This window comes from Flavobacterium sp. (assembly GCF_031537875.1).
Taxonomy (GTDB): domain Bacteria; phylum Bacteroidota; class Bacteroidia; order Flavobacteriales; family Flavobacteriaceae; genus Flavobacterium.
This window is the reverse complement of sequence record NZ_JAVKNB010000003.1, coordinates 57,672-115,342: the sequence shown is the minus strand read 5'-3', so window position 1 is coordinate 115,342 and position 57,671 is coordinate 57,672. Positions and strand designations below refer to the sequence as shown.

The following is a 57,671-nucleotide window of genomic DNA, read 5'->3' as shown; positions in this document are numbered from 1 at the left end:
ATTCTTGAGTAAATACTATATAATGCAAGACTTAATACAATTACAAACAAAAAAAACAAGAGCTTCAAAAGATTATTCTGGGTAAAGTACTTTCTCTCTTGATTTTTAATAATATTTTGTTGCTGCTCGATATTCGATTGCTGAATCGTTATTTTATCAAATTGACTACTCATCATATCTGCATTTAATGAGTCAATCATGGTGGTATTAAGCTTATTGTTTTTAGGGACAATTTCTTTATTTATAATTTTTAATGCCAACTTAATCGCCTCACTTCCTCCTGTAGGATATAATACAGTCCCAGACAAAACTCCATCTTTGACTAATTGAAGCCCACCGTTTGGTCCATTTAAGCCATCAACTCCAATAAATTTAATTCTATTATTTGGAAAGTTTCTTTTAGTTATTTCCCATGCTTTATAGGCTATAATGTCATTAAAAGCAAAAACATAATCAATGTTAAAATTACTAGTTAATTTTTTTTGAAAATTGCTTTTTGGGGAATTCGTTTCATCATATTCAAGAATTGACAATTTAATATTTGGGTACTTTTCGATGATTTGTTTGAATCCTAAACTTCTTTCAGAACCAGGAGATGTAATAGCTTCTCCTCTAATTTCTAAAACATTTGCACGACCTTTTGATAAAGAAACTATTTGCTTGCCTGCAATTTTTCCTATCTCATTATTATCAGCTCCTAAAAATGCCGTGTAATTAGATGTATTTACTTTTCTATCTACAATTATTACTGGAATACCACGGGTACTTGCCTTTTCAATTACAGGTACGATTGAGTCAGATTCATAAGGAGCAATAATAATAACATCCATATTTTGCTCAATCATATTTTCTACATCCTGAATTTGTTTTTTTACATTTCTATTAGCATTTGAAATGGTTAATTTGATTTCTGGATGAAGAGATGCTTCAACTTCCATTGAATGATCCATCGATTCCCTCCATAAATCTTTATCAATACTTTGTGAAAATCCAATTGAATATTTTTGTGCGTTTTCTATTGAACTATTACATGAAATTAATAATAAGAAATGACCAAATAAAATAGTGTATGAAAGTTTTCTTAACATTTGGTTTTATATTAAAACGGTTAATTTACAAACAAAATTTAAAGCTAGGAGAGATAATTTAAGTATAGTCTTAAATTAATAATTATATATTGAGGGAGAGTATTGTAATTTCACAGATTGTAAAAGTACATAAAAGCAATCTATAGTAAAAATATTTACAAATAAATCTTTGACAAAAAAAACTGATGCTGTTACTATTCAGAATTATTTAAATAAATGTAATTAGGAAACAAAATTCAACTAAAATGTATCCATTTTACTATGATTGGTTTTTTTCTGCTGTATTCAAAAATACAATTAAAATTTAATTGATATGCACTAAGATTTTATGTTTTATAACGATTTTACGATAATCTTCGAAAGGAGAAAACGATTCTGTTTTATACACCGAGGTATAAAATTTGGAAATATTTTCAATAATTTTAGGTTTTTATAACTATTAAAGTAAAGTATGTTGGATAAATGGTTGGATAAAAAAATATTTGGAAATAGAAAAAGTACCAACCAGTAATAGCTGAGGCATTTCAAATGCTCCTCCTTACTTCAATCTTTGTAAGCTGTCGTAAAACGATATAAAGGTGTCAATTGACACCTTTATCGGTTAATAACTATTTCTAACCAAATCCTTCAATCTAATATTCCTCTTCGCTATTTTTGTAGGTATGAAGTTGAAAAAACTATACAATACTCCAACCTTAGAATTCTTTACTCCTGATTATTCAACATCAGCAGAACTCACTTTTGTTGATGGTGGGTTGCGTGCGGGTTTCCCCTCGCCTGCCGATGATTTTTTAGAAGTAAAAATTGACTTCAATACCGAATACATCAAAAATAAAGATGCTACATTCTACGCAAGAGTTAAAGGTAATTCGATGAAAGATGCAGGAATATTTGATGGAGATGTTTTAGTAATTGACAGAAGTTTAGAACCACAAAATAATAAGATTGCCGTTTGTGTAATTGATGGAGAATTTACCGTTAAACGAATAAAAAAAGAACGAGGTGTTGTTTGGTTAATTCCTGAGAATGAAGAATTTCAACCCATCAAAGTAACCGAAGACAATGAGTTTATTGTTTGGGGAATAGTTACCGCATCTATAAAAAGATTCTAATGTTTGCACTCGTTGATTGTAATAACTTTTATGCAAGTTGTGAGAGGGTATTTAGACCCAGTCTCATGGGTCAACCTGTTGTAATATTATCCAACAACGATGGTTGTGTTATTGCTCGTTCAAATGAAGCTAAAGCACTCGGCATCCCGATGGGTGCTCCCGCATTTCAAAACCAAGAATTGTTCAAGAAGAATTTTGTCAATGTATTTAGTTCCAATTATGAATTGTATGGAGATATGAGTCGTAGGGTGATGAATACACTCGCTAACTTTTCTCCTGAAATAGAGATTTACAGTATTGACGAATGTTTTATGAAGTTCAAAGGGTTTGATGAATTTTTTGATTTACAATCGTATGGGGTTCAAATGGGACGAACAGTAAGACGAAATACAGGTATTCCTGTATCAATAGGTTTTGCTCCAACCAAAGCTCTTGCCAAAGTAGCTAATAAAATTGCAAAGAAGTTTCCTGAACGAACAAAATCATCTTATGTGATAGATACCGAAGAAAAGAGAATTAAAGCTCTTGAATGGACTAAAATTGAAGATGTTTGGGGTATTGGAAGAAAACACGCAAAAAGACTTAAAGCACTTCAAATAGAAAATGCGTATCAATTCACTCAATTAGATGATAATTGGGTAAGAAGAGAAATGAGTGTTGTGGGGTTACGATTAAAACACGACTTGATGGGGATTCCTACCATAGACTTTGAAGAGGTGAAGTCAAAGCAGAATATGACGGTCAGCCGTTCGTTTGAAAAGATGTATTTCAAGTACGATGATGTTGCAGAGAGAATATCAACATACTCTGCACGATTAGGAGAGAAATTAAGAAAACAGAATAGTCACTGTAATATGATTATGGTTTTTATTAACTCCAACCCTTTTGAAGAGGAAATGGAACAGTACCGAGGATTCATTGCGGTTAAAACAGACTTCCCTACTAACTCCACTTTTGAAATTAACAGAATTGCACAAAAGGCGCTAAAATCGATTTTTAAAGGAGGTATTGGGTACAAAAAAGCGGGTATAATAGTTTCAGAGATTACCCCTGCAGACAATTACCAAACTACCTTATTCATCAAAGAGAATCCAAAACACCAAGATGTCCTTAAAGCCATTGACCAAATCAACCTAAAAACAGGTAATAAAATTCAGTTTGGTGGTAACGACTTGAAGAAAAGATGGAAGATGAGACAAGATAAATTGTCTTATCGTTATACTACAAGAATAAATGAAACTATAACGGTGAATTGTGTTGAAAGAAGTAAAGAGCAAAGAGATTTTTTAAACTCTCTTAAAGTTAAATAGAAACACAACTAAAACTAATAAAATCTTGCTTGAATCTTGCTTATAAAAAAAGGTTCCAAGAAATGAATCTTGAAACCCTTGATTTTATTAGTGGTCCCACCTGGGCTCGAACCAGGGACCACCTGATTATGAGTCAGGTGCTCTAACCAGCTGAGCTATAGGACCGGTTATGAGAGTGCAATATTACTACTATTTTTAATTTGCCGCAACTATTTTTAAAGCAGAATTAAAAAAACTAGTCGTTTCTAAAATTCCAAAAAAGAAACCACTTGATTCTGAGGATACTATTCGCGAATCTCTTGACACAATTCAATCAAAACACCATTGGTGCTTTTGGGGTGCAAGAACGCTACTAGTTTATTGTCGGCACCTTTTTTTGGCGTTTCGTTCAATACCACAAAACCTTCTTGTTGTAGTCGGGCAATTTCTGAAACAATATCTTCCACATCAAACGCAATGTGATGGATTCCTTCGCCTTTTTTCTCGATAAACTTGGCAATCGGACTGTCGGGATTCGTCGCTGCCAATAATTCGATTTTGTTAGGGCCGTTCAAAAAAAACGAGGTGGTTACCCCTTCACTTTCTACTACTTCGGCTTTATAGGCTGGAGCGCCAAATAATTTTTCGAAAAGCGCATTAGAAACGTCCAAATCCTTTACTGCAATTCCGATGTGTTCTATTTTTCTCATGGGATTCAATTCAATTAAAGTTTAAAAATACTGAATTTTAGGCAATTCCCCTAATTCCTATCTCAGAATATTTCGATAAAAAGTTTCCATTCCATTAAATATAGTTGTTATTTTGTGACATCAAATTTTTCGATTCATTATGGGCAAGTCCATTTTAAAATATAGTGTTGCTTTATGCATTTTAGTTTTGGCAAGTTGTGCCAAAAGAGGCAACATTACTGGCGGAGCAAAAGACACCATTGCTCCTGTTTTAACCGCTAGTTTTCCTAAAAATTTCAGCACTGAATTTAAAGGCAATACCGTCAAACTGACTTTTAATGAATTTATCAAATTAAAAGACCTTAGAAAGCAACTCATTATTTCGCCACCCATGAAAAATGAGCCGTTGATTTTGCCAATCACTCCAAGCAAAATAATTACAATCAAAATTAACGACACGCTTCAGGACAATACTACTTATAGTTTTAACTTCGGGCAAAGTATGGCCGACAATAACGAAGGAAATCCTCTAAATCAATTCAAATACGTTTTCTCTACTGGAAAAACGATTGATTCTTTGGCTATCGGCGGGAAAGTGAAAGACTCCTACTTGAAAGATGTAGAATCATTTGTTTCGGTAATGCTGTATGATGTCGACAAAAACTACAACGACTCGATTGTATACAAACAAATGCCTCGTTATGTTACTAACACTTTAGACAGTTTAAAAAGCTTTCGATTAGAAAACTTAAAGGCAGGAAAATACATGCTAGTAGCCATGAAGGACTACAATACCAACAATAAATTTGATCCTAAAAAAGACAAAATTGGATTCTATAAACAGTTCATTTCTGTTCCAAATGATACTCTTTACGAACTCGAATTATTCAAAGAAAATTTGCCTTTCAAAGCATTTAAACCTACCCAAACCTCTGGAAACCGATTGTATTTGGGTTATGAAGGCACTATCAAATTAAAAGAAAGCAGACCTACAATTACCTTAAAAAACAAAGGCGCGATTGTACCTTCTATCATCACCCAACTTCCTAAAAAAGACTCGCTACAAGTTTGGTACCGACCAATAAAAACAGATTCCCTATCGATCGCAATTACACAAGGTAAGTACCAAAAAGATTTTACTTTCAAAATAAAAGACCAAAAAAAGGACACGCTTAGTATTAAAGCGGTACAATCTAGCGTTTTGAATTTCAGAGAACGATACGCTTTAGTAAGTGCTACACCGCTAACCAAAATTGACAAAACCAAGGTAAACTTATTCAACAAAGCCAAACAAAGTATTCCGTTCACTACAGAATATGATGAATTTTATCAGACATTGTACTTGGACTTCAAGAAAGAAGAAGACGAAAACTACAAATTAAGTTTCTCCAAAGGAGCTCTAACTGATTTTTACGAAAAATCAAATGATAGTTTGTCGGTTAAATTCAGCACCCGAACTTTTGCCGATTATGGAAATTTAGTTGTAAACCTACAAAACGTTAAGCGTTTTCCTGTTATCGTAGAATTAACTAATAGCAAGGGTGATGCAATAGCTACAACCTATACCGACAAAAATACGAGCTTAAATTTTAACCTTTTAGATCCTGCTAAATATACGCTACGTGCGATCTATGACGACAATAAGAACTCGATATACGACCCAGGTAATTTTTTGGCAAAACAATATTCTGAAGAGGTAATTTATTTTTCTAAAGAAGTAGATGTTCGTGCCAATTGGGATGTGGTACAAGCCTTTGACTTAAGCATCCCTTACACACCCGAACCTAAAAAGAAAAAGGTGAAGAAGAAACCTGAGAATAAAAGAAAATAAACCGAGTTATTTACTTCCATTCAAAGACGTCTTGATCGTTCAAGAAACCTAACTTTGTACGAGTTTTTTCTAGCGTTTCTTTATCCAATTGAGCATAAAAAATACCTGCTGCTTCTTGTGGTGCAATAGTATAATTCCCTAAGAAATCCACTACTTGCGAATGCCCTGAGTAATCGTATTCTTTTTCATCTGTTCCTACTCTATTCACTCCAATAGTATAACTCATATTTTCAACAGCACGTGCTTTGAGCAAGGTATCCCAAGCTTGTATTCGAATAGTCGGCCAATTGGCTACATACAGTAATATGTCATACTCTTCTGCATTTCGAGCAAAGACTGGAAATCGCAAATCGTAACAAATTAATGGACAAATTTTCCAACCTCGGTATTCGATTATTAATTTTCGAGTCCCTTTAGTGTAGCTTTTGTCTTCTCCCGCAAGAGTAAATAAATGACGTTTGTTATAATACTGTATCTCTCCCGAAGGAAAAACAAAAAGCAATCTATTGTAGTATTTCTTGTCTTCAATAATTACCAAGCTCCCCGTAATAGCGCAATTTTTAGCTTTCGCCAAAGATTGCATCCATCCAATCGTTTCTCCCTGCATGGTCTCGGCAACACGTTCTGGCTGCATAGTAAACCCTGTTGTAAACATTTCAGGAAGCACAATCAAATCTGTTCCTTCTTCAATCGAATTAATTTTTTCTTCGATGCAAGAACGATTTGATTTTGGGTCTTCCCAAACTAAAGGTATTTGGATTAAAGCTGTTTTCATTGGATAAAAATACAATTAAAAAGTACTATTTACTTCAACAGTTGCAAGTTATTGTTTTTTCCAGAGATTCTGATTTGTTCGTAATCCCCCACTAATTTGGGATGTACAACACTATTATTTACCATCCACTTTTTATATTTCCCCTTTGGTTGCGAAAAAACAGTAATCCAATCCGCTAATTTTTGTTTAATTACAAATTGATCTTCTTTTATAGTTTGTACAAAACCTAATGTAATTTCATTCGTCCCAACACTTACATTTTCAATTTTACCATCGGTCAACACTTTAGGTAATGAAGGCGAAATTGTTATTTCCTTTTTGTAAGCCAATGGTTGGATTCCAAAAAATTGTTTTACTATGGACTCCCCAAAAGCATAAATATTCCAAGCTTGTGTCATCATTCCATAATCTGGAGAAACTTCATACATTGAACCTGGCAATGCATAACTAAAAGTTCTAGTTATTTTTTTTAATAATTGGTACGCTTCGTCTGGGCGACCATAATTATTTTCAGCAACAACCTGAACTCCTGTTGGTAATGTCATTACGGTTCCGGTATAGGTAAATTCTTTTTTATTTGCAGTTGACGCAAACGAATTTTCTTCTTTTACAGATTCTTCGTTACGATCAATTCCTGTTACAAACATTCCATAGGAATTAGTAAATTTTTGTGCCGTATTTAAAGCACTTAATGCTTGGTCTTTGTTGGCAATTCCTGTTTCCATAGGTGTGTTTACTACCCAATTATGATATAGAACAAATCCTTTTTTGATTCTTGATGTATCTGATACTATCTTTTGCTTAGCAGTTTTTAATTCCTCAACAGCCCATTTATTTTTCAACGTATCTGCTCTTACAATGGCAGCATCGGCTAATTGTAACGCTTGTTCTTTTGTGCCAATAAAATCAGCATAGGAATTAAATTCTTTTACCCAAAAATCAGTATTAATTTTTTCTTTTAATAGATCTGCTCGTTTTTGGTATGCTAATGACAAAGATTCTTTCCCAACTAATTTTGCCATTTTACTTGCATCAGCAAATGCTTTTTGAGAATATACTGCAACATCTATCATTTCTGAATTCAAGCCATGGATTTCCATCATCCCACTGCCATCTGGTATAGAATTGCCATCAGCATCATTTTTTTCAACTAGCCAGGATAATCCTTTTTCAATCGTTGGAAAATAGTGGTTTAGGAATGCCTTATCTCCTGTCCAACAATATACATCCCAAATCAGAGAGGCAAATTGAGGAGTTTCACATACATTCCCTAAATTATACACCGCCCCATTAGTAGAGACTTCGTGTATAATTCTTCCGTTTCCATTATTTTTTTCTGAAACTCTCTGGAGTAAATCGATAGAACTATATGTCAAATCCTTTCGTCCTGATGCAATTAAACCTTTTAGAGAATACGCCATATCTCCACCAAACCACCATGGGTAATCCGGCAGCCCAGCTACCATCCCTTTCCCCATTCCAGATACGTTAACTGTTAACCAATCGGAATTGTACTTTAACCATCTAAAAACAGTCTCCACTTCTTTATCATTTAGCGTGAGCTTTGATTTAGTATCTAATTGTAAGAGTCGTTTCTTCTTTTTTTGAATCAATTCATATGCAGTAGAACGCACTTTAAAATAGGCTTGTGTTGCTTCTTCTTTACTTTTTGCAGAACCTGAAATAATAAATGGAACATAAAAAACTCCATTAGGCTGTATCACCATTGAATATTGGGTTCTGGTAATTGACGTGTTGGGTTTGTTTGATTTAGAACCTAAATCTGTCATGTTTTTCCCTTCAAGCGGACTTCCATATACCACATACCAAGGATTTTTAGTGTCTTTTACTACCCAATAACGTTTTTTACTATCATACTGTGATAGGTCTTTACTATCAATCATTCCAGTCCGCTCCCCTAACCAAACAGGCATTAAATTAGCAATTGTTGTAATATCAAAATTTAATTGAATAGGCTTATTAGTCTTATTTTTTAATACATACTCAATATAAACTACTCCCATTTCATCCGGAACAAACTGGACTCTTTCTATAATAATTTTATCAGAAATAGTAGTGTATAGTTGTTTGTTTCCAAAAGGATAATTGATAAATGCATCCGCTTTATCTAAATGTAAATGTTGGTTATCAAAAGAAATACTAGCCTCAAATCCATCCAACAGTTTTATTGGATGATGCCAAATACCACCCATTTCTCCTTTAACGTGCCAACCTAAATCTGGAAAAGTGCCATCTTGATTCCCTACCATATACAATTGATCTCCTGTCGTGTTATATGGAGTGGCTAAATGTTGTGACTTCCCTTTAATACTTTCTGTATTATCGAAAACTGAAAGTATAGATTTTGTGGTTTGGGCAGTCATTTGCGATCCAAAACCAATTAGAATTCCCCAATAAAAAAGCTGCTTTAAAGAAACCATAGTATTAGTATTTTTTTTAAAAGTACGAATTTTAGCCTTGCTATATAAAAAAACGCATCCCAATTACGGAATGCGTTTATGATATTGAGGCGAAACTAAATTACTTAACGCTCGCTACTAAATATTCTCTGTTCATACGTGCGATATTCTCTAAAGAAATACCTTTTGGACATTCGATTTCGCAAGCACCAGTATTGGTACAGTTACCAAATCCTTCTTCATCCATTTGACGCACCATATTCAATACACGTGTAGTCGCTTCTACTTTACCTTGTGGCAACAACGCATATTGTGATACTTTAGCTCCAACGAAAAGCATTGCTGAACCATTTTTACAAGTAGCTACACAAGCTCCACAACCAATACAAGCTGCTGCTTCGAATGCTTTATCAGCATCATCTTTTGCAATTGGAGTAGCATTAGCATCAATAGTATTTCCTGAAGTATTTACTGATACGAAACCTCCTGCTTGTTGGATTCTGTCGAATGAACTTCTGTCCACCACTAAATCTTTGATTACAGGGAAAGCTCTACTTCTCCATGGCTCTACAAAGATAGTATCACCATCTTTGAACATACGCATGTGCAATTGACAAGTAGTCACGCCTGAGTCTGGCCCGTGTGCGCGTCCATTGATGAATAACGAACACATTCCACAAATTCCTTCACGACAGTCGTGATCAAATGCGATTGGCTCTGTTCCTTCGTTGATTAATTGTTCGTTCAATTGGTCTAACATTTCCAAAAATGAACTTGCTGTAGAAACCTCATTCAAACTGTAGGTTTCTAATTGTCCTTTTGCTTTAGAGTCTTTTTGACGCCAAATTTTAAGGGTTATATTGATATTTTTTGCTGAAGACATAATTCTATTATTTATAATTTCTAGCTGCAATTTTGATAAACTCGTATTTCAATTCTTCTTTATGAAGCTCAGATTGAGTGATGTCATCACCTTTATATTCCCAAGCACCCACAAATGAGAAGTTTTCATCATCACGCAGTGTTTCTCCTTCTGCATCTTGATATTCTTCACGGAAGTGACCTCCACAAGATTCGTTACGTTGTAACGCATCCATTGCCATCAATTGACCCAAATCAATAAAGTCAGCCACACGAAGTGCTTTCTCTAATTGCGGATTCAATTCATCAGCACTTCCTGGTACGTTTACCTCCTTATAGAATTCTGCTTTCAAAGCAGCAATTTCTTCAATTGCTTGTTTTAATCCAGCCTCGTTTCTACCCATACCTACTTTATTCCACATAATCAATCCCAAACGTTTGTGAAAATGATCCACTGATTTAGAACCTTTATTATTCAAGAATTGGTTGATGATATCTTTTACTCTGTTTTCTGCTTCTGCAAATTCTGGCAAATCAGTTGAGATTTTTCCTGTACGAATATCATCAGCTAAATAGTTTGAAATAGTATAAGGCAATACAAAATATCCGTCAGCCAAACCTTGCATCAAAGCCGAAGCTCCTAAACGGTTCGCTCCGTGATCAGAGAAGTTAGCCTCTCCTGCTACGAAACAACCTGGAATAGTAGACTGTAAGTTGTAATCCACCCAAACACCTCCCATAGTATAGTGTACCGCTGGATAGATTTTCATTGGTGTTTCATACGGATTTTCATCGGTAATTTTTTGGTACATCGTAAACAAGTTACCGTACTTTTCTTTCAACCATTCTTTTCCTAAAGTTGTAATTTCTTCTGGAGTTGGATGGTGATTTCCTTTGGCGAAAGCCGCTTGTTTTCCTTTGCTTTGAATTTCAGAAGAGAAGTCCAAATAAACCCCTTCGTTAGTATCGTTAGCCTCAATACCTCTACCTTCGTCACACACTTCTTTTGCAGCTCTTGAAGCTACATCACGAGGTACTAAGTTACCAAATGCAGGATATTTACGCTCTAAGAAATAATCTCTTTCTTCTTCAGATAATTGAGTAGGTTTTAATTTTCCTGCACGAATTGCTTCTGCATCTTCTTTTTTCTTAGGAACCCAAATACGTCCAGAGTTACGCAACGACTCTGACATCAAAGTCAATTTAGCTTGGTTCGTTCCATGAACAGGAATACAAGTTGGGTGAATTTGAACAAAACAAGGGTTAGCAAACAATGCTCCTTGTTTGTGTATTTTCCAACCCGCCGTAACGTTACTTCCCATAGCATTTGTAGAAAGGAAATAAACGTTTCCGTAACCTCCTGATGCAATAACAACAGCATGAGCTGAATGTCTTTCAATTTCTCCTGTAACCAAGTTACGAGCGATAATTCCACGAGCTTTTCCATCTACTTTTACCAAGTCTAACATTTCGTGACGATTGAACATTTCAACACGTCCAATACCAATTTGTCTTGACAAAGAAGAATAAGCTCCTAATAATAATTGTTGTCCTGTTTGTCCTGCAGCATAAAAAGTACGTTGCACTTGTGTACCTCCAAAAGAACGGTTATCCAACATTCCGCCGTAGTCTCTTGCAAAAGGAACTCCTTGCGCCACACATTGGTCAATAATATTTCCAGACACTTCCGCTAAACGATGTACGTTAGCCTCACGTGCTCTATAATCTCCACCTTTAATTGTGTCGTAAAATAATCTATACGTACTATCACCATCATTTTGATAGTTTTTTGCTGCGTTAATTCCTCCCTGTGCTGCAATAGAGTGCGCGCGACGTGGTGAATCTTGGAAACAAAATGCTTTTACATTATAACCCATTTCAGCAAGCGATGCTGCAGCTGACGAACCTGCTAAACCAGTACCAACAACAATAATATCAATTTTTGGTCTATTGTTTGGCGCAACTAATTTTAAATGGTCTTTGTAATCAGTCCATTTCTGTGAAATGTGACCTTCTGGTATTTTAGAATCTAACTTCATAATATCTTCTGATGTTGATTATTTTAAGAAAAAGTGAATGTAAACTGGAATAATAGCAAACAATAACGGAACAATAATCGCAAATGCCGCTCCGAATTTTTTAATCGCTGGAGTGTATTTTGGATTATTCAATCCCAATGATTGGAATGCACTTTGAAATCCGTGAAGTAAGTGGAATGCCAAAGTAATCATTGCAATTACATATAAAATAGTGGCAATCAATCCTGTTTTTGGATCTTTAAAGAACGCTACAGTAATCTTGTGCAAATCTTTGTACCCTTCTTTGATTTTAACATTGGCAGCAGCATCGAAGAACTCGGTTCTGTTTTCAATTTTAATCATTTGTTGGTCTACTTGTGCTTTTGGAAGATACCCTCCATCAGTAGTCAAATAATACTCTTGTTGTTGACCTGCTTGACCAATACTAATAGTTTGCAATGGCATATTTTTGTCAAAATGCATTACAGCCCAAAAGTTCACCATGTGTGTTACAATAAAAACTAAAATGATAGTTCCTAAAACCGCCATGTTTCTTGAAGAAAATGAGCTTGAAGAACCATCAGTCTTTGCGTAACCAATTGGTCTAGCTTTTCTGTTTTGAACAGTTAATACAATTCCATCAATTGCGTGGAATAAAATAGAAATGTAAGTAATGTAAGATAGAATTTTTACGGCTGGGTTAGTCGTCATAAATAATGCATACTGATTGAAATGTAACGCATCACTAAAAATTAATTGAAGATTCCCTGCTAAATGCCCCGATAGGAACAAGCATAAAAATAAACCTGTAAAAGCCATCCAATATTTCTTTGCAAGAGACGACTTTAGAATTGCAGATTTTGCCATAATAATTTGAATAAATTTTTATTAAATAGTGAGACAAAAATAGGAGAAATAGAATTCAACTACAACCTTTTCGTTGTTATTTATAATGATTTTAAAGTGTTTTAGTGAAAACACTAATAAATTGCTAATTATCAAGCCTTGAAACCAAATATACTTAAACAATTCCCAAATTTATCGGAATCAAAAATCCATATTTATCAGCAGTGAAAATCGGATAAAATTATTAAATTGTTATTTTTTATTTGGATTCATTCTAAAATCCATAAAAATACTGTCGAGGCTTATTTTATCGTGTTAAAATAATTGCTATTCGAGAGGCTAATTTTAATTTTACTGATTCAAAATAAAAATGATGAAAACAGGAATTGACGCTATTGCTTTTGACGTTGCTCAACTACATTTACCTATAAAATCGTTGGCAAATGCCCGAAATATCGAACCCGAAAAACTAGAAAAAGGACTCGGATTGATTAAAATGACTTTGCCCGACGCGCATCAAGATACAGTTGTTTTTGGTGCCAATGCCTTAACCAAATTGGTTGTTGATTATCAAATCAACCTTAGCGAAATTTCAAGAATTTATGTCGGTACCGAAAGTGCTATTGACAGTTCAAAACCGATTAGTTCCTTTTTGATTGCTTTGATGGAACAAAAATTTGGAGAAGGCGTTTTATCCGAATGTGATGTAGTCGATTTTACTTTTGCGTGTATTGGCGGAGTCGATGCCTTGCAAAACTGCTTGGATTTTGTACGACTTAATCCAACTAAAAAAGCCATTGTTGTCACTACTGATTTTGCCAAATACGATTTGAATTCGACAGGCGAATATACCCAAGGAGCGGGAGCTTTAGCGATGTTAGTCACTGCCAATCCTAAAATAATTGCGTTTGAAAACGAATGGGCAACTAGTACTAAAGGTGTTTTTGACTTCTTCAAGCCATACCGAACGATTGCAAAAGAAGCCATCACAGGTAACAGTTCAAACGATTCTTGGTTTGACAATTTAGAGTCCGAAATTGAAATTCACAAAGACCAACCCGTTTTTGACGGTCAATATTCCAATCAATGTTATATGGATCGTACGCGCAATGCGTATTTTTCATTCAAAAAACTAAAAAATACTACTGAAACGCTATATTCAACTTGGGAAAGCATCATCATGCACTTGCCGTATTCGTTTCAAGGACGCCGCATGCTGTCTGAAATCTATGCGCTGGATGCAACTACTCCAATTCTTTCGGGTGACGAAGCTCCTGCCGACTACCAAAATCAATTAAAAGAAGTAAGCAAATCGGAAGAATACCGCCAGTTTGTAGCACAAAAATTACAGCCTGCAGAAATTGCTTCTTCATTGATTGGAAATTTATACACCGGTTCTATTTTTATGGGATTCCTTTCAACTTTATCGCATTTTGCCAACACGAATGCAAAAATTTCAGGCAAAAAATTTGGTTTCTTAGCCTATGGAAGTGGTTCGAAGTCGAAAGTTTTTGAAGGTACCATTCAAGCCGATTGGCAATTGGCTGTAGCCAAAGCCCAACTGTTTGAAACTTTGGAACAAAGCCATGAAATTGATTTTGCTACCTATGAAAAACTCCATAAAAAAGAACAAAAACAAAGTGTTCAAACACCTAAAAACGAATGGATTTTAGACCGCGTAGAAAATGAAAATCCAAATCTAATTGGTGCTAGATATTACAAATGGATTGATTAGATTTGTAGTCTAATAAATTTCAAAATAGTATGAAATACCATCCAATAGACCGTAATTTATTTATAAAAAACCGCGCTAAATTCACGGCTCAAATGAAGCCAAAAAGTGTAGCGGTTTTCAATTCGAACGACATTTATCCTATTAGTGCCGATAGCACCATGCCTTTTGCGCAACACCGTGATATCTTTTACCTAAGTGGCGTAGATCAGGAAGAAAGTATCTTGTTGCTTTTTCCAGATGCACCTTATGAACATCAAAGAGAAATCCTTTTCTTGAGAGAGACCAATGATCATATTGCCGTTTGGGAAGGTGAAAAACTAAACAAAGAACGCGCTTTTGAAGTTTCGGGAATCAAAACCGTGTATTGGTTAACCGAGTTTGAAAAAGTATTATTTGAATTAATGACACATTCGGAAACAATCTACATCAACACCAACGAGCATTATCGTGCTACGGTAGAAACCGAAACTCGTGAGGCTCGTTTTGTAAAATGGTGGAAAGAAAAGTATCCTGCACATGCTGTAGCCAAAAGCAATCCGATATTGCAACGCCTGCGCTCTGTAAAAGAAAATGTAGAATTAGAGTTAATCCAAAAAGCTTGCGATATTACCGAAAAAGGTTTTAGAAGAGTTTTGTCTTTTGTACAGCCTGATGTAACCGAATATGAAATTGAAGCGGAATTTGCGCACGAATTCCTTCGCAATCGTTCGAAAGGCTTTGCTTATACACCAATCATTGCTTCAGGAAATAATGCTAATGTGTTGCACTATATTGAAAACAACCAAGTGTGTAAAGCCGGCGATTTAATCTTACTAGACGTTGCCGCAGAATACGCTAATTATTCAAGTGATATGACACGTACCATTCCGGTTTCGGGTCGTTTTACAGAAAGACAAAAAGCAGTGTACAATGCTGTTTTACGTGTCAAAAATGAAGCTACTCAAATGCTAACTCCCGGCACTTTATGGAAACAATACCATATTGAAGTAGGAAAAGTAATGACATCTGAATTATTAGGTTTGGGATTGATTGACAAAGCCGATGTTCAAAACGAAAATCCTGATTGGCCTGCTTATAAAAAATATTTTATGCACGGTACTTCGCATCACATGGGGTTAGATACACACGACTACGGAATCTTAACCGAACCAATGCAAGCCAATATGGTGTTTACGGTTGAGCCAGGGATTTACATTCCAGCAGAAGGTTTTGGGATTCGTTTAGAAGACAATGTGGTAGTACAAGAAAAAGGGGCGCCTTTCAACTTGATGCGCAACATTCCAATTGAAGTGGAGGAAATAGAAAATTTAATGAATAGTTAAAAGTTGTCTGTTGACAGTTTTCGGTTAAGACGGTTTACGAAAGTGAGCCGTTTTTTTTATCTTTATTTGTCAAGCTGAACTTGTTTCAGCTTCTCTACTTAAACGGAGATTCTGAAACAAGTTCAGAATGACAAGATTAATTCACAATTCTTTGTGAACACTATGGAAAAATTTTGCGCCTTTTGTGTTTATAATTTACCTTTGCTCGCATGACTAAAACACTTCATTTCAAAAACACCACCATTAGCTACACCGAACAAGGCAAAGGAACGGCAATAGTTTTATTGCATGGTTTTTTGGAAAACAAAAAGATGTGGAATGCTTTTATTCCGGAATGGAGCAAAAAATTCAGAATCATTACCATTGATTTATTAGGACATGGTGAAACAGAATGCATGGGCTACGTACATTCTATGGAAAATAATGCCGATGCAGTTCATGGAGTGTTATCTGAATTGCGCATCCGAAAAGCCATTTTTGTGGGTCACTCAATGGGCGGTTATGTGGCTTTGGCTTTTGCCGAATTGTATCCAGATGTGGTAAAAGGTCTAGTGTTATTAAATTCGACTTCAAGAGCTGATAGTGCCGAACGCAAAACCAATCGGGATCGCGCCATCAAAGCCGTAAAACAATCGTTTCAAAATTTCATTTCGTTATCCATTTCTAATTTATTTAGCGAAGAAAACAGAGAACGTCTTGCTGAAGCGATTAATGAGGTAAAAAAAGAAGCCCTAAAAACGCCGCTTCAAGGAATTGTAGCTTCGTTAGAAGGAATGAAAATTCGCATGGACAGAGAAGTGCTATTGCATTTGACCCCTTATCCTAAAGTATTGATTTTAGGAAAAAAAGATCCTGTTTTAAACTACGAAGAAACTAAAGAACAAATAGAAGGCACCCAAGTTCAATTGTTGAGTTTCCCAGACGGACACATGTCGCACATTGAAAATCAACAAGCACTTCAAACAGAATTATTGCATTTTTTTAAGTCGGTTTAAAGCATCTCGGAATTCAAATACCCTTTCTCAACTAACTCTATTTTATCTTTTAAATAATGTAATTTTCCTTCTTTCATCAAGGTCAATTGTGTCGCTACTGAAATTACATTTTGATAATTATGGTCGGTAATAATAATTCCTTTTCGAGCCGAATTGTCAAGAATTAATTGGTTGATTTTTTCTCCCATAAGTGGAGACAATCCATTATAAGGCTCATCTAATAAGACAAATTTTGAGGGATTTCTAAGCACTAATTTGATTTCCAAATAACGTAATTCGCCTCCCGAAAGATGTCTAGTTTTTTTATCCCGAATGTTATGAATCATTTCATCTGCATAGAAATCCAGCAACTCTTCTTTTGGAATGGAGAGCTGAATGGCTTTTTTTACCGAAAGTGATTTTGGGATACAACTATCTTGATGCAAATAACTAATGTCTCGAAATAAAGCTTCTGCTTTTAATTGCACCTTCCCATCGATGCGAACAAATTTAAAATCAGCAGAGACTACCCCGAAAATAATTTTTAAAAGCGTCGATTTTCCACAACCATTTCTTCCTAAAATCCCTATAATATCTCCCGTTTCACATTTCAAATACACATCTGAAACAATGGATTGGTGACCAAAATTTTTCTGAATACTGTCTATTTCTAAAAGATGTTTTTTCAAAATAAACGCAGTATAAAGTTCAAAATAAAAATGCCGATTATTAAAGTAAGGAAACTAAAAACCCAAGAATACATCCAAAGTTGCTTTTTGGAAACCCCATTGTTGAAGTAAAATAAATATTCGTTTTCATTTCGAACCCCTTTCAATACCAGACATAAGATAAGCCCAAAACTCAAAAATGAATAATTGAAGGCAATTAGCCCTCCAAAAAAGCCAATAAAAAGACTCGCACCCAAATTAATTGGAACTGTACTTTTAAAAAACTCAAAAGCATTTGCGATTTTTCTTAACCTTTCATTCATTTATATTTTCTCTTTAAACGGAATCGTTGCATCTAAAATTTCTGTAAGCAAAACTACAATTTGTTCCAAATAATCATTCATAATTGCATCATCGACACGAGTTTGATCCTCTTTTCCTGATTTAAAATTAAAAGGTAAAAAACCCGCTTTTAAGTTCTTGAAGGAGATAATTCCGGCCTCAATGGGTAAGCCTTTCGCCTCTTTTTCAAACATAAAAGCATACGCTAAAACTTGAATGATTTTCTCGTTTTTAATATCAAGAGTTAAATCATCCCAGGTGCGCAATGTCACTGTCCCTTTTTCTACTTTCCCTGTTTTATAGTCAATAATTCGGATGACTCCATCGCGATTTTCGATTCGGTCCACATTTCCTTTAATTAAAACTGGAAAAGGTAATTTAGGGTGTTCTAAAAGTCTTTCATAGGTTTGTTCCAAAGCAATAATTTGGATTTGTTCCCCCTTTTTAACGCTTTCTAATTCGACTTTTAAGAAATTGGATACGTTGCGTTTTGCTACCTCAAAAGCCAACAAATTGCGCCCTTTTTTTATTTCGCCTTCTTTGTACACCAATTTGAATTGTTTCAATACTTCGGCATCAATTTGCTTGAAACAATTTTGCAAATCAAATTCAGAAATTAACCGCCCGATAAATGGTTCGTATAGCGTTTTTAAAGTTTCATGTATAATCGTCCCTAAAGTATTTACCGCAATCGTTTCTTCAACTTCCTCCACTTCTCGAATGCGAAGGATTCGTTGAAAATAAAAATCAATCGGATTTCTGATGTATTTGGTCAATGCCGAAGGAGAAAAACCTTGTGCTGCAATTTCTTTCAATCGCAGCATCACCGCTTCTGATTTTGGTACTTCCATTGGAACGTAGGCTGTTTCAGGCAAAAGGGCATTGTACATTTCTTTCGTCAAATGATGATTGGTTTGCTTTTCAACTTCCAATTGGGTGATGAATCGGCTTCTTTCACCAGCATCAAGCCCTTCACTTTCGGTATTGTATAGCAAATAAATGTTAGTGGCACGTTGCAATAAATGGTAAAAATGATAGGTATAAATCGCGTCTTTTTCTTTGAACGTTGGCAAACCTAATTCACGTTTTACATCATACGGAATAAACGAATTGGAAGATTTACCTGCAGGGAAATTCCCCTCGTTCATAGAGGTAACGATGACAGTGTCAAAATCCAAAACCCGACTTTCTAAAACTCCCATAATTTGTAAACCATTCAACGGTTCACCTTCAAAAGAGACCTCAGCCACATCGATAACTTGTTTGTAAATAGCATACAAAGTTTCAATCTTGTCAATATGGTGGTGTTTGGAATAATACGTTATCAGTTTATTAATCACTTTGAAAATAGCAAAAACAAAGGCTTTGGTGATTTTTTCCTCTTCATTGTCGTTGCTCAAATTACTTTTTATGGTTTGCAACAAACTGATAATAGTTTCTAAAACAGGGACAGCACCCGTTTCCCATTTTTGAAACAACAATAAGAATAGCTCACTCGGATTTGGATTCAGATCCAATAGTTTTTGGTGCGTGATAAAGGTATAATTGTTATCATTGATAAGAGCGACTAATTCCCGTGTTTGGGCATAAGATTCTACAAGTGGATGAGTCAATACATCAAGCACCTCTTTATAATACAATACATACCCTTTGTTGTTTCTGGATAACGAATTGGTATGCATTTTGAATAATTTGGCTACCAAAATCTGAGCGGGATTATTCTTTGCCGAATACCCCATGGTTATATTCAAAGCGCCAACCGAAGCCGGTAACGAATACAACAACGGAACTAATAGACTTTCTTCGCCTAAAACGACAGCCACTTTATCTAAGGATTTTTCAGGATGATTTTCAATGGTTTGTTCCAAAATACTTCCTGCAATTTTGGCTTGACCAATAGACTTTGGTGTACCAATAACTTGAATATTTTTGGTAGCTGAAAAATCATTTACAATCCATTCAAATGGATGTGACTTGTAGTGTTTCCAATTCTCCTTGAATCGACGTAAAAACAGCCCTGCATCATGATACGGATCGTTTAGAAAGGTTTGGTCAGCGTCCCAATAAATTTTGGCTTGACCCACAGCTAAAAGCTCTTGAACAATTTTCTCTTCGGCAGCATTTAAAGCATTAAATCCGGCAAAAATGAATTGTTTGTTCTGAACAGAGTTTAAAAAATGAATTAGGTTTTTAACCGCTTCTCTATAAATCAATCCTTGGTAACCGATTCCTTTAGCTAGTAAATGATCGTATAATGATTGGTAATAATTGGGCAATAACTTCCAAAAATCAATATAATTTTCGAGCAACTGAGTTTTGTCTTCGACTTCTATTCCCCATTTTTTAATATCTTCAATATCTTTCAAGTAGGATAATACATGAGAGGGGTCTAATAAATAGCGATCAATTTCGTTAAAATCTTGCAAAAGGGTTTTAGCCCAATTAGCAAAAAGCTCAAAAGATTGTTGTTGGGCAGAAGGAGTAATCGACAAATACACCTCGTAAAACTCAAATAATAATTCAATAGAATCGATGGAACGAATCCCTGCAATAGTTTGTACAAAATCTTCAATACTAGTTATCTCTGGCGAAAGAACAGTTTGGCTTACCTGATTTTTGATAGCTTCAATCAAAAAAACCTTGGCTCTTTTATTGGGCAAAATCACAACTGTATCTGATAATTTATCAGAATAATTCTCAATTAGTACTGCTGCAATTTTATCTAAAAATGAAGTATTTGTCATTCTATAAAAATAAAAAAACGCCCTGATAAATCAGGGCGTTTTCTAAAAAATATTTAAAGTATATTATTTTTGTAATACTACTTCAGTTCTTCTATTTTTAGCTTTTCCAGCAGCAGTTTTGTTTGAAGCAACTGGTTTGCTTTCTCCATAACCAACAGCAGTTAAGTTAGCTGCTTTCATTCCTCTTTCGATTAATGCATTTCTAACTACGTCAGCTCTTTCTTGAGATAATTTTTGGTTAAATGCATCTGAACCATCACTATCTGTATGTCCTTCAATACTAAATTTAGCATTTGGATATTGTTTAAGTAAACTTGAGATTGATTCGATTTTTACTGGAACATCTTCTGATTTAAAAGTAGCTTTACCTGAATTAAAGTAGATTGATTTAGCCTCAACTTTAACACTTTCTAAAACTGCCGCAGTAACTTCAGGACATCCTTTATTGCTAGCAAGACCAGCAACTTCTGGACATTCGTCATCTTTATCAGCAACTCCATCTTTATCAGTATCTGCCCATGGACAACCTGCATTTTCTTTAGGACCTGCAACTGAAGGACATTTGTCATCTTTATCAGCAACTCCGTCTTTGTCAGCATCTGGACAACCTTTTAAAGCAGCTAAACCAGCAACTTCTGGACAAGCATCTTTTGCATCAGTAACTCCATCCCCATCAGCATCTGGACATCCGTTTAAAGCAGCTAAACCAGCAACTTCTGGACAAGCATCACTTCCATCGATAATTCCGTCTCCATCAGTGTCAGGACATCCGTTGAATTGTTTTAAACCTGCAACTTGTGGACAAGCATCTTCTCTATCGTAGATTCCGTCATTATCTGTGTCTTTACCTCCAAATTTGAAAACAAGACCGGCAGTATGTTGAAATAAAGAAGGTTGATTTACAGCAGTACCAATTGTTCTGTCTCCAAAAGATTTTTTGTATTTAGTAGCCAATTCTAAACCTATATTCTCAGAGAACCATAAAGTTAAACCAGCTCCCGGATTAATAGTTCCAAAACTAGTATCTCCAAGAAAAGTATAACCTCCACCTAAAGAAAGAGAAGGATCAACTACTTTAGATTTGATTAATGATTGAAAACTGTATTTTACAGTAGCATCAATTCCGTAATACATTAAATCTCCAGGGTTAGAAACTACATATCCTTTTGACGGACTATTAGTTACAAACTTGCTCATTTTATTAATTGACCCAGAAACTCCAAAAGAGAAGTTATCACCTACATATTTAGACACACCAATATAAGATATAGAAGGAAGAATATTCCAATTATCTTTTACCGATAATGGTTGAGAAAAATGGTTGTTAAACCAATCTTTTCCTCCACCAGCACTAGTTCTAGTGTCAAGAGCATTAACTCCGAAAGAAAGTGCCCAAGGATTGTTACTGTCTTGTGCGTGTGAGCTTAAACCCATTACCACCATCGCAGCAACAAAAATTTTGTTAAGATGTTTCATACTTGATTTTTTTAAATTACTTTTTAGTTATTTACACAAAAGTAGTACCTAAATGTCTAATAACAAAATAATTAATTAGAAAAAAAAATTAAAGATTTGAAAATCAGACACTTATTTGTGAGTAAAATTAATACTACACTTTGTAAAAATAAAAAACACCCTAAAAGGGTGTTTTTTATTAAACTATTTTAATAATCTAACTTTATTCGCCAAATTTAATTACTAACCCTACTGAATGTTGCAACATAGAAGGCGCATTAAAATGACTATTAAACTCTCTGCTTTCAAAAGATTTTTTATATTTTGAAGAAAGTTCTAAACCTATATTTTCAGAAACCCATACCACAACTCCAGCACCTGGACTAACTGTTTGGTATGTATTATCTCCCAATACTGAATACCCAAGGCCTAATGAGATAGATGGGTCTATTACTTTAGATTTAATTAAAGTTTGAAAGCTATACTTTACGTTTGCATCAATTCCATAAAAAGTAACATCCCCTGGATTTGAAACTACGTAATTTGAATTTACAAGGCTAACATATTTACTCACTTTGTTAAAAGAAGCAGACAATCCAATAGAAAAATTATCGCCAACATATTTAGACACTCCAATATAAGAAATTGTTGGTACAATGTTCCAATTCTTTTTTACAGATAAAGCATCCGAAAAATGAGAATCTAAAAAGCTACTTCCTCCTCCTGCACTTGTTCTTGTATCCAAAGCATTCATTCCAAAAGAAACTGCCCATGGATTTTTACTATCTTGTGCTTGAGCATTTAATCCGATAATTAATACAACAGCGATAAGAATTTTGTTAAGTTGTTTCATAGTTATTTTTTAATTAATGATTTTAACAAATAATTTTATATTTCTTAACAAAAATAGAATCAAATTTCAGAAATACAAAACAAATGACAACAAATCTTCTATTTAAACCTCTTAAAATACATTTTTCACATCTAAAATCAATAGTCCTAGCACTAGTAACAAGGCATTAGAGAAAATTTGAATTCTTTAGTTTTTTATAAGAAAAACATTAAAATTGAACCACGACTACTTCTTTTCCAATATAAATCAATGCTTTTTCAACCACTTTATATCCCATATCTTCAATTGCATATTGATAATTAGTCAATTGCAACTCATATTTTGGATTCGGAGCGCCTGTTTTATAATCCAATAAAAACAATGTATTATCTGGAGTAATTACCATACGATCCGGTTTAATAGTTCTTGCTTCTTTTTGAATAATCGTTTGCTCATTCATCACTCGATTCCCTTCAGCAAAATGATTTTTCAAGGCGGTATGTTCCACAATTTCGACTATTGTTTGATGCACCAGCTGTTTTTGAGCTAAGGTTATCAATCCATTTTCAAGGGCTTTAGTAATAGCCAAATCCACATCGTTTTTGGTTTTTACAAATGATAAAATTTCGTGTATCAAATTGCCATACTCAATAGCCTCTTGTTGATGTGTCCCCCACATTAGAGATTCTCGCTGAGCGATTTTAATATTCTTTGCATCTAAAATTGCATTGACAACAGGAATAGTTTTAGACTCGTCTTTATGTTTTTCAGTTGAAGATAATTTAGCTGCATTACCCAATTCATATTCGAGTTTATCGTTATCATATAAATCTTGCGCTATCAAATAATTAATAAAAAAAGCACACATATTGTTCTTAGGCAGCTCGCCTTTATTGGATAGGTTTTTGCTTGAAATAATATACAATTGCTCTTCTGCTCGGGTTAAGGCAACATACAATACATTAATATTATCTAATAATTCTTCCTGTTTTTTAATGGTGTATAATTCCAAAGCATCTTCTCCAAATCCCTCAACTGCACTACTGTTGTCAATTAGTACTTTAGGCAATCCAACGGTTTCTTCTTCGGCATTCAACCATAATTTATCTTTGGGTTTTCGGCTGTAATCTTCTTCAGCAAAAGGCATTATTACCACTGGAAATTCCAATCCTTTCGACTTGTGGATGGTCATTATTCGAACGGCATTAGTACCTTCAGGTGACGGAATACTAAACTTTTCACCGCTTTTGTCCCAAAAATCCAAGAAATCAGCGACTCCTGCTTGATTGCGAATATCCCTCTCTAATACAATGTCTAGAAAATATTGTACGTAACTAGAGGCACGAAGTTCCGGATTCAAGAACTTACTCACCATAATCTCCACCGCTTCATACAAGGATTTTTTTCGGAGATTTTGAAACGATAAGTCTAAATTAAATTGCAACAACCAGTTTTCAAATTCGGTTTCTTGAACCAATTCTTTGCCTTTGGCAATAAAATCATGCACGGGTAATTCATCTTGAGCATGCAGTGCTAAATACTGCAAAAAATGGGCTTTAGCATCAATGTCTGAGCTATTTTTCAAATATCTTAGCAAATGAATAATAAAACGGACTTCGGTCGCATTTTGAATCATCAAAGTTTCGGATGACAATAACGGAACGCCTTGCTCTGTTAAATAATTTGCTACAGCAATTCCTTGACCGCGCTTGCGAGTCAGAATAACGATGTCTTTGTATTCAAAGCCTTTTTCAACTACCTTATTAATGGTTTCCAAAGTGGCTTCGACGTACATTTGGGTTTTGTCCAATGCTTCTTCTTCCGTTTCCGCTGTATCTGGCAGAAACGAAATATTGACATAGCCTCCTGTTTTGGAATTTACTTTTTGGTGGCTGTGATTTTCATATAAATCTTTGTAATCAGGATGCTGAAATTCATTAGCTATTAATTTAAAAAAGCTATTGTTGAATTCAATTATTTGCGAATACGAACGGTAATTGTATTCTAATTGTGTTAGTTTTTTATCGGGATTATTGAATGGATTTTGGTCTTTACTCAACTCGATGAACTGCTCTGCTTTTCCGCCACGCCAACGGTAAATGGATTGCTTCGGGTCGCCCACAATCATCAAAGTCCCTTTATCTCCGTATTCGTCCTGACCGGAAAGTGCATTATCAATAAGCGGAATCAAATTTTGCCACTGCATTTCAGAAGTGTCCTGAAACTCGTCTATAAAAAAATGGCGGTAGCGTTCCCCCAAACGCTCATAAATAAAAGGAGCCGGTTGGTTTTGAATTTCTCGATGAATTAACGCATTGAATTCGGTTATAGAAAGAATATTTTGTTCTTGTTGGATCTTAGCCAATTCATTACTAACGGTATTCAACAATGACAAAGGCGTTATGTTTTTTAAGAAGGCTTTGTAAAAATGAATCTTTTCAAATAAGGCATACACTTTGGATAGAATAGCTAATAAATCAGGAATAATAGCTTCAATCAAATCACGGTCTTGCGCTGTTTTGTTGATAGCAATATCATCCGCTTCGTGAAACATTTTGTTTTTAGGATTGAATTTTCCTTCTTGAATACTCGCAATATGATTCGGAAAAGTACCTCTTGGAAACGATTTTACGTCAATGCCATTTTGTTCAATTAACGACGCCGCTTCGTTTCCTAAAACGGTGGTTTCTTTTTCTAAATCCTCACAAACAACAGCGAGTTTTTTCTTAATTTCGAGAAATTCGGTAATGGATTTATCTTGAAAATGAGTGATTTCATTTCGGTTGTTTTCATTCAAAACTAATTTTCCCGTTTCTAGAATTTCACGAGAAATGTCCCAAGATTTATCATCGTCGGTTTTTTCCATGGTGAAATCGACTAATAAATTCGTCAAAATTTCGTCTTCGCCAGCCTGAGCAATAATAGCATCTACGGCTTCAATCAATAAATTTTCGGTATCTAAAGTGACCTCAAACGTCATGGGTAAATTCAAATCGTGTGCAAAGGCACGAATTACTTTATGAGTGAATTTATCAATAGTCGAAATATCAAAAGCCGCATAATTATGAATCAGGTGCTTGATGATTTGTTGTGCTTTGGTTTTGATTTGGATAATAGACAGCGAAGTATCCACAGACAAATCCTGCATCAAATCCTGAGATTTTGGCGAAGGAGTATCAGAAGCAAAATCGGACAAACTTCCTACAATACGGCTTTTCATTTCGTGTACCGCTTTGTTGGTAAACGTAATGGCTAGGATATTGCGATACGCATCATTTTTGTGCGAAGTCAAGATAATTTTTAAATATTCTTTGACCAAGGCGTAGGTTTTTCCAGAACCGGCTGAGGCGTCATAAATCGAAAAGGAGTGTCTTTGCATCATTTGGGTTTATAATTGTATTCGGGAACTGAAAACGAAACTCCTAGCCCTGATTTAAGCGACATCCTTTGCTGCCGGGGTTCGGCAGGAAAGATATAGCGTAAAGCAGGAATAGCTTCTCAAAATTTTGGTTCGATTTAAAATTTGTTCGAATAAAGTTTAAAAGTAGTATTTTTGCATCATGGAAACAAATAGACAGAAAAAAATAGGTGGCGTTATCCAAAAAGATTTGGTAGATATCCTGCAAGGTGAAGTGAGAAAAAATGGAATAACCAATTTGATTATTTCCGTATCCAAGGTGGCGGTGACTTCGGATTTATCTGTTGCCACGGTATATTTAAGCATTTTCCCGCAGGAGAAAGCCCAAGAAACTTTAGTGGCTATCAAAACCAATACTACATTAATTAAGCACGATTTGTCGCAACGCGTACGTTTGCAATTGCGTAAAGTACCTAATTTGGTTTTCTTTATTGACGATTCTTTGGACTATATCGAAAAGATTGACAAGGCATTAGCTAACAGAGATAACCCAATTGAAAACAGAGATCTTTTAGAAAAACGCAGACAGTTTTAAATTGAACTTCCCTCTTTATATAGCCAAACGATACAGCATCAGTACTAGCAAAAACAATGCTATTAACATCATTAATCGTATTGCTAGTATGGGGATTATCATTGGCGCGTTAGCCCTGTTTGTAGTGCTGTCGGTATTTAGCGGACTGAAAGAATTTAGTCTTTCGTTTACCAATGCGATTGATCCCGACTTTAAACTCAACTCTACTTTAGGAAAATCCATTTTGATTACGCCCGAACAAGAACGTCAAATCAAACAAATTGACGGACTCGTTTCGTATTCCAAAATTATTGAGGAAAGAGTACTTTTTACCTTTGACGGCAAACAAGAAGTAACTTATTTAAAAGGTATTGACAGTTTATTTACCAAAGTCAACCCGATTGAAAAAAATCTTTTTAACGGTCAGTGGCTCGCGCAAAATACGAATCAAGTAGTAGTGGGTTACGGAATTGCGCAGAAATTCTCCATGGGATTATTGGACTTCAATAGACCATTACAGGTTTTTGTGCCAAAACCTGGGAAAGGTGCCATCGAAAATCCGGAACAAGCTTTCAATCAATCCGATTTATTACCGATTGGGATTTATACCATCAACGAAGATTTGGATTCCAAATATGTTTTTGCTGATTTGGGTCTTGCCCAAGAATTGTTGGAATACCAACCCAATCAAGTATCGGGATTAGAAATCAAAATACAGAAGGGAGCCAACGAAAAAGCAATCATCGAGCAATTACAAACCATTTTCAATAATTCCATTACGGTAAAAAACAGAGCGCAACTGAACGAATCGCTTTATAAAATGTTGAATACCGAAAATATTGCAGTGTATTTGATTTTTACTTTGGTAATTGTGGTGGCGCTTTTCAACTTGATTGGCGCACTAATCATGATGATTTTAGACAAAAAAGGAAACCTAAAAACCTTATTCAACTTGGGAGTAGAAATTAAGGATTTACGCAAAATATTCTTGCTTCAAGGCACTTTGTTGAGTGTTTTTGGCGGCTGCATCGGACTCGTTTTAGGTATTGGAATTGTAATCCTTCAGCAACAATTTCAGTTAATTATGATTACGCCTACTTTAGCCTATCCGGTAGTTTTTACAGTAGAAAATGTTTTGATTGTTTTAGGAACAATTGTATCGCTAGGATTTATCGCTTCGTTAATTGCAAGTAGCCGCGTGAGTAAAAAGTTGTTGGGTTAAAATTACACAAACTCATAACCTGCATACACCTCTTCGATTTCTTTCATCACGCTAAACAAACCTTCCACCTCATCTGTAGTTACTAATTTTTGTTTGTAATCTTTGAACGAATGAATGCCTTTGAAATAATTGGTATAATGACGACGCATTTCTACAATTCCCAAACGTTCGCCTTTCCATTCCATAGACCAAATTAAGTGATTTCGAGCCGCTTCTACTCGGTCAATAACGGTAGGTGTTGGCAAATGTTCGCCTGTTTTAAAGTAATGTTTGATTTCGTTAAAAATCCAAGGATAACCAATAGCGGCACGACCAATCATGATACCGTCAATACCGTATTCGTTTTTATAATGCAAGGCCTTTTCTGGCGAATCAATGTCTCCATTTCCGAAAATAGGCATGGTGATTCTAGGATTGTTTTTGACACGGGCAATGTGGGTCCAGTCAGAATGGCCTTTATACATTTGAGCTCGTGTTCGTGCATGAATCGACAACGCTTGTACGCCAATATCTTGCAAACGCTCCGCCACCTCATCAATATTGATTGAACTGTCGTCCCAACCCAAACGGGTTTTTACGGTTACAGGTAAATCGGTACTATCAATTACGGCTTTGGTCAAACGCACCATCAAATCCACGTCTTTTAACACACCAGCTCCGGCTCCTTTGCTCACTACTTTTTTGACGGGACAACCAAAGTTGATGTCAATCAAATCGGGATGTACTGTCGAAACAATTTTAGACGACAACGCCATGGCTTCTTCATCGCCTCCAAAAATTTGAATTCCAACAGGACGCTCGTAATCAAAAATATCGAGTTTTTGACGACTCTTAATTGCATCACGAATCAACCCTTCCGAAGAAATAAATTCCGAATACATCATATCGGCTCCGTGTGTTTTACACAACCTACGAAACGGCGGATCGCTCACGTCTTCCATGGGCGCAAGTAGTAAAGGAAAATCAGGTAATTCTATGTTGCCAATCTTAATCAAAGTGCTATTTTTTGGCAAAGATAGTTAAGAATTTTCAGTTATGAAATTTAAACTCAAGCCTATCAATCATTTGAAATTAATAATTATTTTTACAGAAAATTCTACATGCTTTTCCATTTTGGTTTTTATAGTTCCCTACTACTCATTTCTTTTTCTCAAGGAATACTTTACAGCTTTTTACTTTTAATAAAAGCTATTCGAACTGAGAACAAATCCAATTATTGGTTGAGTTTATTTATTTTCTTATGCAGCTTGTATATTGCACCTTGGATGCTAGGTTTTGCAGGTTGGTACGACAATCAACCTTATCGAGATATTTTATTCTATTTACCACTGCAACACCTCTTATTTATAGGTCCAATTATATTTTTCTATACGCAAAGTTTATTGAATCCGTCTTTTAAATTCACTAAAAAAGAAGCTTTACATCTAATTCCTGGACTACTCTATTTACTATATATCACTACAATGGGAGTTTATGATAAACTCATTTTACACGATTACTATTTTTATACCAATGGCATGGATAAAGACTTTGACAATTGGTACCAAAAAACAGGATTAGTATCTATGATTATTTATTTTATTTTATCGATAAAATATTATAACTCCTATAAGAAGTTAATGTACCAAGTGGTCAGTTATGCCGACAGCATTTTATTCAAGTGGATTAAAACCTACTTGTTTGCTTTTCTAATCATGTTGTCATTACCGATTCTTTTTGATAGCATTAGTTATTTTTTTCCCGAACTGAACAGTTATAAAGGAAGTTGGTGGTTTTTTCTGTTTTTTTCGGGAGTGATGTATTATATCGCAATTGTTGGTTATTCCAACCCAGCAAATGCAAGTATTCCATTTAAAATGGAATTCAACAAAAACCCGATTTTATTATTAAATGACGTCGAAAACAATAACACTGAAGAAGCTGTAATTGATATTGATCATGAAATTTTTGAAGAAAATATTTCACCTGAAATTCAAAAATTGAAAATTAAAATTGAAACTTTAATTCAATCAGAAGAATTATATAAAAATCCTGAATTAAATATTGCCGAAGTAGCCAAAAAACTCGATACTAATGTTGCTCTAATTTCTAAAACCATCAATAGAGGGTTTCAAATAAATTTTAACGATTGCATCAACAACTACCGCATTGAGGCTGTTAAAACTATGTTTGCCAATAACGAACATGAAAAATCAACCCTTCTGGGTATAGCTTTTGATTGTGGCTTCAATTCGAAGGCAACTTTCAACCGAGCTTTCAAAAAAAATACTGGAAAAACCCCTAAAGAATTTATTGACACGCTGTAATCTCAATATTAACAATGCTTTGCAAATTTATTTAATTAGTCTCAAATCATAATTTGAAGCGTTTGATTAAGATTGATTACGCAATTTTGCTTAGTTATTAATCATTAAAATTTAAATTATGAAAACAGTTATTGCATTATTTGGCACTTTATTACTCACTACTTCTTGTGGTGTTTTCAGTTCTCTAAATTCCAACACGTCGATTAAACCCAAAGAAAGTTTTGTTTTGGGAAACAATAAACATGGTAGTTTTAAAACCTATTTAAAAAATGAAGGTGTTACGATATTAAAAGTATACCAAGCACCAATTGATGGAGGAACATATTCTCCTTTTTTACTTAAACCACAAGAAACAGCAACCGTTAAAACTGAAAAAAATACTGCTTTGATTATTGAAAATACGGGAGATGAATATGCTTCGGTAACTCTAAAAGTAAAAGGCGATTTAAATTTAGGTATGGGTTATAATAATTAAAATATTTCATGCATCAATCAATATCAATCATTAAAAATAAATTAGTATGACAAAATTAATCATAACCTTAATAATGGCTTTAATGTCAACTTTTGCCAACGCACAACTCAAAGGTTCTGGAAAAACCAGTACCAAAACCTATGATTACAAAAATTTTGACAAAGTCTATTTTGAAGATGTAGTCGGAAACATTGAAGTGGAAATTGGAAAAACGTGGAGTGTTACAATTACGATTGATGACAATTTAGAAAGTCTATTACAATTCACAGAAAACCCATCCGAACATGAATTAAAGATTCAATTTAAAGACAATCGTAAGAATCGAATGTATATTGAAAACACTAACACTACTATTAAAATTACCATGCCCGAAGCAAGCGTAATTAAAAATACTGGAAATAGCGATGTTATCATAAACAATATTATTGGACGATATTTCAGATTGGAAAATACCGGAAATGGCAACGTTATATTAAGTGGAAGTACAGATCAACTTGATATTAAAAAAACTGGAAATGGCGATGTCATTTCAGAAAAACTCTTAGTAAAAAAAGCTAAGGTAAAAAGTACGGGGAATGGAAATGTTGTTGTAAATGTATCCAAAGAGTTAACTGGTAAACTATCTGGAAATGGAGATATAATCAATAAAGGTTCGGCAAAATTTGATTCCAATTCTAGAAAATCAGGTAATGGGAAATTGATAGAACAGTAATTTATTACCCCATTTTGTCTAATTCTATATTTTGATTAACCACATTAATAACAAGAAAACTATCAAAGTTTTACTCTATATTTGCAGACTAGTAGCGATCCCTAATTGCTATTGAAATTCTGAACTTGATATTGAAATTGAATAATGAAACATATACGTAATTTTTGCATTATTGCACACATTGACCACGGAAAAAGTACACTGGCTGACCGATTGCTTGGGGCAACTCAAACCGTAACCGCGCGCGAAGAAAAAGCCCAACTGCTTGACAATATGGACTTGGAGCGTGAACGTGGAATTACGATTAAAAGTCACGCTATTCAGATGGAATACACCTACAAGGGTGAAGAGTACATCTTGAACTTGATTGACACTCCGGGACACGTGGATTTTAGTTACGAGGTTTCTCGTTCTATTGCAGCTTGCGAAGGCGCTTTGCTGATTGTGGATGCCGCACAAAGCATTCAAGCTCAGACGATTTCTAATTTATATTTGGCTTTGGAAAACGACTTGGAAATTATTCCTGTTTTAAACAAAGTAGATTTACCAAGTGCTAACCCTGAAGAGGTGAGCGACGATATTATTGATTTATTAGGCTGCAAACTGGAGGATATTATTCATGCTTCGGGAAAAACAGGTTTTGGGGTCGAAAATATTTTGGCTGCTATTATCGAAAAAATTCCTGCGCCAAAAGGGAACAAAGACGAGCCGTTACAGGCCTTGATTTTTGACTCGGTTTACAATCCTTTTAGAGGGATTGAAGTTATTTTTCGTGTGATTAATGGCGAAATCAAAAAAGGGCAAAAAATCAAATTCATGGCTACAGGCAGTGAATATTTTGCTGATGAGATTGGAACTTTGAAATTAAATCAGGTGCCAAAACAAGTGATTTCAGCAGGAGATGTGGGGTATTTGATCTCAGGAATTAAAGAAGCCAAAGAAGTAAAAGTGGGTGATACTTTGACTGATGCCAAAGAGCCTACTCAAAATATGATTACAGGATTTGAGGATGTAAAACCAATGGTTTTTGCTGGAATTTATCCTGTTGACACGGAAGATTACGAAGATTTGCGTTCTTCAATGGAAAAACTACAATTGAACGATGCTTCCTTGGTTTTTCAAGCCGAGAGTTCAGCGGCTTTAGGATTTGGTTTCCGTTGTGGATTCTTAGGAATGTTACACATGGAGATTATCCAAGAGCGTTTAGAACGTGAGTTTGACATGACGGTTATTACCACAGTCCCTAACGTTTCGTATTTGGCTTACACCAAAAAAGAGCCTGAAACACCGCTAATTGTGAACAATCCTTCTGACTTGCCTGAGCCGTCTAAATTAGACCGAGTAGAAGAACCCTATATCAAAGCAACCATCATTACTAAAGCCGATTTCGTTGGAAACGTAATGAGTTTATGTATTGAAAAACGCGGATTGATTACCAATCAAACGTATTTGACTACCGAACGAGTGGAGTTGAATTTTGACATGCCATTAGCCGAAATCGTATTTGATTTTTATGACCGTTTAAAAACCGTTTCTAAAGGATATGCGTCGTTTGACTATTCGCCTATTGGAATGCGAACTTCTAAATTAGTAAAATTAGACGTGCTTTTGAATGCGCAAACCGTAGATGCCCTGTCGGCATTAATTCACGAAGATAATGCGTACAATATTGGTAAAAAAATGACCGAAAAATTACGCGAATTGATTCCGAGACAGCAGTTTGACATTCCGATTCAAGCAGCAATCGGAGCAAAAATTATTGCTCGTGAAACCATAAAAGCCTTACGTAAAGATGTTACGGCCAAATGTTACGGAGGGGATATTTCTCGTAAACGTAAATTATTGGAAAAACAGAAAAAAGGAAAGAAGCGTATGCGTCAAGTAGGAAACGTAGAAATTCCGCAAGAAGCCTTTATGGCGGTATTGAAATTGAATGACTAGAAATTATTAGGTACGATATACGAAGTACGAAGTTAAAACCCAACAACAAAAGTTGTTGGGTTTTTTATTTATCCCGCAACCATTCAAACAAGCGTTTTGCATCCTGTATTTGAAATAATTTTGTCCCTTCATTCATCGTTGCCGCCGAGCCACAAGCTACTCCCCAACGGATGACTTCCTTCAGGGTTTTATTTTGCGAAAGCGCCCAAAGCATTCCGCCCACCATACTATCACCAGCACCCACTGTACTTCGTTTTACTACGTTCGGAGCAGGAACAAAATCATAGCTGTCTTTGGTGACTAAAACCGCTCCTTGTGGTCCTAAAGAAACCGCAACCAATTCAGCACCGCCTTTAGTAATAATTTGTTGGGCAGCTTGATGGACTTCTTCCATTTCGAGACGTTCTACCCCAATTAATTTGGCTAACTCGCCCACATTAGGTTTAATAAGGTACACGCCTTCATCTAGTACATTTTTCAGTGCATCACCATAAGCATCTACTATTAATTTGATATTGGATTGCTTAGCAATTTGAGCAATTTGTTGGTAAAAATCAGCGGGTAACCCTTCGTTCAAACTCCCGCTTACTACTAAATAGTCGCAATTCAATTGACGAACCACCTCAAGAATACTTTCTTTTTCGGCCGAACTAATGGCAGCTCCTTTGAACCCAAATCGGTATTGCAAATTGGTATTATCATCAACGGCAACGAAGCTTTCACGGGTCCAGTTCTGAATTGGAATGGTTTGACAAACTATATTTTCATTCGCCATCAACGTGTTAATCATTTCGCCTGTGGCTCCTCCCGAAGTAAAAATAGCTTTCGATTTTCCTTCCAAACGCGCAATAGCTTTAGAGACATTAATTCCGCCACCACCAGCATCAAATTGTGGGTTTTCACAACGTATTTTTTGTTCAGGGACTAAACCTCTGAAATGCGCACTTTTGTCTAAAGCAGGATTCACTGTAAGCGTAACAATATTGAATTTTTCCATTTTGAGCGAATTTTATACCTATAAAGATGCGAAAAAATCGGCAAATATCCGCACAAAAACTTTGTATCTTTGCCCTCTAAACTTTGTTACTCAACTATGATTGAAGATAAAAACCCACAACGAACTAGTATTTCGCAATTAGGCGAATTCGGATTGATTGATCACTTGACCAAAAACTTTGCTATCACACAACCTTCTACCTTAAAAGGAATAGGAGACGATGCGGCAGTATTGGATTTTAAAGACAAAAAAGTAGTGGTTTCAACCGATATGCTAGTGGAAGGTGTTCATTTTGATTTGGCCTATATGCCTTTGAAACATTTGGGCTACAAAGCAGTGGTTACTAATGTATCTGACATCTGTGCCATGAATGCCAAAGCCACACAAATTACGGTTTCAATCGCTGTTTCCAATCGTTTTCCACTCGAAGCCTTAGAAGAATTATTCGAAGGAATTACCTTGGCTGCCAATGAATACAAAGTAGATGTTATTGGCGGAGACACCACTTCATCTCAAAAAGGATTAATCATTTCGATTACTGCCATTGGCGAAGCTGACGAAGCCGAATTGACGTATAGAAACGGAGCTAAATCTACTGATTTGTTAGTGGTAACAGGCGATATTGGCGCTGCTTATATGGGATTACAAGTCTTAGAAAGAGAAAAACAAGTGTTTTTGGTCAACCCCAATTCGCAACCTGATTTGGATGCTTACACTTATTTAATTGAACGCCAATTAAAGCCAGAAGCCCGAAAAGACGTTCGTACTTTATTGCACGCTTTAGAAATCAAACCTACCTCTATGATTGATATTTCGGATGGATTGTCATCTGAAATTATTCATTTGTGCAAACAATCCAAAGTAGGATGTAATTTATACGAAGACAAATTGCCTTTAGATCCTCAATTCATCAATGTTTGCGAAGAATTTGACATCGATAGCACTACAGTTGCTATTAATGGTGGCGAAGATTATGAATTGCTTTTCACGATTGCAATGGAAGATTTTGACAAAATAAAAGTCAATCCCAACTTCTCTATCATTGGTCACATGACCCAAGAAAGCGAAGGCATTCATTTGGTTACCCGAGCCAACACCAAAATTCCATTGAAAGCCAGAGGCTGGAATGCAATTGCAGAATAATCACATTTACGATATACAATATTTGATATACGATTTATTCAATAAATCAAAAAGTCCCAAACTCAATTGTATTTGGGACTTTTTTTATTGTGTATTTCGTCTATTCGAAACTTAGTCGTTCATTTTCATCAACCAATTTTTCATAGACACCTCGTTTTCAATAATTGATTTCAAATCAGTAATTTTAACTCGGTCTTGTTTCATACTATCTCTGTGACGAATAGTAACCGTTTGGTCTTCTATAGTTTGATGATCTACCGTAATACAGAAAGGAGTTCCTAGCGCATCTTGTCTTCTATAACGTCTTCCCACTGCATCTTTTTCATCATAAGTCACATTGAAATCCCATTTCAAATCGGCTATAATTTGGTGCGCAATTTCTGGCAAACCGTCTTTTTTAACCAATGGTAAAATAGCTGCTTTCGTTGGCGCTAATACCGCTGGCAAACTCAACACTGTTCGTGTAGAACCATCTTCTAATGTTTCTTCTTTTAATGAAGTAGCAAAAACGGCCAAAAACATTCTGTCCAATCCTACTGAAGTTTCTACTACGTATGGTACATAATTTTGGTTCAGTTCGGCATCAAAATACTGTAATTTTCTACCCGAATATTGTTCGTGTGCTTTCAAATCAAAATCAGTACGAGAGTGAATTCCTTCCAATTCTTTGAATCCAAAAGGGAAGTCAAATTCGATATCGGCAGCTGCATTAGCGTAATGTGCTAATTTTTCGTGATCGTGAAAACGGTATCTTTCTTTTCCTAACCCTAAAGACAAATGCCATTTCAAACGAGTCGCTTTCCAATGTTCGTACCATTGCATTTCTTCGCCTGGACGTACAAAAAATTGCATTTCCATTTGTTCGAATTCACGCATACGGAAGATAAATTGTCTTGCTACAATCTCGTTTCTAAAAGCTTTTCCTGTTTGGGCAATTCCAAAAGGCACTTTCATTCGTCCTGATTTTTGAACGTTTAAGAAATTAACAAAAATTCCTTGAGCTGTTTCTGGACGCAAATACAAGTCCATAGCCGAATCAGCAGAAGCACCTAATTTAGTTCCAAACATCAAATTGAATTGACGAACCTCAGTCCAATTTCTTGAACCTGATTCTGGACACGCAATTTCTAACTCTTCGATTAAGGCTTTAACATCCTCTAAATCTTCATTGCCTAAAGAACGGGCCATTCTTTCTAGAATTTCTCTTTCCTTAGCTTTGTATTCCATCACACGAGCGTTGGTGGTTACAAACTCTTGTTCGTTAAACGCCTCTCCATAACGCGCGCGCGCTTTCTCGATTTCTTTGATTGCTTTTTGATTTAGCTTTTCGGCATAATCTTCAATCAAAACATCGGCTCTATATCTTCTTTTCGAATCTTTGTTATCAATCAATGGATCATTAAATGCATCGACGTGACCTGATGCTTTCCAAGTAGTTGGGTGCATCAAAATTGCCGCGTCCAAACCAACGATATTCTCGTTCATTTGCACCATTGATTTCCACCAATATTCGCGAATATTTTTCTTTAATTCAACTCCGTTTTGTGCATAATCGTAAACCGCACTCAATCCATCGTATATTTCGCTTGACGGGAAAATAAATCCGTACTCTTTTGCATGCGAAACGACATTCTTAAATAAATCTTCTTGTTTTGCCATAGTAGTGCAAAAATATAAAAAGTGTCCTTAAAAAAAAGGTTCTCAAGAGAATTTTATATGCACTAAAAGCTACTACTGTTTTTGCGACAGAATAAAAGATTAATTTTATTCTATTATGACAATATAAAACAGAAATATTATTTCGCTTAAACCATTAAGAAATTAAGATACATTAAGAATTTTTCTTTATTTTCTTAATTCCTTAATGGTTAAATGTTTGGCAATCTGTATTTATAAAGTTTTGCTGAAAGTTCTATTTTTTTTATTTTTATGTTTCCTAACCCAAATCGTATGTTCCAAAGTCTCCTCCATTTATTTTTCCCGCCTGTTTGCGCGGGTTGCAAAACCGTTTTAATGGGTAATGAAAATGTGATTTGCACCGCATGCCGACACGAGATTCCGCTTACACAACACCATTTGAATCCAGAAAACGAAGCTTTTAAGAAATTTTATGGTCGAATCCCTGTCGAACAGGTTTCGGCTTTACTCTATTTTCATAAAAAAGGAATTGTACAAGAATTGATTCATAGTTTAAAATACCGAGGACAAGAAAGAATTGGCACTGTTCTAGGCAAATGGTATGCCGAAGAATTGAAAAACAACCCCATCCTTAAAACCGTTGACACCATTATTCCTGTGCCTTTGCATCCAAAAAAATTACGCGAAAGAGGCTACAATCAAGTAACTGAATTTGGAAATGCATTAGCTGAAACTTTACAAATTCCGTTCATTACTACCATTTTGTTTCGCCAAGTGTATTCCAAAACGCAATCTCAAAAAAATCGTTTAGGTAGAAGCGAAGGAATTGATTCCGTTTTTGATGTTTCTTTCTCTGAAAGTGACCATAATCAACATTTTCTTTTGATTGATGACGTTATAACTACTGGGGCTACATTAGAAGTTTGCGCCAAAGCTTTATTAAAAATTCCTGGTGCCAAAATCAGTATTGTTTGTATGGCAATGGCAGAATCTTAAAAAATAAATTTATATTTGATTTATTAAACCCAAATTAAGACCCAAATCACAATGAAAATTAAAACCCTTTTAATTACCCTATTTATAGCTGGAACCTCAGTTATTTTTGCCCAACAAACACAACCAAAAGCAGGAGCCGACAGAGATTCGCATGGTTGCATAGGTTCAGCAGGTTACACCTACTCTCAACTGAAAAAAGAGTGCATACGCACGTTTGAACAAAAAATCCAATTGAAAGAAATGGCGACCAAAGGTAATTATACCGCCGCAATCCTTTTTAACAAAGACCAGTCCAAAGCTGAAATTTTCTTGAAAGAAGAAAAAAATAGCGTTATTCTTAATCGTACTTCAAAAGGTATTTGGAAAAATCGCACTTACAGTTTGAAACAAGACAAGGGTTTTATGTTGTTTCAGAACATGAAAGCAATTTATAATTAAATTGATTTAAATCAAAAAAAAAAATCTCAACTCGATAATTTATAATCTTTTTATTAAAAAACATGAAAAAAATAATTGTTGTCTTAATGATAATTGTTGTGAATATTACTTATTCTCAAAAAATTGAATTTTTAGAACGTTATGATACTCTAGAAAATACCAAGGAAAAATTGTTTGTATTCCTTTGTCCGGAAACGGACTTAACCAACTCGAAATTAGTTGCAAAAGTTAAAGCAACTGGAAATATAAATGATGTTTTTTTATTATTTCAAACAATTAAAAATGAAGTTCAAAAAATAGGAAGTAATTCGTTTAAATTAGAAAAGTTTACCAAGGTAGGGGATGAAAACGCAGAATTAATTGTGTCGACTTATTTCTGTGAAGACAGTGTTTTTGAAAACAATTATAAAAACATCCCAAAAAACAAAATTTATATTTTTGGCGATCAGAATATTCGTGCAAAAAACACTCAAAATTTTAAAATAAACAGAGAAGAACATGAAATTGAAAGTGGAAAATTTAAAGAATTTAATTTAAAAATAGGCGAACAATTAAAAATAAATAAAGGAGGAGGTAGGACGGGCAAAACGTATTGGATCAATGGAGAAGAAGATAAAATTGCTACATTTTTTAGTTTTACTGGGATTGGCCTTATAGAAAGTACCCATAAGCTTGAAACGGAAATGGGTATTATAAATATAAAATCAGATCAATTCAATATTATTGATCCAAATTTTGGCTTAATGTTATTAAAAATCTTTGATCCTCAAAAATAATAAATGATCAATACACTTTAAAACTACTAAAATAAAATCGTTATGGTCTACTTAATATGGGGCATTTTCAATTTTGTACTATTTGTTTTTTTTTATTACAATTTGTTTTAAAGCCACGAAACTAATTCAAGAAGAACTTGGATTATTTCCTGCCGTCGTTTTTGTTTTTGGTATTTTATCATTTTCAGGGAATTCAAGCAGCAACGACTACAATAAAGAACCTAATTCAAACCAAATAAAAACATGGAAATTTTCTCCAGAGAACAGTTTAAATAAAATTGGAACCGATCTGGTAGATGTTGTTTTGGAAAAAACTTTAATCGCCGAATATAACTTAGGGATATCTTACAGTAAAGACAAAAAAGGAGAGAGCAAGTATTTCCCAGTTAGCGCCTATTCTTCAACATCAGGGATTACATGTGGTACTTTATGGATCCCAAAATCAATTATTGTGACCCAAACGAATACTAAAAATAAGTTTGAATACTCAGTCAATGGTGAGGTAGAATGGAAATTACTTGGTTTAACACTCTTTACTGAAATAAAAGAATACAAAGGCATTGCAAAAATTAAATAAAACTTGATTTTCAAACGAAATCAAGTTGAGCAAATACTACTAAAGAGTAGAAATAAACATTCAGATTTAAGACTAAAGCAAAATACTAAGTAACCTTTTAATAAAATTATAACACAATTGCGTTTTCTATTTGAAGTTAAATGCCTAATTTTGAAGTCACTTTTTAATATTCACTTAAATAAATATACCATGGCTTTTGAATTAGCACCATTACCTTACGCTTACGATGCGTTAGAACCGCACATTGATGCACGCACTATGGAAATTCACCATACAAAACACCATAATGCTTATACTACTAACTTAAATGCTGCTATTGCAGGAACTGATTTAGAAGGAAAGACTATTGAGAATATCTTAATCAATTTAGACAAAACCAATGCTGCTGTTCGTAACAACGGAGGTGGTTTTTACAACCATAATTTATTTTGGTCCGTAATGTCTCCAAATGGAGGAGGCTTGCCAACAGGTGAATTATTGGAAGCAATTGAAGCTTCTTTTGGAACTTTTGAAGAGTTTAGAGCAAAATTTGCTAAAGCTGGGGCTACTCAATTTGGTTCAGGTTGGGCTTGGTTGTGTGTACACAAAGGAGGTAAATTAGATATTTGTGGAACACCAAATCAAGACAATCCATTAATGCCAGAAGTTGGTTGTGGAGGAACTCCAATCCTTGGAATGGATGTTTGGGAACACGCTTACTACTTGCATTATCAAAACAGAAGACCTGATTATATCGAAGCGTTCTTCAATGTAATTAATTGGACAGAAGTAACAAGACGTTTTGTTTTAGACAAATAGTCTTTGAATACAATTTAAAAGCCGCTGATAATCTCAGCGGCTTTTTTATGTCTTCATTTTTCCAATCTTTTTAAAATAAAAGAGGAGGAATTGCTTCCTCCTCTTTTGCCCCAAATCTACCATAAACTCAACCTACTAATGTAAATGGTAGTGTAAATGTATACCTGCAATACCCGTAAATCAATTTAATTAGATAAACAACCTAAATATTCGATAAAAGGGCTTTTTTTATTTTTAATACGCTCTAGCGTCTTTCCCTTCGTAGAAATTCATAAAAGCACGATTGACTACTCGGTTACCTCCTGGTGTTGGATAATCACCTGTAAAATACCAATCTCCTAAATTTTTCGGACACGCTATGTGTAAATCTTCTACCGTTTGGAAAATAATTTTCACCTCGGCATTAATTTCAGGAGAGCTCAACATTTCAGCAATTTTAGCAGAAATTTCCTCTGGAGTAAATGGCGCATAAATAGCCGTAACATAATTCACTACTTCAGCATCTTTAAAGTTTTCTTGCGCTTTACATTTGGCATACACCTCATCAACAATAGGATATAAATTGCGCTCTTTTAATAATTCTAAAGCAGCTCTAAAAGCCACTAAGCCTTCTAGTTTTGCCATGTCTATTCCATAACAATCTGGATAACGAATTTGTGGTGCGGAAGAGACAATGACGATACGTTTAGGTTTCAAACGATCCATCATCTTAATGATACTCATTTTCAAAGTAGTCCCTCTCACAATACTATCGTCAATAATGACCAAATTATCCGTTGGTTTTATCACTCCGTAAGTCACATCATAGACGTGAGCTACCAAGTCGTCACGACTACTATCCTCAGTGATAAACGTTCTTAATTTAGCGTCTTTGATTGCTACCTTCTCAGTACGAATTTTAACTTTCAAGAGTTCTTGTAAAGTTTGCTCCGTTAAGGTATTTCTATTCTTTAAGATGTAATCATTTTTTCTTTGGTTCAAGAAATCTTGAGCCGCTTCTACTAATCCGTAGAATGATGTTTCCGCCGTATTTGGAATATACGAAAACACCGTATTGTCTGTATCTTGATCAATCGCTTTTAATACCGAAGGCAAGATTAATTTTCCTAAATTTTTTCTTTCTTGATAAATTTCAGCATCACTCCCTCTTGAAAAATAGATACGTTCAAACGAACACGCTTTTTTTACTGTTGGCGCTAAGATTTGATTTAACGAAATCGTTCCGTTTTTCTTGATAATCAAAGCATTTCCTGGTTCAATTTCTTGAACACTTTCAAAAGGAACATTGAATACTGTTTGAATTACTGGACGTTCTGAAGCGACTACCACCACTTCATCATCTTGGTAATAATACGCTGGACGAATTCCTGCTGGATCTCTAAATACAAAAGCATCTCCATGTCCTAAAAGACCTGCCATAGCATAACCTCCATCTAAATTTTTAGAAGCACGCGTTAATATTCTAGCCACATCTAATTTTTCGGCAATCACTGGTGAAGCCTCTCTTTTGTTTAAACCGGCATTTTTACATTCTTGGTACAAATCGGTTACAGCATCGTCTAAGAAATGTCCGATTTTTTCCATCACGGTAACCGTATCTGCCATTTCTTTTGGGTGTTGCCCCAACTCCACCAAACTTTGGAACAATTCTTTAACATTGGTCATGTTAAAGTTACCTGCCAAAATTAAGTTTCTGTGCATCCAGTTGTTTTGACGTAAAAATGGGTGAACACTTTCGATACTATTTTTTCCAAAAGTTCCGTAACGAACGTGTCCTAAAAACACCTCTCCTAAATACGGAATATTGGCTTTTTGAAGCGCCACATTATTGGCATATTCAGGATGTGAAGCCATCTCTGAATTGATTCTTTCATTAATTTGAGCAAACACATCTTGAATAGGTTGTGCAGCGTTAGAACGCACACGACTGATGTATCTTTCGCCTGGTTCAACATCTAATTTGATACTTGCAAACCCTGCTCCATCTTGACCACGGTTGTGTTGCTTTTCCATCAACAGGTACATTTTTTGTATCCCGTAAAAAGCGGTTCCGTATTTTTCTTTATAGAATTCAAGCGGTTTTAAAAGCCTCACTAAGGCTATTCCACATTCGTGTTGTAAAGCATCGCTCATTGTATTGTAGTAATTGGTTGTGTTGTTATTTTTTTATAAAAAATGCCTCGAAATTTCGAGGCATACCTTATTTTAATTCTATATCAAATTGTGTCAAAGCTTTGAATTGTTGCAATCTAGACACTACTTCTTTTTTATCCAAGGCTAACATTCTTTCGGTTCCAAATTTCTCTACGCAGAACGACGCCAAATTAGACCCATAGATAACCGCATTTTTCATATTGTCGAAGGATACATTTTCACTTTGCGCAATAAATCCTGTAAATCCTCCTGCAAAAGTATCTCCCGCTCCAGTTGGATCAAAAACTTCTTCTAAAGGTAAGGCTGGCGCAAAAAACACTTCTCCGTTATGGAATAAAAGTGCTCCATGTTCTCCTTTTTTAATCACCACATATTTTGGACCCATCGTATGAATTTTAGCTGCTGCTTTTACCAATGAATATTCTCCTGACAATTGTCTTGCCTCTTCATCATTAATGGTGATCACATCGATGCGTTTCATTACGTCTAACAATTCCGGTAATGCACAGTCCATCCAAAAATTCATGGTGTCTAAAACTACTAACTTAGGTTTTACTTCCATTTGATCCAAAACACTGCTTTGCACCAATGGGTGTAAGTTTCCTAACATCACCACCTCTGCATCTTTAAAATTTTGAGGGACTTTAGGTTGGAAATCAGCCAAAACATTTAATTCCGTAGCCAAGGTATCTCTCGAATTCAAATCGTTGTGGTACAAACCACTCCAAAAAAACGTCTTCCCTCCTTTAACTACTTCAAGACCTGAAATGTCAATATTTCTAGCCGTCAATAAATCCAAATATTCCTGTGGAAAATCGTCTCCAACTACTGAAACAATAGCCGATTGCAAATTAAAAAAAGAAGCCGAAAGACCTATATAAGTACCTGCTCCACCTAAAATTTTATCTGTTTTCCCAAAAGGAGTTTCAATAGCGTCGAAAGCAACTGTTCCAACAATCAATAATTTGTTCATTATTTTAGTTTCGAAATTAAGGGGCAAAGATAGTTTATAAGTTTTAGAGTTGCAAAGGTTGTGAGAGGCAAAGTGAAGAGAATTTTACCCCCTTTAAATTAGGCAATTACAACAACTTATCGTCTTCTTTTTCATAGAATTCATCCACTGAAAGTTGTTTTTGCATAGAAGCCATCACGGCTAATTCGTCACAACGCTCGTTTTGAGGATGATTGTTGTGGCCTTTAATCCATTTAAAATCGACTTGATGTTTTTTATAGATGATTAAAAAACGTTTCCATAAATCAGGATTTTTTTTACCCACAAACCCTTTTTTCTCCCAACCAAAAACCCATTTTTTCTCTACAGAATCGACTACATATTTGGAATCAGAAACTACAAGAACTTTAGTATTAGGATTTTTAAGTTTCTCTAAACCTACAATTACCGCTAACAATTCCATTCTATTGTTTGTAGTATGACGAAATCCTTCGTAAAATTCTTTTTTGTAAGGATTGCCTACCCATTCCATCACCACACCGTAACCTCCAGGACCTGGATTGCCTTTGGCAGCGCCATCAGTGTAAATATGTACTTGGTGGGACATTAGTAAGGGTATATAGGTTATGTGTTTATAAGGTTATTAATTGACTAGGATTCAGATTGCTATGAACTATCCTTTAATTATCAATTTTTCAATTACAGCTGGAAAATGGTCTTGTTCCAATTCGTGAATTTTAGCCGCTACCACTTCAGGAGTATCGCTAACCAAAACGGTCACTTCTTTCTGAAAAATAATATTTCCTTCATCATAATTTTCATTCACATAATGAATAGTAATACCTGTTTTAGACTCCTTATTTTCCACCACAGCTTGATGCACATGCATACCGTACATGCCTTTTCCGCCATATTTTGGCAATAAGGCTGGGTGGATATTGATTATTTTATCAGGGTAAGCTGCCACTATCGCTTCTGGAAATTTTAACAAAAATCCAGCCAACACAATTAAGTCAGGTTGAATTAGATTAATTTCTTGTAGTACTTTTCCTGTTTCTAAATCGTTTTTGGAAAAAACCTGAGAAGGAACTTGGTACTTTTCAGCGCGTTGAACCACTTGAGCATCGGCTTTATTAGTAAACACTGCTTCTACCGAAGCTGTTTTTGTTGCTTTGAAATAACGAATAATATTTTCGGCATTAGTACCCGAACCAGAAGCAAAAATTACAATTTTTATCATGTTTTCAACCTATTTGTACTGCAAAAAAAGGGATAAAAAACGGAAAAAAATAGCTTTCTTAAACCTTTGTTAAAATAAATTTTATATTTTCGTTCGCACATTTATTAACTAAATAGTTGTTTTAAAATAAAGTTTTTTATTTTTGCCAACAAATTAAATTCTAAAATTAAAAGATTATGTCAGACATTGCATCAAGAGTAAAAGCGATTATCGTAGACAAATTAGGTGTTGACGAAAACGAAGTTGTAACAGAAGCAAGCTTCACTAACGATTTAGGAGCTGACTCCTTAGACACTGTAGAGCTTATCATGGAATTCGAAAAAGAATTTGATATTCAAATTCCAGACGATCAAGCAGAAAACATTGCTACTGTAGGTCAAGCAATCTCTTACATCGAGGAAGCTAAAAAATAATACTTAAACACCCGATACTTTTTTGTACTCGGGTGTTATTATTTTTCTTAAATTTAATTAGTGATTGAATTTCAATCAAAAAAACATATATAATTCAGCACCCACAGCTCTTTTGTAATAATAATACAAAAAAGAAATCGTGGGTTTTGTTTGTTTAAAGATAAAAAATACAGAAGCTATGGAATTACGTCGCGTAGTTGTTACAGGTTTAGGAGCATTAACTCCTATTGGAAATAACATTCAAGAATATTGGGACGGACTAATCAACGGCGTTAGTGGTGCTGCTCCTATCACTTATTTTGATGCTTCAAAATTCAAAACACAATTTGCTTGCGAATTGAAAAATTTCAATGTTGAGGATTTTATAGATCGTAAAGAAGCTCGAAAAATGGACCGTTATGCACAATATGCGGTAGTTTCTTCAACAGAAGCGATGAATGATGCTAATTTTGATTTAGAAAAATTAGACAAAGATCGTGCTGGAGTGATCTGGGGATCCGGAATTGGTGGATTAGAAACATTTCAAATTGAGGTGTTAAACTTTGCTGCTGGTGATGGAACACCAAAATTCAATCCGTTTTTCATCCCAAAAATGATTGGTGATATTGCTTGCGGACACATTTCTATAAAATACGGTTTTAGAGGACCTAACTTTGGAACTGTTTCAGCTTGTGCTTCATCTACCAATGCAATTATTGATGCTTTTAATTATATTCGTTTAGGTCATGCCGATGTTATGGTTACTGGTGGTTCAGAAGCTGCAGTAACAATTGCTGGAATGGGAGGATTTAATGCAATGCACGCCCTTTCTACAAGAAATGATGATCCTAAAACCGCTTCAAGACCGATGGACAAAGACCGTGACGGATTTGTACTTGGAGAAGGAGCTGGAGCATTAATCTTAGAAGAATATGAACACGCCGTAGCTCGTGGCGCAAAAATATATTGTGAAATTGGTGGAGGCGGAATGTCAGCCGATGCCTATCACATCACTGCTCCACATCCAGAAGGATTAGGCGCAAGAAATGTAATGTTGAACTGTTTGAGAGATGCTGGTCTAAAACCTACTGATGTTGACGGAGTAAACATGCATGGAACTTCTACTCCTTTAGGAGATTTAGCTGAATCTAAAGCAATCGAACAAGTTTTTGGAGATCACGCTTACACGATGAACCTCAATTCAACGAAGTCAATGACAGGTCACTTGTTAGGCGCCGCTGGAGCAATTGAAACAATTTCGTCTATTCTTTCTTTGAAATACGGAATTATTCCTCCAACAATTAACCATTTTACAGACGATGAAAACATCGATCCAAAATTAAACTTCACCTTTAACGTAGCTCAAAAAAGAGATGTTAAAGTATTGATGAGTAATACTTTTGGTTTTGGTGGTCACAATGCTTGTGTATTGGTTAAAAAATTAGACTTCTAAAATAGTACTATGCGTATTATTAAAAAAATATTTTCAAAATCCCGTTCTCTTGAAGACGGGATTTTTTTTGGTACTATCGAAAAAATTCTTGGATTTGCACCTAGAAATATTGATTTTTATAAAAAAGCATTCACACACAGGTCTTCTAACATTTTAGACGAAGTAGGAAATCCTCTTAATTACGAACGTTTAGAATTTCTTGGCGATGCCATGCTAAGCGCTGTAATTGCTGCTCATCTTTTCAACGAAGCCCCTACGGGCGACGAAGGATATTTAACTAAAATGCGTTCCAAAATTGTCAGTAGAGAACATTTAAACGAATTAGGAAAAGACTTAAATCTAGTGCAATTTGTAGAAAGTAAAGTGCCTGTTCAGCATTTTGGGGATAATATTCACGGGAACATTTTCGAGTCCTTAGTAGGCGCAATTTATTTGGATAAAGGCTACGAATTTTGCGAAAAATTCATTCAAAAAAGAGTCATTATTCCGTATGTAGATATTGCCCGATTAGAAGGCAAAGTAATCAGCTACAAAAGTTTGGTCATTGAATGGTGCCAAAAAGAGAAAAGACAATTTCATTACGATATTTTTGAAGATAACGGCATTGATGGCGAAAGACTCTTTGGTGTTAAGCTGAGCATTGACGAAAAAGTAATTGCCAAAGCCAGAGCCACTTCCAAAAAGAAAGCTGAAGAAAAAGCGTCCCAACGTGCCTATTTTGCATTTCAAGAAAAAATAGACAAAAAATAATACGATTTTCTTCAATCTATAACGTTTTCGTTGATAATTTAATAAAAACAACACGAGTTTCGAGCCACAAGCTAAATTAGAAATAGTATATTTACACCTTATTTTGTGATGACATGGCTATTCATAAATTAGATCTTGACGAATTCGACGAAATAGATTATTATCTAATTGCCATTCATACTACATTGGAGGACTACCGATTGGCTTATTTTATCAATCAACACCTTCCAATCAATTTAAGTAAAAGCAAGGATGAGATTCACATTAGTATCAAAGAAGGTGAAACTCAATTTTCAAGATTTTACTTTGATGACGAAGATAATTTTATCTCTTGGAATTTAATTCAAAACAAGAATGAAGTTATTGGAAAAAAAGAAATAATAAACCAAGATTTATTTTCAAACAGTACTCAGGAAGTTGCTACAAAAGTATTTTTGCTTCCCGAATTGAAAAAGGTGGACTATTTTTTAAAAATTGAAAGCGATGAAGATGATTTGAAAATCAACGAAATTCTAACAAAACTAAAAACCATTAAAAGTCTATCTACAGTTTATGTAGTTGACACAGAAACAATAAAATCTAAAAACAATCTAATTTTTTAATAGAAATGCTTAAAACAAACAAGAAAACAAAAATTGTAGCCACACTTGGACCTGCATGTAGCACCAGAGAGATCATCAAAGACATGATTGAAGCAGGAGTTAATGTGTTTAGAATAAATTTTTCGCATGCAGATTATAACGATGTAAAAGAGCGTATTAACGCTATTCGTAGCATCAATGAAGAATACGGTTATACAACAGGTATTTTAGCCGACTTACAAGGCCCTAAGCTTCGTGTAGGAGTTATGGAAGAAGGTGTAGTAGTAAATGATGGTGATTTAATCACTTTTACTACAGCCGAAGACATCATTGGGACAAAAGAAAGAGTTTTTATGAAATACCAAAACTTTCCAAACGATGTAAATCCAGGGGAAAGAATTTTGTTAGATGATGGAAAATTAATTTTCGAAATTGTTTCAACTGACAAGAAAACTGAGGTAGTTGCCAAAGTAATTCAAGGTGGTGAATTGAAATCTAAAAAAGGGGTTAACCTTCCAAATACTAAAATTTCTCTTCCTGCATTGACTGAAAAAGATATTGCAGATGCTATTTTTGCTATTGGGCAACAAGTAGATTGGATTGCACTTTCATTTGTGAAAACGCCAAGAGACTTGCAAGATCTTCAAGAATTAATCGCTGAGCATTCCGAATTTAAAATTCCAATTATTGCCAAAATCGAAATGCCAGAAGCATTAGAGAACATGGACAAAATTGTAGCTTATTGCGATGCTTTAATGGTGGCTCGTGGAGATTTAGGAGTAGAACTTCCTGCTCACGAAGTACCATTGGTGCAAAAAGAATTAATCGTTAGAGCTAAAACAGCTCGTATTCCGGTGATTGTGGCAACACAAATGATGGAAACCATGATTACTAGTTTAACTCCAACACGTGCAGAAGTAAACGACGTAGCCAACTCGGTTATGGACGGTGCTGATGCCGTAATGCTTTCTGGAGAAACAGCAGCAGGGAACTATCCTGTTCAAGTAATCCAAAAAATGACTCAAATTATTGAAGCAGTTGAAGATTCTCCGCTAATCAAAGTGCCTCAAAACACACCGCAAGTAAGAACAAACCGTTTTATTACTAAAACAATTTGTCAACATGCAGCTCAAATGGCGAACGTAATTAAAGCGAAAGCTATCTGTACTTTAACAAATAGTGGTTATACTGCTTTTCAAATCTCATCTTGGAGACCATCAGCTCATATTTTAGTTTTCACATCAAACAAACGAATCTTAACGCAATTGAACCTTTTATGGGGAGTTAAATCGTTTTACTATGCTAAATCAGTAAGTACTGATGATACGGTAACAGATGTAAACGAAATTGCAAGACAAAAAGGATTTGTTGAAAAAGGTGATTTCTTAATCAACTTAGCAGCTATGCCTATTACTGACAAAGGAATGGTAAATACCTTAAGAGTTTCTGAAATAGAATAATCAGTTACTATATTTTCAAAAAAGCCCTCTAATTGAGGGCTTTTTTATTGTAAAAATTTTATGAATAATTAAACATTTATTTATCAAAATATATTTTACTTTTGAAGTACTAAATCTAACAGTATTATGAGTTCAAATTCAAAAAACCCGTTCTTAAACAATAAGATATTTACCTCTACTAAAGAAGAAGTTCACGAAGCGACTATTATTGGTCATGAACAAACCATGACCATAGCAGGCACTATGAACAAAAGTTTGATTCTATTCTTACTATTGACTGCCGCAGCTATGATTACTTGGTGGATGGCAGCAAATGGTCAAAGTCCAGTGGTTCCAATGATTGGAGGAGCTATTATGGGACTTATTTTAGTAGTAATTGCTACTTTTAAACCACAACTTTCTGGTTATTTAGCACCTGGATACGCTGTTTTTGAAGGCTTGTTCATTGGTGGCATCTCCGCAATTTTTGAAATCAAATATCCAGGAATTGTGACACAAGCCGTTGGAGCAACATTAGTTACCTTTGCAGTTTGTTTAGGTTTATATAAATTTAAAATTGTACAAGTTACGGAACGATTCAAATCTATTGTAATAGCGGCTACTTTAGCAATTGCTACATATTACTTAATTTCATGGTTGATTTCGTTGTTTACAAGTTTTGTACCTGTACACTATGGAAATTCAATGATGAGTATCGGAATCAGCATTTTTGTTATTGTAATTGCAGCGATGAATTTGTTCTTAGATTTTGATCAAATTGAAGAAGGAGCTAATAGAAAAATGCCAAAGTATATGGAATGGTATGGCGCTATGGGACTAATGATTACGTTGGTTTGGTTGTATATGGAATTCTTACGATTGCTTTCTAAACTAAACAGCAGAGACTAATTAGACTCTACCAAATAAAGACAAAACCCCATTACTAAAATCGTAATGGGGTTTTTTAATAAAAGGCTTCCAGACTTTTGTATCTTAAAACGCAAACTGCAATTGAACTACCACTGTTTTCTTTTGTTCGGTATTCAAATTACTCAAGGAAATACCGAGTAAGCGAACCGAATCTTTCATCCGCTCTTGATACAGTAACTCTTTTACATTTTCAATAATCAATCCTTTGTCGGCAATAAAATAAGGCACCGTTTTACTTCTAGTTTGTTGTGTAAAATCGCTGTATTTAATTTTTAAAGTCACTGTTTTACCTGCAATATTATGTTTCTTCAAACGTCGCTCTAAATTAGCAGCAATTTTTTCAAGCTGTTCCAACATAAAGATTTCAGAAGACAAATTGGTGTCAAAAGTATGCTCTGCTGCAACTGATTTAGTGATTCGGTTTGGTTTCACTTCGCCATTGTGAATACCGCGTACTACATGATAATAAAACACTCCAGATTTACCAAAATGTTTTTCTAAAAATTCTATCGATTTACTCTTTAATTCTAAACCAGTAAAAATCCCTAATTGGTACATTTTTTCGGTAGTCACTTTACCCACGCCATAGAATTTTCGAATGGGTAATGCCTCTAGAAACGAAAGCACTTCTTCTGGATTAACCGTCTTTTGTCCGTTGGGTTTGTTATAATCACTTGCTATTTTGGCAACAAACTTATTGACTGAGATCCCCGCCGAAGCAGTCAAGCCCACCTCGTTCAATATGCGCATTCTAATTTCTTGTGCCAATAAGGTAGCACTCGGATTTCCTTTTTTATTGTGAGTAACATCTAGATACGCTTCATCCAGCGACAATGGCTCAACCAAGTCCGTATAGTCATGGAAGATTTTGTGGATTTTATTCGAAATTTCTTTATACCGATCAAATCGAGGTTTAACAAAAATTAAGTCGGGACAATTCTTTTTAGCGAGAACTCCACTAATGGCACTACGAACGCCAAATTTTCTAGCCTCGTAACTTGCTGCAGCCACTACTCCTCTATTTTCAGAACCTCCAACAGCAATAGGCTTACCCATTAATTCAGGATGATCCATTTGCTCAACAGAAGCATAAAATGCATCCATGTCAATGTGAATAATCTTTCTATTGGAGTTAATTTCAACCATTCCACAAATTTATACAAAAAGGATAAGCTGAAAACAGCTAACTTTGAGAACCAGAAAACCAATTAATAGCTATGGTAGAAATAGAAAGAAAATTTTTAGTCATTTCAGATGTATTTAAAAGCGATGTATTGCGTCAAAATCATATCGCTCAAGGCTATTTGAGTTCTGTGCCTGAACGAGCTGTAAGAGTTCGCATAAAAGGCGAAAAAGGCTATCTTACCATAAAAGGAAAAACAAACGAATCAGGATTATCTCGTTTTGAATGGGAAAAAGAAATTCCAGTTGCTGAAGCAAAGGAATTATTACAGCTATGTGAAAAAGGAGTAATTAAAAAAATACGCTATGAAATTCAGGTTGGTCGGCATATTTTTGAAGTGGACGAATTCTATGGAGAAAACAAAGGTCTGATTATGGCTGAAGTGGAACTACAATCAGAAACGGAAACTTTTGAAACACCAATTTGGTTGGGAGAGGAAGTTACAAACGACAATCGCTATTACAACGCCTATTTAAGTCAAAATCCTTTTACAAGTTGGTAATGTTATTTTTCGACTTCTAAAGTTACCTTCATCTGACCACTAGATTTACTTTGTGCAATTTCCATAAAAGCCCGTTTGCTAAGATCAATTTCTTTAGAACGTACAAAAGGCCCTCTGTCGGTTACTTCTACAACCACTGATTTACCATTCGCCTCATTAGTCACTTTTATTTTAGTTCCAAAAGGTAATTTTTTATGTGCTGCGGTATAGCCATTGTTGCTGAATTTTTTCCCGCTAGTAGTGCGTTTACCATTAAACTTATCTGCGTAATACGATGCATTAGCCGATTTTTTAAAAGACTTCCATTTTATAGGTAAAACAAAAGCACTATCAATTGGCATTTCTTGTTGAACCAATCCTAGCTTATTCTTTTTAACAGTATCTTTCGCAATTGTTGCTTTTTGTTTGACTACAGAAGCCGTTTGACTCCAGGCCAAACCAACTATTGCAACCAAAAAAAACACTACTATCCTTTTTCTCATTTATTCTTTATTAAGTTGATATCTAAAGCTACACAATAGATAAAAAAAGTCCTTTTCAGGACTTTATAATTTTAGAACCATAAACTCCAAGGGATCCTACTCAAAATTAGAACTAATCCTAATCCATAAAAAATGGCTATCGATTTGAACTTCAATTCACTTGAAACTGCTTTTTTATGTTTAGACCAACCCACAGTAATTAATGCAATAGCAATAATATTAACTAATGGATGCTCTAATGAAGTTAAACGTAACTCTGCTTCTCCCATTTGTCCTAAAGAAGCAAAACCTCTTCCAGATACAAAATATAAAACTAATCCCACTAACAATTGGGTATGAGTTCCTATTAAAGCAAAAAGAGCAATTTTACGGTCTTTGGCTGTGAATTCTCTATTTGAACTTTTTCCGATAAAAGAATTAACTACCGCTATTACTAAAACCAAGATGGCCAAGAAAGCCCAACCTGAATGAAATTTTTGAATGAATTCGTACATGTCTACTTATTTTTGAATTTCAAATGTAATAAAAAAAAGGCATAAAAAAAACGGCATCCTCTTTTTCAAGAGAATGCCGTTTAAATATAGGTTTAACTTTTATTAGAAGTTGTAACGTAAACTAAAGTTCCAAGTTCTTCCAAATCCGAAGTATACTTGGTTAGCAGTTGCTACACCATTGTATGTTTTACCAAAATTTGTTGCATAAGTACCCAAAGATGGATTCGTACTACTGATGTTATCAGTTGCAAAAATATTTGTTTTAGCTTCAGCAATATACGTTTTATCCATAACGTTGTTCACATTCAATCTAAAATTTACTGAATTTGCTTTATCTTTTCCTACAAGTAATTTATAAGAGAACCCAGCATCAACTAAACCATAAGAAGGCAATTCCAAAGAACCTTTATTAGTTGCTGATGAAAAGTTAGCTGGAGAAATAGCAGCATATAATTTATTGTTATAATTATAATTAGCATCTACAATCACTCTTGGCAACACTTCATAAGAAGCTCCTAAAGAAGCTGTAGTTTGAGCAGCATCTCCAACTTTAACTCCATCTAAAAACAAAGTAGTTGCAGTTCCTCCTGCAACAGGATTGTTTTGATAGTCATATCGATTACTAACAGCTTGACCATTATAATTCCAGTTACCAACTGAAACCATACCAATCAATTTTAATTTATCTAATAATCTAGCAGTCATATCTAACTCAACTCCAGTATGAACTTCGTTAACTCCTGAGAAAGTATAGTAACCTCCTGGGTTAGCTACTTGATCTGTTTCAGTTCCTGTTACGAAACGATTTTTCCAAGAAGTATAATACCCGTTCAAGTTAGCATTGAAAATTCCAGAACGGAATCCGTATCCTATTTCTGCTCCAACAACTTCTTCATTCACAAGATTACCATTTACATACGATTTGTTGTTAGGATAAACTGCACTAAAGAAAGGTTGTTTAGAATAATATCCTGCATTACCAAAAACATTATGTTGATCATTAATGTTGTAATTTAAACCAGCTTTAATATCTCCTCCAAGAATATTTTTAAAACTTGTTTCTGAAAGTGGATTAGCTTCTAAATAAGTAAAACGGTCTGTTTTCTTAAATCCTTGTTGAGAAACTGCTCCTTGTACAAAAGCTGTTAAATTGTCTTTAGAATATTCTAATTGAGTAAACGCTCCAACCCAATTTACACCACCGTCATAATCGTATCCGATTTTTTCATTTACTGACGAAGAAGCAAAAGGATTCAATGAAGGGCTTACTGAATAAGTTTCAGTTAAAACTCTTCCTGTACTTGGAGCATTAACGTTTGTTTTGTCAATAAATGCAGTTCCTCCTAATAGAGAATTCAAATCTTGATAGTGAATTCCTTTGTATGTTCTTGCATCAAGTCCAAAATCGAATGATAAAGTTTTTCCGATTTTTTTGTTCAATGTTACAACTCCTCCATACCAGTCATGTGAGTTGAAAGAAGAAATTCTTGAAATACCTGCAGTTGAAGTTGTAGACGAACCTGAACTTGAAGTGTTTTGAAATTGACCACTTACTTGCGTTCTAGTTTTAGCAACTCCATTAATTAAAACGGTTTGACCTGAATTATATGCAAATATTTTATCATAATCAACTAATCCTGCAGCTGTTCTGAAAGCGTCGTTAGTATATGTCAATCCAGTGATACCACCTGCAGCAGTAGAACCTCCTCCACGACCCCAAGATCCATAAAGAACGGTAGATAATTTAGTAGTTTCATTAATCTTCCAATCCCAGTTCAAAGAAGCCACTGGCTTGTGATAGAAGTTTCTTTTCATGTTGAATTGTTCACCTTTCAAATACCCCCAATCAGAGTTGTATTTAATATTTGGTTGATCCATCGTACCATATTTTTGGTAGGTAGCAATAGTAATATAAGTACTTCTTTGGTTATGCCATTGAGGCGCCCCTGTAAAAGTAAATTGGAAATCGTGTTTGTCGTTTGGTTTGTAACCTAAAGCGATAAAATAATTTTTTCCTTCAAATTTAGTACCATCAACATATCCGTCTCCAGTAGTTGAACTTAATAAAAAAGAAGCTGAAAGTCCGTTTTTCATTAAACCTGTATTGTAAGACGCTTGTGTTTTTAAGTAATTAGCATTACCAAAACCTGTAGAAACAGACCCGCCTTCTTTCATATCAGACGTTTTAGTCACTACGTTGATTGTTCCTCCAACAGAAGAAATAGCCAATTTAGAAGAACCTAAACCTCTTTGTACTTGCATAGCAGACGTTACATCAGACAAACCAGCCCAGTTACTCCAATATACAGAACTGTTTTCCATATCATTAACAGGAACACCGTTAATCATAACAGCAACGTTTTTTTGATCAAATCCACGAATGTTAATTCTTGAATCTCCAAAACCACCGCCACCTTTTGTAACATATACAGATGGTGTGTTTTTCAAGATTTCAGGAAACTCTTGAGTCCCTAATTTTTCTTGAATTTCAGCAGCTTTAATTGTAGAAACCGCTACCGGTGTTTTTCTATCTTTAGCAATATCAACAACCCCTGATTTAACTACAATTTCTTGTAATTGATTGTCATCAGCAGTTAAAACGATAGTACCTAAGTTAGCAGCACCATTAAATTTAACTGTTTTAGCTTGATAGCCAATAAAAGTAACCACTAATTCTCCTGAATTAGCTGTTGTGTTGATAGAAAATTTTCCATCAAAATCTGTTGAAACAGCAATTTTTGTTCCTTTAATAACAATATTTGCTCCAGGCAAAGAACCTTTACCATCTGTAACAGTTCCAGATACTTTCACTTGTGCGAAAGCGGTAGAAACTATTAAAAACATTAATCCTGTAAGTAACCAGTTTTTCATTGTTTTCATTGTTGTTTTGTTAATTTATTTTTGGCAAAATTATAACATTTTTATCTTAATACGTTAATACAACGTTAAAAAAATCACCTTTTAAGTGTTTTTTTTGAATTAATAACGATTTTTCAGGGGGTCGGGATTAAAAAAATACATTTAAAATATTTTAAATTGCTTTTTTATTGATTTCGCAACAAATAAATAAAATTCTCAAAAAATTATATTTAATAACTATTAAATTCAACAAAAAAAGCGCTTTGAAAGGATTCAAAACGCTTTTCGGATAACTTTTTTATAATCGAGTTCTCTAATTATTTATTTTTCAAAAAGTGATTCAATAAAAACGAAGTTGAACTATCGTGATTTTTAACTGTTTTGGTATTAATTTCATCTAAAATAGAATTAGCTAATTGTTTTCCTAATTCAACTCCCCATTGATCAAAACTAAAAATATTCCAAATTACTCCTTGAACAAAAATCTTATGTTCGTACATCGCGATAAGCGACCCTAAAGATTTTGGAGTTAATTTCTGAATCAACAACGTATTAGTTGGTTTGTTTCCAGTAAATACTTTAAATGGCAATAAAGCCGCTGCCTTTTCTTTAGACAAACCTTGTTTATCAAATTCAGCTTGTACTTGCGCTTCTGTCTTACCATGCAACAAAGCTTCTGTTTGTGCAAAAAAGTTTGACATCAATTTGTCATGGTGATTGTCATCTCCGTACAATGGTTTTACAAATCCGATAAAATCAGCTGGAATAACTTTGGTTCCCTGGTGAATTAATTGAAAAAAGGCGTGTTGCGAATTGGTTCCTGGTTCTCCCCAAATGATCGTGCCTGTTTGGTAATTAACTGACTTACCATCTCGCCCTACACTTTTACCATTACTTTCCATAGTTCCTTGTTGCAAGTAAGGCGCCAATTTTTGTAAATATTGTGTGTACGGAATCAAAGCTTCACTTTCAGCTCCAAAGAAATTATTGTACCAAACACTCAATAAGGCTAAGATTACGGGAATGTTTTGGTCAAAATCAGTAGTCTTGAAATGCTCGTCCATTTCATTAGCTCCGCTTAATAACGCATCATAATTTTCAAATCCAATAGCCAAACTAATAGAAAGGCCTACCGCACTCCACAAAGAAAAACGGCCTCCAACCCAATCCCACATTGGAAAAACATTGGCTGGATTAATTCCAAACTCCGTTACTTTATCTAAATTAGTAGAAACGGCAACAAAATGCTTCGCCACGTCTTCTTGTTTGGCTGATTTTAAAAACCATTCTTTAATGGTTTCTGAATTC

Annotated in this window: 49 protein-coding genes and 1 tRNA gene (2 of these 50 cut by a window edge); 25 read left to right on the top strand and 25 right to left on the bottom strand. The window is 34.8% G+C overall.

The window, feature by feature from the left end; genetic code table 11:
• On the bottom strand, positions 1-1,088 hold the 5' portion of the coding sequence (locus RMR09_RS01400; RefSeq protein WP_310594049.1) for a substrate-binding domain-containing protein. Its footprint begins 1,630 nt before the window's first position; 1,088 of the gene's 2,718 nt are visible here — the first part of the coding sequence; the start codon lies at positions 1,086-1,088; its stop codon lies beyond the left edge, outside the window.
• Positions 1,089-1,750: 662 nt separating this feature from the next.
• On the opposite strand from RMR09_RS01400, the gene RMR09_RS01395 reads away from it, so the two are divergent.
• Both RMR09_RS01395 and RMR09_RS01390 read left to right on the top strand, forming a co-directional pair.
• Entirely contained in the window at positions 1,751-2,200 is a 450-nt protein-coding gene (locus tag RMR09_RS01395; RefSeq protein WP_310594048.1) for a translesion error-prone DNA polymerase V autoproteolytic subunit, read from the top strand.
• Positions 2,200-3,510 (top strand): Y-family DNA polymerase, encoded by a 1,311-nt coding sequence (locus RMR09_RS01390; RefSeq protein ID WP_310594047.1) that lies wholly within the window; start codon positions 2,200-2,202, stop codon positions 3,508-3,510. Before RMR09_RS01395 ends, RMR09_RS01390 begins: the two co-directional genes overlap by 1 nt.
• A gap of 91 nt (positions 3,511-3,601) precedes the next feature.
• Here RMR09_RS01390 and RMR09_RS01385 read toward each other — a convergent pair.
• Positions 3,602-3,675: transfer RNA gene (locus tag RMR09_RS01385), tRNA-Ile, on the bottom strand.
• A 119-nt stretch (positions 3,676-3,794) separates the two neighbouring features.
• A complete protein-coding gene (mce, locus tag RMR09_RS01380) occupies positions 3,795-4,199 on the bottom strand; it encodes a methylmalonyl-CoA epimerase (protein ID WP_310594046.1) in 405 nt (134 codons plus the stop codon).
• A 139-nt stretch (positions 4,200-4,338) separates the two neighbouring features.
• Here mce and RMR09_RS01375 point away from each other — a divergent pair, with 139 nt between their 5' ends.
• Positions 4,339-6,009, top strand: a complete 1,671-nt coding sequence (locus RMR09_RS01375; RefSeq protein WP_310594045.1) for an Ig-like domain-containing protein — start codon at positions 4,339-4,341, stop codon at positions 6,007-6,009.
• A 10-nt stretch (positions 6,010-6,019) separates the two neighbouring features.
• On the opposite strand, the gene RMR09_RS01370 is transcribed toward RMR09_RS01375, so the two are convergent.
• The 5 genes from RMR09_RS01370 to RMR09_RS01350 all read right to left on the bottom strand — a co-directional run bounded on the left by RMR09_RS01370 (position 6,020) and on the right by RMR09_RS01350 (position 12,950).
• A complete protein-coding gene (locus RMR09_RS01370; protein WP_310594044.1) occupies positions 6,020-6,784 on the bottom strand; it encodes an amidohydrolase in 765 nt (254 codons plus the stop codon).
• A gap of 29 nt (positions 6,785-6,813) precedes the next feature.
• The gene (locus RMR09_RS01365; RefSeq protein WP_310594043.1) at positions 6,814-9,225 is read right to left on the bottom strand and encodes a glycogen debranching protein; all 2,412 of its coding nucleotides are present in this window, start codon (positions 9,223-9,225) and stop codon (positions 6,814-6,816) included.
• Between the two features lie 100 nt (positions 9,226-9,325).
• Positions 9,326-10,087, bottom strand: a complete 762-nt coding sequence (locus tag RMR09_RS01360; RefSeq protein ID WP_310594042.1) for a succinate dehydrogenase/fumarate reductase iron-sulfur subunit — start codon at positions 10,085-10,087, stop codon at positions 9,326-9,328.
• A 7-nt stretch (positions 10,088-10,094) separates the two neighbouring features.
• Positions 10,095-12,104, bottom strand: a complete 2,010-nt coding sequence (locus RMR09_RS01355) for a fumarate reductase/succinate dehydrogenase flavoprotein subunit (protein ID WP_310594041.1) — start codon at positions 12,102-12,104, stop codon at positions 10,095-10,097.
• 18 nt (positions 12,105-12,122) lie between these two features.
• Positions 12,123-12,950: a succinate dehydrogenase cytochrome b subunit gene (locus RMR09_RS01350; protein WP_310594040.1), complete on the bottom strand. Its 828-nt coding sequence runs from the start codon at positions 12,948-12,950 to the stop codon at positions 12,123-12,125.
• A 352-nt stretch (positions 12,951-13,302) separates the two neighbouring features.
• Here RMR09_RS01350 and RMR09_RS01345 point away from each other — a divergent pair, with 352 nt between their 5' ends.
• The 3 genes from RMR09_RS01345 (at position 13,303) to RMR09_RS01335 (ending at position 16,981) form a co-directional block, all read left to right on the top strand.
• Positions 13,303-14,664 (top strand): hydroxymethylglutaryl-CoA synthase, encoded by a 1,362-nt coding sequence (locus RMR09_RS01345; RefSeq protein WP_310594059.1) that lies wholly within the window; start codon positions 13,303-13,305, stop codon positions 14,662-14,664.
• A gap of 29 nt (positions 14,665-14,693) precedes the next feature.
• On the top strand, positions 14,694-15,986 hold the full coding sequence (locus RMR09_RS01340; RefSeq protein WP_310594039.1) for an aminopeptidase P family protein: 1,293 nt from the start codon (positions 14,694-14,696) through the stop codon (positions 15,984-15,986).
• Between the two features lie 209 nt (positions 15,987-16,195).
• Complete coding sequence (locus tag RMR09_RS01335; RefSeq protein ID WP_310594038.1) at positions 16,196-16,981, top strand: alpha/beta hydrolase; 786 nt, start codon at positions 16,196-16,198, stop codon at positions 16,979-16,981.
• On the opposite strand, the gene RMR09_RS01330 is transcribed toward RMR09_RS01335, so the two are convergent.
• The 5 genes from RMR09_RS01330 to RMR09_RS01310 all read right to left on the bottom strand — a co-directional run bounded on the left by RMR09_RS01330 (position 16,978) and on the right by RMR09_RS01310 (position 26,380).
• The gene (locus RMR09_RS01330) at positions 16,978-17,649 is read right to left on the bottom strand and encodes an ATP-binding cassette domain-containing protein (protein ID WP_310594037.1); all 672 of its coding nucleotides are present in this window, start codon (positions 17,647-17,649) and stop codon (positions 16,978-16,980) included. The genes RMR09_RS01335 and RMR09_RS01330 overlap by 4 nt on opposite strands.
• Positions 17,650-17,951: 302 nt before the next feature.
• Positions 17,952-20,714, bottom strand: coding sequence for a PD-(D/E)XK nuclease family protein (locus tag RMR09_RS01325; protein WP_310594036.1), 2,763 nt, complete (start codon positions 20,712-20,714; stop codon positions 17,952-17,954).
• Between the two features lie 63 nt (positions 20,715-20,777).
• Positions 20,778-22,190, bottom strand: a complete 1,413-nt coding sequence (locus RMR09_RS01320; RefSeq protein WP_310594035.1) for an OmpA family protein — start codon at positions 22,188-22,190, stop codon at positions 20,778-20,780.
• Between the two features lie 202 nt (positions 22,191-22,392).
• Positions 22,393-23,022, bottom strand: coding sequence for a hypothetical protein (locus RMR09_RS01315; protein ID WP_310594034.1), 630 nt, complete (start codon positions 23,020-23,022; stop codon positions 22,393-22,395).
• A gap of 208 nt (positions 23,023-23,230) precedes the next feature.
• Positions 23,231-26,380, bottom strand: a complete 3,150-nt coding sequence (locus RMR09_RS01310; RefSeq protein WP_310594058.1) for a UvrD-helicase domain-containing protein — start codon at positions 26,378-26,380, stop codon at positions 23,231-23,233.
• Positions 26,381-26,561: 181 nt separating this feature from the next.
• Here RMR09_RS01310 and rbfA point away from each other — a divergent pair, with 181 nt between their 5' ends.
• Both rbfA and RMR09_RS01300 read left to right on the top strand, forming a co-directional pair.
• Entirely contained in the window at positions 26,562-26,954 is a 393-nt protein-coding gene (gene rbfA / locus RMR09_RS01305; protein ID WP_310594033.1) for a 30S ribosome-binding factor RbfA, read from the top strand.
• 1 nt (position 26,955) lies between these two features.
• The gene (locus RMR09_RS01300) at positions 26,956-28,155 is read left to right on the top strand and encodes an FtsX-like permease family protein (protein ID WP_310594032.1); all 1,200 of its coding nucleotides are present in this window, start codon (positions 26,956-26,958) and stop codon (positions 28,153-28,155) included.
• A 2-nt stretch (positions 28,156-28,157) separates the two neighbouring features.
• Here the strand turns inward: RMR09_RS01300 and dusB are convergent, their stop codons facing one another.
• Entirely contained in the window at positions 28,158-29,150 is a 993-nt protein-coding gene (dusB, locus tag RMR09_RS01295; RefSeq protein ID WP_310594031.1) for a tRNA dihydrouridine synthase DusB, read from the bottom strand.
• Positions 29,151-29,375: 225 nt separating this feature from the next.
• Between dusB and RMR09_RS01290 the strand changes: the two genes are divergently transcribed.
• From RMR09_RS01290 to lepA, 4 genes are all read left to right on the top strand, one after another.
• Entirely contained in the window at positions 29,376-30,461 is a 1,086-nt protein-coding gene (locus RMR09_RS01290) for an AraC family transcriptional regulator (protein ID WP_310594030.1), read from the top strand.
• 118 nt (positions 30,462-30,579) lie between these two features.
• Positions 30,580-30,936 carry a hypothetical protein gene (locus tag RMR09_RS01285; protein ID WP_310594029.1) on the top strand — a complete coding sequence of 119 codons (357 nt, stop codon included), beginning with the start codon at positions 30,580-30,582 and terminating at the stop codon, positions 30,934-30,936.
• 46 nt (positions 30,937-30,982) lie between these two features.
• A complete protein-coding gene (locus RMR09_RS01280; protein WP_310594028.1) occupies positions 30,983-31,648 on the top strand; it encodes a GIN domain-containing protein in 666 nt (221 codons plus the stop codon).
• A 144-nt stretch (positions 31,649-31,792) separates the two neighbouring features.
• The gene (lepA, locus tag RMR09_RS01275; protein WP_310594027.1) at positions 31,793-33,589 is read left to right on the top strand and encodes a translation elongation factor 4; all 1,797 of its coding nucleotides are present in this window, start codon (positions 31,793-31,795) and stop codon (positions 33,587-33,589) included.
• Positions 33,590-33,653: 64 nt separating this feature from the next.
• On the opposite strand, the gene RMR09_RS01270 is transcribed toward lepA, so the two are convergent.
• A complete protein-coding gene (locus RMR09_RS01270; RefSeq protein ID WP_310594026.1) occupies positions 33,654-34,586 on the bottom strand; it encodes a 1-phosphofructokinase family hexose kinase in 933 nt (310 codons plus the stop codon).
• A 96-nt stretch (positions 34,587-34,682) separates the two neighbouring features.
• Here RMR09_RS01270 and thiL point away from each other — a divergent pair, with 96 nt between their 5' ends.
• Entirely contained in the window at positions 34,683-35,729 is a 1,047-nt protein-coding gene (gene thiL, locus RMR09_RS01265) for a thiamine-phosphate kinase (protein WP_310594025.1), read from the top strand.
• 111 nt (positions 35,730-35,840) lie between these two features.
• On the opposite strand, the gene RMR09_RS01260 is transcribed toward thiL, so the two are convergent.
• Positions 35,841-37,388, bottom strand: a complete 1,548-nt coding sequence (locus tag RMR09_RS01260; RefSeq protein ID WP_310594024.1) for a glycine--tRNA ligase — start codon at positions 37,386-37,388, stop codon at positions 35,841-35,843.
• A 291-nt stretch (positions 37,389-37,679) separates the two neighbouring features.
• Between RMR09_RS01260 and RMR09_RS01255 the strand changes: the two genes are divergently transcribed.
• From RMR09_RS01255 to RMR09_RS01235, 5 genes are all read left to right on the top strand, one after another.
• Positions 37,680-38,363: a ComF family protein gene (locus tag RMR09_RS01255; protein ID WP_310594023.1), complete on the top strand. Its 684-nt coding sequence runs from the start codon at positions 37,680-37,682 to the stop codon at positions 38,361-38,363.
• Positions 38,364-38,414: 51 nt separating this feature from the next.
• The gene (locus tag RMR09_RS01250; protein ID WP_310594022.1) at positions 38,415-38,801 is read left to right on the top strand and encodes a hypothetical protein; all 387 of its coding nucleotides are present in this window, start codon (positions 38,415-38,417) and stop codon (positions 38,799-38,801) included.
• 62 nt (positions 38,802-38,863) lie between these two features.
• Positions 38,864-39,577 (top strand): hypothetical protein, encoded by a 714-nt coding sequence (locus RMR09_RS01245; RefSeq protein WP_310594021.1) that lies wholly within the window; start codon positions 38,864-38,866, stop codon positions 39,575-39,577.
• Between the two features lie 82 nt (positions 39,578-39,659).
• A complete protein-coding gene (locus tag RMR09_RS01240; protein ID WP_310594020.1) occupies positions 39,660-40,154 on the top strand; it encodes a hypothetical protein in 495 nt (164 codons plus the stop codon).
• Positions 40,155-40,343: 189 nt separating this feature from the next.
• Positions 40,344-40,952, top strand: coding sequence for a superoxide dismutase (locus RMR09_RS01235; protein WP_310594019.1), 609 nt, complete (start codon positions 40,344-40,346; stop codon positions 40,950-40,952).
• Positions 40,953-41,186: 234 nt separating this feature from the next.
• Here RMR09_RS01235 and RMR09_RS01230 read toward each other — a convergent pair whose 3' ends face one another.
• From RMR09_RS01230 to RMR09_RS01215, 4 genes are all read right to left on the bottom strand, one after another.
• Entirely contained in the window at positions 41,187-43,085 is a 1,899-nt protein-coding gene (locus RMR09_RS01230) for an amidophosphoribosyltransferase (protein WP_310594018.1), read from the bottom strand.
• A 67-nt stretch (positions 43,086-43,152) separates the two neighbouring features.
• Positions 43,153-44,079 carry a PfkB family carbohydrate kinase gene (locus RMR09_RS01225; protein WP_310594017.1) on the bottom strand — a complete coding sequence of 309 codons (927 nt, stop codon included), beginning with the start codon at positions 44,077-44,079 and terminating at the stop codon, positions 43,153-43,155.
• A 106-nt stretch (positions 44,080-44,185) separates the two neighbouring features.
• Positions 44,186-44,665, bottom strand: coding sequence for a ribonuclease HI (gene rnhA / locus RMR09_RS01220; RefSeq protein WP_310594016.1), 480 nt, complete (start codon positions 44,663-44,665; stop codon positions 44,186-44,188).
• Positions 44,666-44,731: 66 nt separating this feature from the next.
• Positions 44,732-45,298: a phosphoribosylglycinamide formyltransferase gene (locus RMR09_RS01215; protein WP_310594015.1), complete on the bottom strand. Its 567-nt coding sequence runs from the start codon at positions 45,296-45,298 to the stop codon at positions 44,732-44,734.
• A gap of 176 nt (positions 45,299-45,474) precedes the next feature.
• On the opposite strand from RMR09_RS01215, the gene RMR09_RS01210 reads away from it, so the two are divergent.
• The 6 genes from RMR09_RS01210 to RMR09_RS01185 all read left to right on the top strand — a co-directional run bounded on the left by RMR09_RS01210 (position 45,475) and on the right by RMR09_RS01185 (position 50,822).
• Complete coding sequence (locus RMR09_RS01210) at positions 45,475-45,711, top strand: acyl carrier protein (RefSeq protein ID WP_007137004.1); 237 nt, start codon at positions 45,475-45,477, stop codon at positions 45,709-45,711.
• Positions 45,712-45,889: 178 nt separating this feature from the next.
• Positions 45,890-47,143 carry a beta-ketoacyl-ACP synthase II gene (gene fabF, locus RMR09_RS01205; RefSeq protein WP_310594014.1) on the top strand — a complete coding sequence of 418 codons (1,254 nt, stop codon included), beginning with the start codon at positions 45,890-45,892 and terminating at the stop codon, positions 47,141-47,143.
• A 9-nt stretch (positions 47,144-47,152) separates the two neighbouring features.
• Complete coding sequence (gene rnc / locus RMR09_RS01200) at positions 47,153-47,893, top strand: ribonuclease III (protein ID WP_310594013.1); 741 nt, start codon at positions 47,153-47,155, stop codon at positions 47,891-47,893.
• Positions 47,894-48,006: 113 nt separating this feature from the next.
• On the top strand, positions 48,007-48,495 hold the full coding sequence (locus RMR09_RS01195; RefSeq protein WP_310594012.1) for an IPExxxVDY family protein: 489 nt from the start codon (positions 48,007-48,009) through the stop codon (positions 48,493-48,495).
• A gap of 5 nt (positions 48,496-48,500) precedes the next feature.
• A complete protein-coding gene (gene pyk, locus RMR09_RS01190) occupies positions 48,501-49,934 on the top strand; it encodes a pyruvate kinase (RefSeq protein WP_310594011.1) in 1,434 nt (477 codons plus the stop codon).
• A gap of 126 nt (positions 49,935-50,060) precedes the next feature.
• A complete protein-coding gene (locus tag RMR09_RS01185; RefSeq protein ID WP_310594010.1) occupies positions 50,061-50,822 on the top strand; it encodes a Bax inhibitor-1/YccA family protein in 762 nt (253 codons plus the stop codon).
• 84 nt (positions 50,823-50,906) lie between these two features.
• Here RMR09_RS01185 and dinB read toward each other — a convergent pair whose 3' ends face one another.
• Positions 50,907-51,989 carry a DNA polymerase IV gene (gene dinB / locus RMR09_RS01180; protein ID WP_310594009.1) on the bottom strand — a complete coding sequence of 361 codons (1,083 nt, stop codon included), beginning with the start codon at positions 51,987-51,989 and terminating at the stop codon, positions 50,907-50,909.
• 71 nt (positions 51,990-52,060) lie between these two features.
• Here dinB and RMR09_RS01175 point away from each other — a divergent pair, with 71 nt between their 5' ends.
• The gene (locus RMR09_RS01175) at positions 52,061-52,528 is read left to right on the top strand and encodes a CYTH domain-containing protein (protein WP_310594008.1); all 468 of its coding nucleotides are present in this window, start codon (positions 52,061-52,063) and stop codon (positions 52,526-52,528) included.
• Between the two features lie 2 nt (positions 52,529-52,530).
• Here RMR09_RS01175 and RMR09_RS01170 read toward each other — a convergent pair whose 3' ends face one another.
• The 4 genes from RMR09_RS01170 to pgi form a co-directional block, all read right to left on the bottom strand.
• The gene (locus RMR09_RS01170) at positions 52,531-53,010 is read right to left on the bottom strand and encodes a septal ring lytic transglycosylase RlpA family protein (protein WP_310594007.1); all 480 of its coding nucleotides are present in this window, start codon (positions 53,008-53,010) and stop codon (positions 52,531-52,533) included.
• Between the two features lie 71 nt (positions 53,011-53,081).
• The gene (locus tag RMR09_RS01165) at positions 53,082-53,504 is read right to left on the bottom strand and encodes a hypothetical protein (protein ID WP_310594006.1); all 423 of its coding nucleotides are present in this window, start codon (positions 53,502-53,504) and stop codon (positions 53,082-53,084) included.
• Positions 53,505-53,606: 102 nt separating this feature from the next.
• Positions 53,607-56,384 (bottom strand): TonB-dependent receptor domain-containing protein, encoded by a 2,778-nt coding sequence (locus RMR09_RS01160; protein ID WP_310594005.1) that lies wholly within the window; start codon positions 56,382-56,384, stop codon positions 53,607-53,609.
• A gap of 296 nt (positions 56,385-56,680) precedes the next feature.
• Positions 56,681-57,671, bottom strand: partial view of a glucose-6-phosphate isomerase gene (gene pgi, locus RMR09_RS01155; protein ID WP_310594004.1) — the 3' portion only. It continues 653 nt past the right edge of the window; only the last 991 of its 1,644 coding nucleotides appear in the window; its start codon lies beyond the right edge, outside the window; the stop codon is at positions 56,681-56,683.

Excerpts from the sequence above, each read along its gene's own strand:
- RMR09_RS01395 (WP_310594048.1), top strand. The coding sequence starts at position 1,751 with ATGAAGTTGAAAAAACTATACAATACTCCAACCTTAGAATTCTTTACT.
- RMR09_RS01390 (WP_310594047.1), top strand. The coding sequence starts at position 2,200 with ATGTTTGCACTCGTTGATTGTAATAACTTTTATGCAAGTTGTGAGAGG.
- mce (WP_310594046.1), bottom strand. The coding sequence starts at position 4,199 with ATGAGAAAAATAGAACACATCGGAATTGCAGTAAAGGATTTGGACGTT.
- RMR09_RS01375 (WP_310594045.1), top strand. The coding sequence starts at position 4,339 with ATGGGCAAGTCCATTTTAAAATATAGTGTTGCTTTATGCATTTTAGTT.
- RMR09_RS01370 (WP_310594044.1), bottom strand. The coding sequence starts at position 6,784 with ATGAAAACAGCTTTAATCCAAATACCTTTAGTTTGGGAAGACCCAAAA.
- RMR09_RS01365 (WP_310594043.1), bottom strand. The coding sequence starts at position 9,225 with ATGGTTTCTTTAAAGCAGCTTTTTTATTGGGGAATTCTAATTGGTTTT.
- RMR09_RS01360 (WP_310594042.1), bottom strand. The coding sequence starts at position 10,087 with ATGTCTTCAGCAAAAAATATCAATATAACCCTTAAAATTTGGCGTCAA.
- RMR09_RS01355 (WP_310594041.1), bottom strand. The coding sequence starts at position 12,104 with ATGAAGTTAGATTCTAAAATACCAGAAGGTCACATTTCACAGAAATGG.
- RMR09_RS01350 (WP_310594040.1), bottom strand. The coding sequence starts at position 12,950 with ATGGCAAAATCTGCAATTCTAAAGTCGTCTCTTGCAAAGAAATATTGG.
- RMR09_RS01345 (WP_310594059.1), top strand. The coding sequence starts at position 13,303 with ATGAAAACAGGAATTGACGCTATTGCTTTTGACGTTGCTCAACTACAT.
- RMR09_RS01340 (WP_310594039.1), top strand. The coding sequence starts at position 14,694 with ATGAAATACCATCCAATAGACCGTAATTTATTTATAAAAAACCGCGCT.
- RMR09_RS01335 (WP_310594038.1), top strand. The coding sequence starts at position 16,196 with ATGACTAAAACACTTCATTTCAAAAACACCACCATTAGCTACACCGAA.
- RMR09_RS01325 (WP_310594036.1), bottom strand. The coding sequence starts at position 20,714 with ATGACAAATACTTCATTTTTAGATAAAATTGCAGCAGTACTAATTGAG.
- RMR09_RS01320 (WP_310594035.1), bottom strand. The coding sequence starts at position 22,190 with ATGAAACATCTTAACAAAATTTTTGTTGCTGCGATGGTGGTAATGGGT.
- RMR09_RS01315 (WP_310594034.1), bottom strand. The coding sequence starts at position 23,022 with ATGAAACAACTTAACAAAATTCTTATCGCTGTTGTATTAATTATCGGA.
- RMR09_RS01310 (WP_310594058.1), bottom strand. The coding sequence starts at position 26,380 with ATGCAAAGACACTCCTTTTCGATTTATGACGCCTCAGCCGGTTCTGGA.
- rbfA (WP_310594033.1), top strand. The coding sequence starts at position 26,562 with ATGGAAACAAATAGACAGAAAAAAATAGGTGGCGTTATCCAAAAAGAT.
- RMR09_RS01285 (WP_310594029.1), top strand. The coding sequence starts at position 30,580 with ATGAAAACAGTTATTGCATTATTTGGCACTTTATTACTCACTACTTCT.
- RMR09_RS01280 (WP_310594028.1), top strand. The coding sequence starts at position 30,983 with ATGACAAAATTAATCATAACCTTAATAATGGCTTTAATGTCAACTTTT.
- lepA (WP_310594027.1), top strand. The coding sequence starts at position 31,793 with ATGAAACATATACGTAATTTTTGCATTATTGCACACATTGACCACGGA.
- RMR09_RS01270 (WP_310594026.1), bottom strand. The coding sequence starts at position 34,586 with ATGGAAAAATTCAATATTGTTACGCTTACAGTGAATCCTGCTTTAGAC.
- thiL (WP_310594025.1), top strand. The coding sequence starts at position 34,683 with ATGATTGAAGATAAAAACCCACAACGAACTAGTATTTCGCAATTAGGC.
- RMR09_RS01260 (WP_310594024.1), bottom strand. The coding sequence starts at position 37,388 with ATGGCAAAACAAGAAGATTTATTTAAGAATGTCGTTTCGCATGCAAAA.
- RMR09_RS01255 (WP_310594023.1), top strand. The coding sequence starts at position 37,680 with ATGTTCCAAAGTCTCCTCCATTTATTTTTCCCGCCTGTTTGCGCGGGT.
- RMR09_RS01250 (WP_310594022.1), top strand. The coding sequence starts at position 38,415 with ATGAAAATTAAAACCCTTTTAATTACCCTATTTATAGCTGGAACCTCA.
- RMR09_RS01245 (WP_310594021.1), top strand. The coding sequence starts at position 38,864 with ATGAAAAAAATAATTGTTGTCTTAATGATAATTGTTGTGAATATTACT.
- RMR09_RS01235 (WP_310594019.1), top strand. The coding sequence starts at position 40,344 with ATGGCTTTTGAATTAGCACCATTACCTTACGCTTACGATGCGTTAGAA.
- RMR09_RS01230 (WP_310594018.1), bottom strand. The coding sequence starts at position 43,085 with ATGAGCGATGCTTTACAACACGAATGTGGAATAGCCTTAGTGAGGCTT.
- RMR09_RS01225 (WP_310594017.1), bottom strand. The coding sequence starts at position 44,079 with ATGAACAAATTATTGATTGTTGGAACAGTTGCTTTCGACGCTATTGAA.
- rnhA (WP_310594016.1), bottom strand. The coding sequence starts at position 44,665 with ATGTCCCACCAAGTACATATTTACACTGATGGCGCTGCCAAAGGCAAT.
- RMR09_RS01215 (WP_310594015.1), bottom strand. The coding sequence starts at position 45,298 with ATGATAAAAATTGTAATTTTTGCTTCTGGTTCGGGTACTAATGCCGAA.
- RMR09_RS01210 (WP_007137004.1), top strand. The coding sequence starts at position 45,475 with ATGTCAGACATTGCATCAAGAGTAAAAGCGATTATCGTAGACAAATTA.
- fabF (WP_310594014.1), top strand. The coding sequence starts at position 45,890 with ATGGAATTACGTCGCGTAGTTGTTACAGGTTTAGGAGCATTAACTCCT.
- rnc (WP_310594013.1), top strand. The coding sequence starts at position 47,153 with ATGCGTATTATTAAAAAAATATTTTCAAAATCCCGTTCTCTTGAAGAC.
- RMR09_RS01195 (WP_310594012.1), top strand. The coding sequence starts at position 48,007 with ATGGCTATTCATAAATTAGATCTTGACGAATTCGACGAAATAGATTAT.
- pyk (WP_310594011.1), top strand. The coding sequence starts at position 48,501 with ATGCTTAAAACAAACAAGAAAACAAAAATTGTAGCCACACTTGGACCT.
- RMR09_RS01185 (WP_310594010.1), top strand. The coding sequence starts at position 50,061 with ATGAGTTCAAATTCAAAAAACCCGTTCTTAAACAATAAGATATTTACC.
- dinB (WP_310594009.1), bottom strand. The coding sequence starts at position 51,989 with ATGGTTGAAATTAACTCCAATAGAAAGATTATTCACATTGACATGGAT.
- RMR09_RS01175 (WP_310594008.1), top strand. The coding sequence starts at position 52,061 with ATGGTAGAAATAGAAAGAAAATTTTTAGTCATTTCAGATGTATTTAAA.
- RMR09_RS01170 (WP_310594007.1), bottom strand. The coding sequence starts at position 53,010 with ATGAGAAAAAGGATAGTAGTGTTTTTTTTGGTTGCAATAGTTGGTTTG.
- RMR09_RS01165 (WP_310594006.1), bottom strand. The coding sequence starts at position 53,504 with ATGTACGAATTCATTCAAAAATTTCATTCAGGTTGGGCTTTCTTGGCC.
- RMR09_RS01160 (WP_310594005.1), bottom strand. The coding sequence starts at position 56,384 with ATGAAAACAATGAAAAACTGGTTACTTACAGGATTAATGTTTTTAATA.